The organism is Pseudomonas sp. o96-267 (assembly GCF_003935465.1).
Classification (GTDB): domain Bacteria; phylum Pseudomonadota; class Gammaproteobacteria; order Pseudomonadales; family Pseudomonadaceae; genus Aquipseudomonas; species Aquipseudomonas sediminis.
The window spans coordinates 24,743-81,105 of record NZ_RHQP01000017.1 but is presented as its reverse complement, the minus strand read 5'-3'; the positions used below and the strand labels follow the sequence as shown (position 1 = coordinate 81,105).

Annotated in this window: 53 protein-coding genes and 2 pseudogenes (1 of these 55 cut by a window edge); 29 read left to right on the top strand and 26 right to left on the bottom strand. The window is 63.1% G+C overall.

The window, feature by feature from the left end; genetic code table 11:
- The 5 genes from hisC to mtnA all read right to left on the bottom strand — a co-directional run.
- Positions 1–501 carry the beginning of a histidinol-phosphate transaminase gene (gene hisC, locus EGJ86_RS13595; RefSeq protein ID WP_125835449.1) on the bottom strand. The gene continues 609 nt to the left of window position 1, outside the view, so 501 of the gene's 1,110 nt are visible here — the first part of the coding sequence; its start codon is at positions 499–501; its stop codon lies beyond the left edge, outside the window.
- A gap of 97 nt (positions 502–598) precedes the next feature.
- Positions 599–1,693 carry a prephenate dehydratase gene (gene pheA, locus EGJ86_RS13590; protein ID WP_099525371.1) on the bottom strand — a complete coding sequence of 365 codons (1,095 nt, stop codon included), beginning with the start codon at positions 1,691–1,693 and terminating at the stop codon, positions 599–601.
- Between the two features lies 1 nt (position 1,694).
- A complete protein-coding gene (gene serC, locus EGJ86_RS13585; protein WP_125835448.1) occupies positions 1,695–2,780 on the bottom strand; it encodes a 3-phosphoserine/phosphohydroxythreonine transaminase in 1,086 nt (361 codons plus the stop codon).
- Positions 2,781–2,888: 108 nt separating this feature from the next.
- Complete coding sequence (gene gyrA / locus EGJ86_RS13580; RefSeq protein WP_125835447.1) at positions 2,889–5,657, bottom strand: DNA gyrase subunit A; 2,769 nt, start codon at positions 5,655–5,657, stop codon at positions 2,889–2,891.
- 224 nt (positions 5,658–5,881) lie between these two features.
- Positions 5,882–6,958, bottom strand: a complete 1,077-nt coding sequence (gene mtnA / locus EGJ86_RS13575; protein WP_125835446.1) for an S-methyl-5-thioribose-1-phosphate isomerase — start codon at positions 6,956–6,958, stop codon at positions 5,882–5,884.
- A gap of 157 nt (positions 6,959–7,115) precedes the next feature.
- On the opposite strand from mtnA, the gene EGJ86_RS13570 reads away from it, so the two are divergent.
- From EGJ86_RS13570 to EGJ86_RS13550, 5 genes are all read left to right on the top strand, one after another.
- Positions 7,116–8,435: a TRZ/ATZ family hydrolase gene (locus EGJ86_RS13570; RefSeq protein WP_125835445.1), complete on the top strand. Its 1,320-nt coding sequence runs from the start codon at positions 7,116–7,118 to the stop codon at positions 8,433–8,435.
- Between the two features lie 294 nt (positions 8,436–8,729).
- On the top strand, positions 8,730–9,428 hold the full coding sequence (ubiG, locus tag EGJ86_RS13565; protein ID WP_125835444.1) for a bifunctional 2-polyprenyl-6-hydroxyphenol methylase/3-demethylubiquinol 3-O-methyltransferase UbiG: 699 nt from the start codon (positions 8,730–8,732) through the stop codon (positions 9,426–9,428).
- A gap of 5 nt (positions 9,429–9,433) precedes the next feature.
- Entirely contained in the window at positions 9,434–10,105 is a 672-nt protein-coding gene (mupP, locus tag EGJ86_RS13560) for an N-acetylmuramic acid 6-phosphate phosphatase MupP (RefSeq protein WP_125835443.1), read from the top strand.
- A gap of 80 nt (positions 10,106–10,185) precedes the next feature.
- A complete protein-coding gene (locus EGJ86_RS13555; protein ID WP_125835442.1) occupies positions 10,186–10,926 on the top strand; it encodes a YciK family oxidoreductase in 741 nt (246 codons plus the stop codon).
- A gap of 241 nt (positions 10,927–11,167) precedes the next feature.
- Complete coding sequence (locus tag EGJ86_RS13550) at positions 11,168–12,094, top strand: GGDEF domain-containing protein (RefSeq protein WP_125835441.1); 927 nt, start codon at positions 11,168–11,170, stop codon at positions 12,092–12,094.
- A gap of 103 nt (positions 12,095–12,197) precedes the next feature.
- Here EGJ86_RS13550 and rluB read toward each other — a convergent pair whose 3' ends face one another.
- The 7 genes from rluB to EGJ86_RS13515 form a co-directional block, all read right to left on the bottom strand.
- On the bottom strand, positions 12,198–13,355 hold the full coding sequence (gene rluB / locus EGJ86_RS13545; protein WP_092374724.1) for a 23S rRNA pseudouridine(2605) synthase RluB: 1,158 nt from the start codon (positions 13,353–13,355) through the stop codon (positions 12,198–12,200).
- A 126-nt stretch (positions 13,356–13,481) separates the two neighbouring features.
- Positions 13,482–13,664 (bottom strand): DUF1289 domain-containing protein, encoded by a 183-nt coding sequence (locus tag EGJ86_RS13540; protein ID WP_106733985.1) that lies wholly within the window; start codon positions 13,662–13,664, stop codon positions 13,482–13,484.
- A gap of 97 nt (positions 13,665–13,761) precedes the next feature.
- Entirely contained in the window at positions 13,762–14,571 is an 810-nt protein-coding gene (gene scpB / locus EGJ86_RS13535) for an SMC-Scp complex subunit ScpB (RefSeq protein ID WP_125835440.1), read from the bottom strand.
- The gene (locus EGJ86_RS13530) at positions 14,568–15,266 is read right to left on the bottom strand and encodes a ScpA family protein (RefSeq protein WP_166432412.1); all 699 of its coding nucleotides are present in this window, start codon (positions 15,264–15,266) and stop codon (positions 14,568–14,570) included. Before EGJ86_RS13530 ends, scpB begins: the two co-directional genes overlap by 4 nt.
- A 140-nt stretch (positions 15,267–15,406) precedes the next feature.
- Positions 15,407–16,621, bottom strand: a complete 1,215-nt coding sequence (locus tag EGJ86_RS13525; protein WP_125835439.1) for a tryptophan--tRNA ligase — start codon at positions 16,619–16,621, stop codon at positions 15,407–15,409.
- Between the two features lie 187 nt (positions 16,622–16,808).
- On the bottom strand, positions 16,809–17,435 hold the full coding sequence (locus tag EGJ86_RS13520; protein ID WP_125835438.1) for an L-threonylcarbamoyladenylate synthase: 627 nt from the start codon (positions 17,433–17,435) through the stop codon (positions 16,809–16,811).
- 13 nt (positions 17,436–17,448) lie between these two features.
- Positions 17,449–18,315 (bottom strand): PHP domain-containing protein, encoded by an 867-nt coding sequence (locus EGJ86_RS13515; protein ID WP_099525358.1) that lies wholly within the window; start codon positions 18,313–18,315, stop codon positions 17,449–17,451.
- A gap of 120 nt (positions 18,316–18,435) precedes the next feature.
- Between EGJ86_RS13515 and EGJ86_RS13510 the strand changes: the two genes are divergently transcribed.
- The 5 genes from EGJ86_RS13510 (at position 18,436) to EGJ86_RS13490 (ending at position 21,772) form a co-directional block, all read left to right on the top strand.
- A complete protein-coding gene (locus EGJ86_RS13510) occupies positions 18,436–18,735 on the top strand; it encodes a YciI family protein (RefSeq protein ID WP_074940120.1) in 300 nt (99 codons plus the stop codon).
- Between the two features lie 41 nt (positions 18,736–18,776).
- A complete protein-coding gene (locus EGJ86_RS13505) occupies positions 18,777–19,151 on the top strand; it encodes a translation initiation factor 2 (IF-2, GTPase) (RefSeq protein ID WP_125835437.1) in 375 nt (124 codons plus the stop codon).
- Positions 19,152–19,154: 3 nt separating this feature from the next.
- Positions 19,155–19,832 carry a response regulator transcription factor gene (locus EGJ86_RS13500; protein ID WP_125835436.1) on the top strand — a complete coding sequence of 226 codons (678 nt, stop codon included), beginning with the start codon at positions 19,155–19,157 and terminating at the stop codon, positions 19,830–19,832.
- Positions 19,833–19,966: 134 nt separating this feature from the next.
- Positions 19,967–20,380, top strand: a complete 414-nt coding sequence (locus EGJ86_RS13495) for a Spy/CpxP family protein refolding chaperone (protein WP_106733980.1) — start codon at positions 19,967–19,969, stop codon at positions 20,378–20,380.
- A 63-nt stretch (positions 20,381–20,443) separates the two neighbouring features.
- Positions 20,444–21,772, top strand: coding sequence for a HAMP domain-containing sensor histidine kinase (locus EGJ86_RS13490; protein WP_125835435.1), 1,329 nt, complete (start codon positions 20,444–20,446; stop codon positions 21,770–21,772).
- A 12-nt stretch (positions 21,773–21,784) separates the two neighbouring features.
- On the opposite strand, the gene EGJ86_RS13485 is transcribed toward EGJ86_RS13490, so the two are convergent.
- Positions 21,785–22,345 carry a nitroreductase family protein gene (locus EGJ86_RS13485; protein WP_125835434.1) on the bottom strand — a complete coding sequence of 187 codons (561 nt, stop codon included), beginning with the start codon at positions 22,343–22,345 and terminating at the stop codon, positions 21,785–21,787.
- A gap of 171 nt (positions 22,346–22,516) precedes the next feature.
- Entirely contained in the window at positions 22,517–22,888 is a 372-nt protein-coding gene (locus EGJ86_RS13480; RefSeq protein WP_037002400.1) for a YkgJ family cysteine cluster protein, read from the bottom strand.
- A 150-nt stretch (positions 22,889–23,038) separates the two neighbouring features.
- Here EGJ86_RS13480 and EGJ86_RS13475 point away from each other — a divergent pair, with 150 nt between their 5' ends.
- Together EGJ86_RS13475 and EGJ86_RS13470 are read left to right on the top strand one after the other, a co-directional pair.
- Positions 23,039–24,493, top strand: coding sequence for a TrkH family potassium uptake protein (locus EGJ86_RS13475; RefSeq protein ID WP_125835433.1), 1,455 nt, complete (start codon positions 23,039–23,041; stop codon positions 24,491–24,493).
- Positions 24,494–24,496: 3 nt separating this feature from the next.
- On the top strand, positions 24,497–25,951 hold the full coding sequence (locus EGJ86_RS13470; RefSeq protein ID WP_106733976.1) for a TrkH family potassium uptake protein: 1,455 nt from the start codon (positions 24,497–24,499) through the stop codon (positions 25,949–25,951).
- Between the two features lie 14 nt (positions 25,952–25,965).
- On the opposite strand, the gene EGJ86_RS13465 is transcribed toward EGJ86_RS13470, so the two are convergent.
- The gene (locus EGJ86_RS13465; RefSeq protein ID WP_125835432.1) at positions 25,966–26,979 is read right to left on the bottom strand and encodes an AraC family transcriptional regulator; all 1,014 of its coding nucleotides are present in this window, start codon (positions 26,977–26,979) and stop codon (positions 25,966–25,968) included.
- A gap of 130 nt (positions 26,980–27,109) precedes the next feature.
- Here EGJ86_RS13465 and EGJ86_RS13460 point away from each other — a divergent pair, with 130 nt between their 5' ends.
- The 3 genes from EGJ86_RS13460 (at position 27,110) to EGJ86_RS13450 (ending at position 29,629) form a co-directional block, all read left to right on the top strand.
- The gene (locus EGJ86_RS13460) at positions 27,110–27,427 is read left to right on the top strand and encodes an Mpo1-like protein (protein WP_125835431.1); all 318 of its coding nucleotides are present in this window, start codon (positions 27,110–27,112) and stop codon (positions 27,425–27,427) included.
- A gap of 67 nt (positions 27,428–27,494) precedes the next feature.
- Positions 27,495–28,082: an HD domain-containing protein gene (locus tag EGJ86_RS13455; protein ID WP_125835430.1), complete on the top strand. Its 588-nt coding sequence runs from the start codon at positions 27,495–27,497 to the stop codon at positions 28,080–28,082.
- Positions 28,083–28,240: 158 nt separating this feature from the next.
- Positions 28,241–29,629, top strand: a complete 1,389-nt coding sequence (locus EGJ86_RS13450) for an adenylate/guanylate cyclase domain-containing protein (RefSeq protein ID WP_125835429.1) — start codon at positions 28,241–28,243, stop codon at positions 29,627–29,629.
- An 85-nt stretch (positions 29,630–29,714) separates the two neighbouring features.
- Here EGJ86_RS13450 and EGJ86_RS13445 read toward each other — a convergent pair whose 3' ends face one another.
- Positions 29,715–30,755, bottom strand: coding sequence for a glycosyltransferase family 1 protein (locus EGJ86_RS13445; protein ID WP_125835428.1), 1,041 nt, complete (start codon positions 30,753–30,755; stop codon positions 29,715–29,717).
- Positions 30,752–31,570 (bottom strand): UDP-2,3-diacylglucosamine diphosphatase, encoded by an 819-nt coding sequence (locus tag EGJ86_RS13440; protein WP_125835427.1) that lies wholly within the window; start codon positions 31,568–31,570, stop codon positions 30,752–30,754. The genes EGJ86_RS13445 and EGJ86_RS13440 overlap by 4 nt, the downstream gene beginning before the upstream one ends.
- 134 nt (positions 31,571–31,704) lie before the next feature.
- Here EGJ86_RS13440 and EGJ86_RS13435 point away from each other — a divergent pair, with 134 nt between their 5' ends.
- From EGJ86_RS13435 to EGJ86_RS13425, 3 genes are all read left to right on the top strand, one after another.
- Entirely contained in the window at positions 31,705–32,451 is a 747-nt protein-coding gene (locus tag EGJ86_RS13435; protein ID WP_125835426.1) for an AraC family transcriptional regulator, read from the top strand.
- A gap of 219 nt (positions 32,452–32,670) precedes the next feature.
- Positions 32,671–33,006, top strand: coding sequence for a tRNA-binding protein (locus tag EGJ86_RS13430; protein ID WP_125835425.1), 336 nt, complete (start codon positions 32,671–32,673; stop codon positions 33,004–33,006).
- Positions 33,003–33,854 (top strand): DMT family transporter, encoded by an 852-nt coding sequence (locus EGJ86_RS13425; protein WP_125835424.1) that lies wholly within the window; start codon positions 33,003–33,005, stop codon positions 33,852–33,854. Before EGJ86_RS13430 ends, EGJ86_RS13425 begins: the two co-directional genes overlap by 4 nt.
- A gap of 10 nt (positions 33,855–33,864) precedes the next feature.
- On the opposite strand, the gene EGJ86_RS13420 is transcribed toward EGJ86_RS13425, so the two are convergent.
- Positions 33,865–34,146 carry a SelT/SelW/SelH family protein gene (locus EGJ86_RS13420; RefSeq protein ID WP_125835423.1) on the bottom strand — a complete coding sequence of 94 codons (282 nt, stop codon included), beginning with the start codon at positions 34,144–34,146 and terminating at the stop codon, positions 33,865–33,867.
- Positions 34,147–34,217: 71 nt separating this feature from the next.
- On the opposite strand from EGJ86_RS13420, the gene EGJ86_RS13415 reads away from it, so the two are divergent.
- Positions 34,218–36,404, top strand: coding sequence for a patatin-like phospholipase family protein (locus tag EGJ86_RS13415; protein ID WP_125835422.1), 2,187 nt, complete (start codon positions 34,218–34,220; stop codon positions 36,402–36,404).
- 55 nt (positions 36,405–36,459) lie between these two features.
- On the opposite strand, the gene EGJ86_RS13410 is transcribed toward EGJ86_RS13415, so the two are convergent.
- The 4 genes from EGJ86_RS13410 to recQ form a co-directional block, all read right to left on the bottom strand.
- Entirely contained in the window at positions 36,460–38,493 is a 2,034-nt protein-coding gene (locus EGJ86_RS13410; protein ID WP_125835421.1) for a FimV/HubP family polar landmark protein, read from the bottom strand.
- A gap of 338 nt (positions 38,494–38,831) precedes the next feature.
- Positions 38,832–39,263, bottom strand: a complete 432-nt coding sequence (locus EGJ86_RS13405) for a MarR family transcriptional regulator (protein WP_125835420.1) — start codon at positions 39,261–39,263, stop codon at positions 38,832–38,834.
- A gap of 131 nt (positions 39,264–39,394) precedes the next feature.
- Positions 39,395–40,555, bottom strand: coding sequence for a diguanylate cyclase (locus tag EGJ86_RS13400; RefSeq protein ID WP_125835419.1), 1,161 nt, complete (start codon positions 40,553–40,555; stop codon positions 39,395–39,397).
- A gap of 90 nt (positions 40,556–40,645) precedes the next feature.
- Positions 40,646–42,778 (bottom strand): DNA helicase RecQ, encoded by a 2,133-nt coding sequence (gene recQ / locus EGJ86_RS13395; RefSeq protein ID WP_125835418.1) that lies wholly within the window; start codon positions 42,776–42,778, stop codon positions 40,646–40,648.
- A 448-nt stretch (positions 42,779–43,226) separates the two neighbouring features.
- Between recQ and EGJ86_RS13390 the strand changes: the two genes are divergently transcribed.
- Complete coding sequence (locus EGJ86_RS13390; protein WP_125835417.1) at positions 43,227–43,811, top strand: YecA family protein; 585 nt, start codon at positions 43,227–43,229, stop codon at positions 43,809–43,811.
- Positions 43,812–43,856: 45 nt separating this feature from the next.
- Entirely contained in the window at positions 43,857–44,255 is a 399-nt protein-coding gene (locus EGJ86_RS13385; protein WP_099525335.1) for a YbaN family protein, read from the top strand.
- Positions 44,256–44,319: 64 nt separating this feature from the next.
- Here the strand turns inward: EGJ86_RS13385 and EGJ86_RS13380 are convergent, their stop codons facing one another.
- The 4 genes and pseudogenes from EGJ86_RS13380 to EGJ86_RS13370 form a co-directional block, all read right to left on the bottom strand.
- Positions 44,320–44,913, bottom strand: a complete 594-nt coding sequence (locus EGJ86_RS13380; RefSeq protein ID WP_125835416.1) for a tRNA-uridine aminocarboxypropyltransferase — start codon at positions 44,911–44,913, stop codon at positions 44,320–44,322.
- Between the two features lie 91 nt (positions 44,914–45,004).
- Positions 45,005–46,045, bottom strand: a complete 1,041-nt coding sequence (locus EGJ86_RS13375) for a methyl-accepting chemotaxis protein (RefSeq protein ID WP_372237969.1) — start codon at positions 46,043–46,045, stop codon at positions 45,005–45,007.
- 243 nt (positions 46,046–46,288) lie between these two features.
- A pseudogene (locus EGJ86_RS25640) lies at positions 46,289–46,570 on the bottom strand (PAS domain-containing protein); the annotation flags it as partial.
- A gap of 117 nt (positions 46,571–46,687) precedes the next feature.
- A complete protein-coding gene (locus EGJ86_RS13370) occupies positions 46,688–47,581 on the bottom strand; it encodes a LysR family transcriptional regulator (protein WP_125835414.1) in 894 nt (297 codons plus the stop codon).
- A 406-nt stretch (positions 47,582–47,987) separates the two neighbouring features.
- Here EGJ86_RS13370 and EGJ86_RS13365 point away from each other — a divergent pair, with 406 nt between their 5' ends.
- The 8 genes and pseudogenes from EGJ86_RS13365 to EGJ86_RS13330 all read left to right on the top strand — a co-directional run.
- Positions 47,988–48,830 (top strand): sugar phosphate isomerase/epimerase, encoded by an 843-nt coding sequence (locus EGJ86_RS13365; RefSeq protein ID WP_125835413.1) that lies wholly within the window; start codon positions 47,988–47,990, stop codon positions 48,828–48,830.
- 9 nt (positions 48,831–48,839) lie between these two features.
- On the top strand, positions 48,840–49,880 hold the full coding sequence (locus EGJ86_RS13360; protein WP_125835412.1) for an isopenicillin N synthase family oxygenase: 1,041 nt from the start codon (positions 48,840–48,842) through the stop codon (positions 49,878–49,880).
- A 54-nt stretch (positions 49,881–49,934) separates the two neighbouring features.
- The gene (locus EGJ86_RS13355) at positions 49,935–50,741 is read left to right on the top strand and encodes an ABC transporter substrate-binding protein (protein ID WP_125835411.1); all 807 of its coding nucleotides are present in this window, start codon (positions 49,935–49,937) and stop codon (positions 50,739–50,741) included.
- 106 nt (positions 50,742–50,847) lie between these two features.
- Positions 50,848–52,362, top strand: a complete 1,515-nt coding sequence (locus tag EGJ86_RS13350) for an amino acid ABC transporter permease/ATP-binding protein (RefSeq protein ID WP_125835410.1) — start codon at positions 50,848–50,850, stop codon at positions 52,360–52,362.
- Positions 52,359–53,081, top strand: coding sequence for a class II aldolase/adducin family protein (locus tag EGJ86_RS13345; protein WP_125835409.1), 723 nt, complete (start codon positions 52,359–52,361; stop codon positions 53,079–53,081). Before EGJ86_RS13350 ends, EGJ86_RS13345 begins: the two co-directional genes overlap by 4 nt.
- 146 nt (positions 53,082–53,227) lie before the next feature.
- A complete protein-coding gene (gene speB / locus EGJ86_RS13340) occupies positions 53,228–54,187 on the top strand; it encodes an agmatinase (protein WP_125835408.1) in 960 nt (319 codons plus the stop codon).
- A 78-nt stretch (positions 54,188–54,265) separates the two neighbouring features.
- A complete protein-coding gene (locus EGJ86_RS13335; RefSeq protein WP_125835407.1) occupies positions 54,266–55,660 on the top strand; it encodes a YjiH family protein in 1,395 nt (464 codons plus the stop codon).
- A 21-nt stretch (positions 55,661–55,681) separates the two neighbouring features.
- Positions 55,682–56,363 (top strand): annotated as a pseudogene (locus EGJ86_RS13330) (thiamine pyrophosphate-binding protein); the annotation flags it as partial.

Below are 56,363 nucleotides of genomic sequence, written 5' to 3'. Positions count from 1 at the left end.
GTTGGCGATGAAGACGACGCGAGTATTGCCATCGATGGCGGCAAGCATGGCCTGCAAATCGTGACCGTAATCCTTGGCCGGCACGATCTTGCCCTGTGCGCCGACTGCCTGCGTGGCAATGGGATAAACCGCGAAAGCGTAGTCACTGAACACGGCGTTGAGGCCAGGCGCCAGGTAGGCGCGAGCAACCAGCTCAAGGATATCGTTGGAGCCATTACCCAGCGTCACCTGCGCAGCGTCGACACCGTAACGGGCAGCCAGCGCAGTCTTGAGGGTGAAGCCATTGCCATCCGGGTAGCGGGTCAGCTCGTCCAGTTCGGCGCGAATCGCTGCCAGCACTTTGGTGCTGGGGCCGAGCGGGTTTTCGTTGCTGGCCAGCTTGACGATACCGGCCGGGTCGAGACCCAGCTCACGGGCCAGCTCATCGACCGGCTTGCCGGGTACGTACGGAGACAGCTTTTGCACCCCTGGCTGGGCCAGGGTCAGAAAATCGCAACTCATTACAAAACCTCATTGTCTCGACCGAGCGCCACAGGCTTCGCAGGAGCAACTTCAATCGCGAACATCGCGGCTAAAGCCGCTCCTACAGGGACGCGGTTTACAGTACCGCCTTCGGATAAGAACCCAGCACCTTCAGCGCCACCGCTTCCTGAGCGAGCTTCTCCAGCACACCCTTGACCAACGGATCGCGGTGGTGGCCGACGAAATCGATGAAGAACACGTAGGTCCACTTGCCGCTGCGCGACGGGCGGGTCTCGATGCGAGTCAGGTCGATACCGTTGTTATGGAACGGCACCAGCAGCTCGTGCAGCGCACCCGGCTTGTTGCGCATCGAGACGATGATCGAGGTCTTGTCGTCGCCGGTCGGCGGCACTTCCTGGCTGCCGATGATGAGAAAGCGCGTGGAGTTGTCCGGGCGATCCTCGATCTTTTCCGCCAGTTTGGTCAGGCCATACAGGTTGGCCGCCATATCGCCGGCAATCGCCGCGCTGTTCCACTCGCTCTTCACTCGCTTGGCCGCGTCAGCGTTGCTGGAAACAGCCACGCGCTCGACGTTCGGGTAGTGCGCGTCCAGCCACTTGCGGCACTGCGCCAGCGACTGGGCATGGGAATAGATGCGGGTGATCTTGTCGGTCTGAGTGGTCTCGCCCACCAGCAGGTGGTGGTGAATGCGCAGCTCCACCTCGCCACAGATGACCATGTCATGCTCGAGGAAGCTATCGAGGGTGTGGTTGATCGCGCCTTCGGTGGAGTTCTCCACCGGCACCACGCCGAAGTTGACCGCACCGGCAGCCACTTCGCGGAACACTTCATCGATGGCAGCCATGGGCACGCTGATCACCGCATGACCGAAGTGCTTCATCGCTGCGGCCTGACTGAAGGTACCTTCAGGGCCGAGGTAGGCGACTTTCAGCGGATTTTCCAACGCCAGGCAGGAGGACATGATCTCGCGGAACAGCCGCGCCATTTCCTCGTTGCCGAGCGGGCCCTGGTTGCGCGCCATCACGCGCTTGAGCACCTGAGCCTCGCGCTCAGGACGATAGAAGACCGGCGATTCGCCTTCCTTCAGCTCCTTCATCTTCACGCGGGCGACTTCTTCAGCGCAGCGCGCGCGATCGCTGATCAGCTCGAGAATGCGCTCGTCGAGGTTGTCGATGCGTACCCGCAGCGCTTGCAGCTCCTGCTCGGACATATCAGGCGTGCTCCTTCTCGAACTCGGCCATATAGGCCACCAGAGCCTCGACCGCATCCATACCAACGGCGTTGTAGATGGAGGCACGCATGCCACCGACCGAGCGATGGCCCTTGAGGTTGAGTAGGCCGCGCTCATCGGCGCCGGCCAGGAAGGCTTTATCCAGCTTCTCGTCGGCCAGGCGGAACGGCACGTTCATCCAGGAACGCGCGTTGTGGGCGATGGGATTGCTATAGAAGTCGCTGTCATCGATGGTTTTGTACAACAGGTCCTTCTTGGCGCGGTTGATGCGCTCCATGGCCTCGACGCCGCCCTGCTCCTTCAGCCACTGGAAGACCAGGCCGGAGAGGTACCAGGAATAGGTCGCTGGGGTGTTGTACATCGAACCGTTATCGGCAGAAATCTTGTAGTCGAGCATGGTCGGGCAGCTGGAACGGGCGCGACCGAGCAGGTCTTCACGGACGATCACCACCACCAGACCGCTCGGGCCGATGTTCTTCTGCGCACCGGCGTAGATCAGGCCGAACTGCGAAACATCCAGCGAACGCGAGAGGATGTCCGAGGACATATCGGCGACCAACGGGGTATCGCCGGTCTGCGGCACCCAGTCGAACTGCAGACCACCGATGGTCTCGTTGCTGCAGTAATGCACGTAGGCAGCGTCTTTCGACAGCTGCCAGTCGTTCTGACCGGGAATGGCGAAATAGTCGTGCGCCTTGGCACTGGCGGCGACGTTGATGGCACCGTAACGACGCGCTTCTTCGATGGCTTTCTTCGACCAGATGCCGGTTTCGACGTAATCCGCCACGCCGTCTTCCGGCAGCAGATTCAGCGGAATCTCGGCGAACTGCTGACTGGCACCACCCTGCAGGAACAGTACCTTGTAGTCGGTGGGCACAGCGAGCAGATCACGCAGGTCCTGCTCGGCCTGGCTGGCGATGGCCACGTACTCGTCGCTGCGATGGCTCATCTCCATCACCGAGAGGCCCTTGCCTTGCCAGTCGAGCATCTCGGCCTGGGCGCGTTGCAGTACAGCGGTCGGCAGCGCGGCCGGGCCGGCGCAGAAGTTAAAAGCTCGCTTGCTCACGTCTGTCTCTCTCAGATTCACAGAACGCCACCACCAGGCGATGGCATGTCCACACTGTCACCGTGTCTGCGGGAGGGGCTTTTAAAGCCCCTCCTACAGAGCCCGACTTCACTCTTCGCTGCCTTCCTCGGCGTCGGCGACTGGTGCTTCGACGCTTTCGGCGACTTCAGCGCCCTCTTCGCCTTCGACCAGCTCGTCCTCTTCCACCGCAGTCGGCTCCTGCACACGCTCCAGGCCGACCAGGGTCTCGTCCTTGGCCAGCTTGATCAGGGTCACGCCCTGAGTGTTACGGCCCGAGCTGGAGACTTCGTCGACACGGGTCCGCACCAGGGTGCCCTGATCGGAAATCAGCATGATTTCCTCGCCGTCCTGCACCTGGATGGCGCCGACCAGCTTGCCGTTACGCTCGCTGGTGACCATGGCGATAACGCCCTGGCCGCCACGACCGCGACGGGGGAACTTGCCCAGACCGGTGCGCTTGCCGAAGCCGCGCTCAGAGGCGGTGAGAATCTGCGCACCGGACTCCGGAATCAGCATGGAGATCAGTTGCTGATCCTTGCCCAGGCGCATACCGCGCACACCGCGCGCGGTGCGGCCCATGGTGCGCACCTTGCTCTCGGCGAAGCGCAGCACCTTGCCGGCGTCGGAGAACAACATGACTTCCTTGGCACCATCAGTGATGGCGGCGGCAATCAGGGTGTCACCCTCTTCCAGCTTCAGGGCAATCAGACCGGCGCTACGCGGACGGCTGAACTGCACCAGCGGGGTCTTCTTCACGGTACCGAAGGCGGTGGCCATGAAGATGAAGGCGCCGGTCGGTTCCGCGACCAGTTCAGGGGTTTCGCCCTCGACTTCTTCGACTTCCTCGGCCTCGACCACCTCGCTGGCTTCGCCCTCGATCACCACGCCTTCATCATCAAGATCTTCGTCTGCGCCGGCGCTCTGCTGCAGCGCTTCAAGGTCGATCTGCAGCATCGCGGTGATGCGCTCGCCCTCGTCCAACGGCAGCAGGTTGACCAGCGGACGACCACGCGCAGCACGCGAGGCCTCGGGGATTTCGAAGGTACGCAGCCAGTACACCTTACCCTTGCTGGAGAACAGCAGCAGGGTTGCGTGGCTATTGGCGACCAGCAGGTGTTCGACGTAGTCCTCGTCCTTCACACCAGTGGCCGATTTGCCCTTGCCACCGCGACGCTGCGCCTCGTAGGCCGCCAGCGGCTGGCTCTTGGCGTAGCCGCCGTGGGAAATGGTGACGACGCGCTCTTCTTCGGTGATCAGATCAGCAATGGTCAGGTCCAGACGCGAGGCGACGATCTCGGTACGACGGGCATCACCGAACTCGGCCTTGACCTTCTCCAGCTCCTCGCGGATGACTTCCATCAAGCGCTCGGGGTTGGTCAGGATGCGGATCAGCTCGCCGATCAGGTTGAGAATTTCCTGGTACTCGGCCAGCAGCTTCTCGTGCTCCAGGCCGGTCAGGCGGTGCAGGCGCAATTCGAGGATGGCCTGAGCCTGCTCCGGCGACAGGTAGTACTTGCCGTCACGTAGACCGTATTGCGCATCCAACCCTTCCGGGCGGCAGGAGTCGGCGCCCGCGCGCTCGACCATGGCTTCCACCGCACTGGATTCCCAGGCAGTGGCGATCAGGCGCTCCTTGGCTTCGGCCGGCGTCGGCGAGGCCTTGATCAGCTCGATCACCGGATCGATATTCGACAGCGCTACCGCCTGGCCTTCGAGGATGTGGCCGCGCTCACGCGCCTTGCGCAACTCGTAGACAGTACGGCGGGTCACCACTTCACGGCGGTGACGGATGAACACCTCAAGCATGTCCTTGAGGTTCATGATCTTCGGCTGACCGTCGACCAGCGCCACGACGTTGATGCCGAACACGCTCTGCATCTGGGTCTGGGCGTACAGGTTGTTCAGTACCACGTCCGGCACTTCACCACGACGCAGTTCGATCACCACGCGCATCCCGTCCTTGTCGGACTCGTCACGCAGCTCGGTGATGCCTTCGATCTTCTTCTCTTTGACCAGCTCGGCGATCTTCTCGATCAGACGCGCCTTGTTCAGCTGGTACGGCAGCTCGGTGACCACCAGTTGCTGGCGACCGCCGACCTTGTCGATATCCTCGACCTCGACGCGAGCGCGGATGTAGATGCGCCCACGGCCGGTACGATAGGCCTCGATGATGCCGGCACGGCCGTTGATGATGCCCGCAGTGGGGAAATCAGGGCCGGGGATGTACTGCATCAGGTCATCGACGGTCAGCTCAGCGTTGTCCATCAGCGCCAGGCAGCCGTCGATCACCTCGGTGAGGTTGTGCGGCGGGATGTTGGTGGCCATGCCCACGGCGATACCGGACGAGCCGTTGACCAGCAGGTTCGGCACCTTGGTCGGCATGACAGCAGGGATCTGCTCGGTGCCGTCGTAGTTGGGCACCCAGTCGACGGTTTCTTTTTCCAGGTCGGCCAGCAGCTCGTGGGCCAGTTTGGTCATGCGCACTTCGGTATATCGCATGGCCGCGGCGTTGTCGCCGTCCACCGAACCGAAGTTGCCCTGACCGTCGACCAGCAGGTAGCGCAGGGAGAAGTCCTGCGCCATACGCACGATGGTGTCGTACACCGCGATGTCGCCGTGCGGGTGGTATTTACCGATTACATCACCGACCACACGGGCGGATTTCTTGTAGGGCTTGTTCCAGTCGTTGCCCAGCTCGCTCATGGCGTAGAGCACACGGCGGTGTACCGGCTTCAAGCCATCGCGCGCATCCGGCAGCGCACGCCCGACGATCACGCTCATCGCGTAGTCGAGGTAGGACTGTTTCAGCTCGTCTTCGATATTGACCGGGAGGATTTCTTTGGCCAGTTCGCCCATGAGAAGCCTGGTTCCTTTTTCTGGTGAAACTCCGCGCCATTCTTCCTGAACGCCATGGAGCTCGTCGCGATAGCCTCAGGCCATCAGCGACTCACGACAAATCAACGAGTTATGTCACGATTCGATGCAGTGAAGGAGGCTGCAGTCAGCCCCCTTGAAAACTGCCGGAGATTACCACAAAGCGTGCTACACACCTACCCCGCGACGGCGCGCGCATGGCAGGTTCAATGCAGGCGCTTACGGCACATCAACTGCGCCAGCTTGGCGCTATCTGGACGCTCGATCACGCCCTTCTCGGTCACGATGTAGTCAACCAGATCAGCCGGCGTCACATCGAAAACCGGATTGACGGCATGCACATCGGCCGCGACTCGATGCCCCGCCACCTCCAGCAACTCAATACCATCGCGCTCTTCGAGCAGGATGTCCTCGCCACTTTCCAGATTCATGTCGATGGTCGAACTTGGCGCCACCACCATCAGCCGCACGCCGTGGTGCATGGCGTTGACCGCCAACTGATAAGTGCCGATCTTGTTGGCCACATCACCGTTAGCGGTGATGCGATCAGCGCCGACGATGACCCAGGTGATGCCCTTGGTCTTCATCAGGTGAGCCGCCGCTGCATCGGCATTGAGCGTGACCGGCACGCCGTCACCCGCCAATTCCCAGGCAGTCAGTCGCGCTCCCTGCAGCCAGGGGCGGGTTTCATCGACATAGACCTGCTCGACCAAACCTTCCAGATACGCCGCACGGATCACCCCGAGCGCGGTGCCAAAGCCGCCGGTTGCCAGGGCACCGGCATTGCAGTGCGTCAGCAGCACCTGCAGATTGCCCTGATGCTTTCGAATCAGTTCCATGCCCAACTGCGCCATGGTCAGGTTGGCCTCACGGTCGCTGAGATGAATCCCCACCGCCTCAGCCTCCAGTAGCGCCAGGATGTCGTCGCCATCCTTGAGTCTTGCCAGGCGTTCACGCATGCGCTGCAGAGCCCAGAACAGGTTTACCGCAGTCGGGCGCGAGCGCTCGAGATAGGCAAAATCCGCCTCCAACGCCTCACGCCAGTCACCACCGGCTTGCAGACGAGCACGGACACCCAGCACCAGCCCATAGGCAGCAGCAATGCCAATAGCCGGCGCACCACGCACCACCATGTCGCGAATCGCATCGGCCACCTCGGCGGCAGAGTCGAAGCGCAGCCAGGTCTGCCGATGCGGCAACAGGCGCTGATCGAGCAGGTACAACGCACCATCGCGCCACTCGATTGCCTGAACCTTCTCCACCGCCAGCAATTGCTCGCGCATCGCGCACTCCATCTGTCACCGCCAAAAAATCGCGGATTATACGCAGACCAACTGGCACCAGCCGAACTATCCGGCACGCCCCACGACTTCAAGCTGAGTGCGTTCATCTATACACTGGCGACCTTCCCTGCATCGATCAAGCCAGACGGACGCCCTCATGCCCGAATCTCCTCTCGACCTGTTGCTGCTGCCCACCTGGCTGGTGCCCGTGGAACCAGCCGGGGTCGTGCTGCGCGATCATGGCCTGGGAATCCGCGACGGGCAGATCGCACTGATCGCGCCACGTGCCGAGGCACTGCGCCACCCAGTAAAGGAGGTGCGCGAACTGCCTCAGTGCCTGCTCGCGCCGGGGCTGATCAACGCCCATGGCCACGCAGCAATGTCCCTGCTGCGCGGCATTGCCGACGACCTGCCACTGATGACCTGGCTGCACGAGCACATCTGGCCCGCCGAGGGTAAGTGGGTCGATGAGGATTTCGTCCGCGACGGTACTGACCTAGCCATCGCCGAACAGATCAAGGGCGGCATCAGTTGCTTCTCCGACATGTACTTCTACCCGCAGACCGCCGCCGAACGCGTGCACAACGCCGGCGTGCGCGCGCAGATCACCGTTCCCGTACTGGACTTCCCGGTACCCGGCGCACTCAATGCAGCCGAAGCCCTACGCACGGGCCTGCAACTGTTCGATGACCTCAAGCAGCACCCTCGCATCCGCATCGCTTTTGGCCCTCACGCGCCCTACACGGTCAGCGACGACAAGCTGGAACAGATTCGCGTACTGGCTGACGAGCTGGATGCCGGCATTCATATGCACGTGCACGAAACCGTCCAGGAAGTGGCCGAAGCCGTCGCCAAGCACGGCGAACGCCCACTGGCCCGCCTGGCACGCCTCGGCCTGCTCGGCCCGCGTTTCCAGGCGGTGCACATGACGCAGATCGATGACGAGGACCTGGCGCTGCTGGTGGAGCACAACTGCAGCATCGTGCATTGCCCTGAATCCAACCTCAAACTGGCCAGCGGCTTCTGCCCGGTCGAGCGTCTGTGGCAGGCTGGCGTCAACGTCGCCATCGGCACCGATGGCGCCGCCAGCAACAACGACCTCGACCTGCTCGGCGAAACCCGTACCGCCGCGCTACTGGCCAAGGCCGTCGCCGGCTCCGCCACTGCCCTGAACGCTCACAGTGCCTTGCGCATGGCCACCTTGAATGGCGCCCGCGCACTGGGACTGGAAACACAGACCGGCTCGCTGGAACCGGGCAAGCTCGCCGACGTGGTCGCCTTCGACCTTTCCGGCCTGGCCCAGCAACCGATCTACGCCCCGGTATCGCAGCTCATCTATGCCAGCGGCCGCGACTGCGTGAAGCATCTGTGGGTTGGCGGCAAGCAGTTGCTGGACGACGGCCGACTGGCCCGCATGGACGAAAGCGTGCTGATCGCCAAGGCCAGGGAATGGGGAGCCAGGATTGCCAGCGAGTAACGCCGCTTATTCTCCCCTCTCCCGCTTGCGGGAGAGGGGCCGGGGGGGAGAGGGCTGTCAGGCAACACCGAGCCGTTGCCAAGCCCCCTCCCCAACCCTCCCCCATAAATGGGAGAGGGGGCAGAACGAGTATGTACGAGATAAATGAGCAGCCGATGAACCTTGGGCTCTACAACATTCCCAAACGACTGCGACAAACTGACATACATTGAACGAACCCGCGCCGCCCCATGCCCGTTCTTAAACTGGCAACATAGCGGCGATACGCTTTCCATGCTTTGAATAGAGATGCTTATGAGCAACGTCGACCGCGCCGAAATCGCCAAATTCGAGGCCCTGGCACACCGCTGGTGGGACCGCGAGAGCGAGTTCAAACCCCTGCACGACATCAACCCGCTGCGAGTCAACTGGATCGACGAACGCGTCGGCCTGGCTGGCAAGCGGGTACTGGACGTCGGTTGTGGCGGTGGCATCCTCAGTGAGGCCATGGCCCAGCGCGGCGCCACGGTGATGGGTATCGACATGGGCGAAGCGCCGCTGTCGGTCGCCCAGTTGCACCAGCTGGAGTCCGGCGTCGAAGTCGACTACCGGCAGATCACCGCCGAAGCGCTGGCCGAGGAGATGCCGGGCCAGTTCGACGTCGTCACCTGCCTGGAAATGCTCGAGCACGTGCCCGATCCCTCATCGGTCATCCGTGCCTGCTACAGACTGGTCAAGCCCGGCGGCCAGGTGTTCTTCTCGACCATCAACCGCAACCTCAAGGCGTACCTGTTCGCCGTGATCGGCGCCGAGTACATCCTGCGCCTGCTGCCGCGTGGCACTCACGATTTCAAGAAGTTCATCCGCCCCTCCGAACTGGGCGCCTGGAGCCGCGCAGCCGGGCTGGAGGTCAAGGACATCATCGGCCTGACCTACAACCCTCTGACCAAGCACTACAAGCTGGGAGCAGACGTCGACGTCAACTACATGATCCAGACGCTGCGCAAGGAGTAGGCCGCATGCGTTTGAAAGCAGTTCTTTTCGACATGGACGGCACCCTGCTCGACTCGGCGCCGGACTTCATCGCCATCACCCAGGCCATGCGCGCCGCTCGCGGTCTGCCACCACTGGCCGACAAGGCCATACGCGACCAGGTCTCCGGCGGCGCACGCGCCATGGTCGCCTGCGCTTTCGATGAAGATCCGGATTCGGCCGCCTTCGAAGCCCTGCGCCTGGAGTTCCTGGAACGCTACCAGCAACACTGCGCAGTCCTCACCCGCCCGTTCGAGGGCATCGAAGCCCTGCTCGACGATATCGAACAGGCGCGCCTGCTGTGGGGCGTCGCCACCAACAAACCGGTGCGTTACGCCGAGCCGATCATGCAAGGTCTGAATCTGGCCGAGCGTTCGGCCGTGCTGGTCTGCCCTGACCATGTCGAGCAAAGCAAGCCGGCGCCGGACATGCTGCTGCTCGCCTGCCAGCAGATGGGCGTCAAACCCGAGGAAGTGCTGTTCATCGGCGACGACGCACGGGATATCGAATCCGGCCGCGCCGCCGGCTGCCGCACGGCCGCAGTGACCTACGGCTATATCCACCCCGAGGACAACCCACGCAACTGGGGCGCCGACGTGGTCGTGGATCACCCCCAGGAACTGCGTGCGGTGCTCGATCGCGCCCTGTGCAGTTGCTGATCGCGCAGGACGGGTGAAACCCGTCACTCTCCACTCTGGCGGGTTGCACCCGCCCTACCAGTTCTTCGAAGGATCCTCACATGTTCGACTACACCGCCCGCCCAGACCTGCTCAAGGATCGCGTCATCCTGATCACCGGCGCCGGTCGCGGTATCGGCGCGGCCGCCGCCAAGAGCTTCGCCGCCCACGGCGCCACCGTGCTGCTGCTGGGCAAGACCGAAGCCAACCTGAGCCAGGTTTATGACGAAATCGAGGCGGCCGGTCACCCGCAGCCGGTGGTGATCCCCTTCAACCTGGAAACCGCCCTGCCGCACCAGTACGACGAACTGTCGGTGATGATCGAGAACGCGTTCGGCCGCCTCGATGGCCTGCTGCACAATGCCTCGATCCTCGGCCCGCGCACGCCGCTGGAGCAGCTGTCCGGCGACAACTTCATGCGCGTGATGCACGTCAACGTCAACGCCATGTTCATGCTCAGCAACACCCTGCTGCCGCTGCTCAAACTGTCGCAGGACGCCTCCGTCGCCTTCACCTCCAGCAGCGTCGGACGCAAGGGCCGCGCCTACTGGGGCGCCTACGCGGTATCGAAATTCGCCACCGAGGGCCTGATGCAGGTCATGGCTGACGAACTGGACGGCATCGCCAACGTGCGCGCCAACAGCATCAATCCGGGGGCGACCCGCACCGCCATGCGCGCCCAGGCCTATCCTGGGGAAAACCCGGCGACCCGCCCACTGCCGGAAGAGATCATGCCGCTTTATCTGTACCTGATGGGCCCGGACAGCAAGGGCGTCAACGGCCAGGCGTTCGACGCCCAGTGATTACCCGCCATGGCCCGCTGCACCCCAGCGGGCCATCGCCGACAAAAAACCGCCACCAACCTTGCCAAGCGGCAGCACATTGCCAGCATCACCGTCAGCCAACCGGCAACCGCTTGCCGATCAGCCTTTCGAAAAACATCTAAGTGACTGACTTCACAAGACTTTAAGCTCACTTGAACCACCTGGCACGAAATTCGCTCTAACCCTCTCGTCGCACCATCCGCGCCAGAGGTTCAGCTCCATGGTTCCCCCCAGCCAGTCCAACACCATCGATTTCGATGCCGCCAAGCTGCAGCGTCTCGGCTTTACCGGCAGTCGCAATCTGCCGCTCAAGCCCGCCAGCCTGATAGAGCTGCGCCACCAATTGAGCCTGCAACTGCAGACCAGCCTGGACGTGGAACGAATCCTCAGCCTGTTCTTTCGCGAGGTACAGCGTCTGGTGCCGCTCGATGCACTGGCCTTTCAACATCCGTCGCACGACCTGCGCCTCGAACTGGGCGAGCGCGCGCCCCACTCGGCCGGCTATCGCCTGAGCCATGAGGGGGAATACCTGGGCGAGCTGATTTTCCGTCGCAAGCAACGCTTTGCCGAAGACGAACTGATCCAGCTGGAATCACTGCTGGCGAGCCTGCTGTTCCCGCTGCGCAATGCCTTGCTCTACCGCACCGCGCTGCAAAGCGCGCTGCGCGACCCGCTGACCGACACCGGCAACCGCATCGCCATGGACCAGGTGCTGCAGCGCGAGGTGGATCTGGCCCGCCGCAACCTGCAACCGCTGTCGCTGCTGATGCTCGACATCGACCACTTCAAGAGCATCAACGACAACCATGGCCACACACTTGGCGACGAAGTGCTGAAAGCGGTCGCGCAGACCTTGAAGAACCAGTTGCGCAATATCGATATGGTCTTTCGCTACGGCGGCGAGGAGTTTCTGGTGATTCTCTCCGGCACCAACCGCGAGGGCGCCGCACTGGTAGGCGAGCGCTTGCGCTTTGCGGTGATGGAGCTGCAATGCCTGGATGCCGGCCGCCACATCGACGTATCCATCAGCCTGGGCTGTTCCAGCCTGCTGCCGGGCGAGTCAGGCGAAAGCTTGCTGCGCCGTGCTGACAACGCGTTGTTCGTGGCTAAGCGCGAAGGCCGCAACCGCCTGTCCATGGCCGGTTGAGAGATTGCCCGCCTAATTCGGAATGCTCTGAATACAGTAGTTCACGCTGCCTTCCGGAAAGCAGAATGAAAAAAGGGACTCCGCAGAGTCCCTTTTTCGTTTATCAGCGCTTGCGGCCGAAGCCTGGACGCTGACCATCACCAGCAGGCGGACGCTTGCCGGGTGTTGCCGGACGCGGCTTGCGCGCCGGACGCTCGGACAACTCGACGGCCGGGCGCGGCTGGCGCTTCTTCACATCGCTCGGACGCTCCGCCACCGGTGTGCCACGGCCATTCTCGCGGCGCTCACCGCCCTCTTTACGCGGGCCGCGCGGTGTACGCTGCTCAGCCTCGTCACGGCGCGGTGCGCGGCTCGGGCGAGCATTGTCAGCACCGGCCTCATCCTTCGCCGGACGCAACACGCGCTTACCACGTACCTCGACCGGCTTGGCCGATTTGCGCTGCAGGCGGTCGAGCTTCTCGCGGGTCTTTTCCTTCATCGCCGGCAGTGCCTGCGGGGTCAGGCCAACTTCGGCGCTGAGAATGTCCACTTCACGCTGCTCCATTTCGCGCCAGCGGCCCATGGTCAGCTCGGAGGTCAGGAACACCGGACCGAAACGCACACGTTTCAGACGGCTCACCACCAGACCCTGGGACTCCCACAGGCGGCGCACCTCACGGTTGCGGCCTTCCATCACCACGCAGTGATACCAGTGGTTGAAGCCTTCGCCGCCCGGCGCTTCCTTGATGTCGGTGAACTTGGCCGGACCGTCCTCGAGCATCACGCCGTTCTTGAGGTTCTCCAGCATTTCCTCAGTGACTTCACCACGCACGCGCACCGCATATTCGCGGTCCATCTGATAAGAGGGGTGCATCAGGCGGTTGGCCAGCTCACCATCGGTGGTGAACAGCAAAAGACCGGTGGTGTTGATATCGAGGCGACCGATGTTGATCCAGCGCCCCTCTTTGGGACGCGGCAGGCGGTCGAAGACGGTTGGGCGACCTTCCGGGTCGTCACGGGTGCAGATCTCGCCGTCCGGCTTGTTGTAGATCAGCACGCGGCGTACCGAGCCGGTGATTTCTTCGCGCTTGAGCAAGCGGCCATCGAGGGCGATGGCGTCGTTGGCATCGACGCGCTGGCCCAGGGTCGCAGCAGCGCCATTGACCTTGACCCGACCTTCGGCGATCCAGGTCTCGATTTCGCGACGCGAAGCCAGCCCGAGGCGGGCCAGGACTTTCTGCAGTTTCTCGCCTGCAGGACGCGGTTGTTCGTGCTCAGTCATCGTGGGCACCTCCCGGTGTAGTAGTTGATGATCGAAGGGCGCGCATCATACGCACTACAGAGCCCTTAGGGTAGACGAGGCTCGGCCAAACGACAGCGAAAAGCGCTGAAGCAGCGCCCGGCACGCTCAGAACTTGCGCCGTCCGGTCGCCTCCAGCGCCAGCAGACGCATATTGGCTTCGGCCAGCAGAGCCAGGCGCTCGCCCTTGTCCAGGCGCTTCCAGCCCTTGATTTCCTGGCGGCTACGGCCACAGCCGAGGCAGATGTCCTTTTCGAATTCACAGACCTTGATGCACGGGCTCTTGCTCATGGGCGCTCCTGGGCCGAGAAGGATCGGATGGGCGCCAGAATAAAGGCCGAGCACACAACAGCGAGATTGAAGTATTCGATAGCTGGCTTACACGCACTCAATGCAACGGCTGATCGCCATCCAGGTCGGCCAGATCGTCTTCGACCGCTTCATCCGACTCGCCTGCCTCGTCCTCATCGGCCAGGCGCAGATCATCGAAATCGGTCTTGAGCCCTTGCTCCATGGTATCCAGCTCGGCCAGCAGGCTGCGGAAGCTGGTTTCCTCGCGGGGCTCGGCGGCTTCGCCGTCTTCCTGCAAGGCCAGATCGGCGCGTGCCTGCAACCCGGCCGGCACCTCGGCGTCGTCATCCAGCGCCAGTTCAGGCTCGGGCTCCAGCTCGCGCAGGGCGGCGAGCGGTGGCAATTCGTCGAGGCTTTTCAGGTTGAAGTGATCGAGAAAGCTCTTGGTGGTGGCGAACATCGCCGGGCGCCCCGGCACATCGCGATAGCCCACCACGCGAATCCACTCGCGTTCGAGCAGGGTCTTGGTGATGTTGCTGTTGACCGCCACGCCGCGCACGTCCTCGATCTCGCCACGGGTGATGGGCTGGCGGTAGGCGATCAGCGCCAGGGTTTCCAGCAGCGCACGAGAGTAACGCTGCGGACGCTCTTCCCAAAGCCTGCCAACCCAGGGGGCGAAGCGCTCACGCACCTGCAGGCGGTAGCCCGAGGCCACCTCCTTCAACTCGAAGGCGCGCCCCTCACAGGACAGACGCAGGACCTCCAGCGCCGCCTTGAACTGCTCAGGCTCGGGCCGCTCACCCTCTTCGAAGAGTTCGAAAAGGCGTTCGAGCGACTGCGCCTTGCCGGAAGCCAGCAGAAAGGCTTCAAGCAATTGGGCCAGGTCGTTGGGATCGTTGAGGTTCATTCGGCACGGGCTCGGACGTGAATAACGGCGAAGGGCTCATTCTGCACCAGCTCGACCAGGGATTCCTTGATCAATTCGAGCACCGCCATGAAGGTCACCACCACGCCTAGTCGGCCCTCTTCGGCAGCGAACAGCTCGACGAACGGCACGAACGCCCCGCCCTTGAGGCGCTCCAGCACCTCACTCATACGCTCGCGGGTCGACAGGGCCTCACGGGTAACCTGGTGGCTTTCAAACATGTCGGCGCGGCGCAGCACCTCAGCCATCGACAGCAGCACCTCCTCCAGGCTGACGTCCGGCAGCAGCTTGCGCGCGCGGGCTTCGGGAGCATCCAGTTTCGGTACGGTCACGTCGCGGCCGACACGCGGCAGTTCGTCGATACCTTCGGCAGCGGCCTTGAAGCGCTCGTATTCCTGCAGGCGGCGAATCAGCTCGGCACGCGGGTCGTCCTCTTCTTCCTCGGCCTCGGTCGAGCGCGGCAGCAGCATGCGTGACTTGATCTCGGCCAGCATGGCGGCCATCACCAGGTATTCGGCAGCCAGCTCCAGACGCACCGAGTGCATGAGCTCAACGTAGCCCATGTACTGCTTGGTGATCTCGGCCACCGGGATGTCGAGGATGTCGATGTTCTGTTTGCGAATCAGATAGAGCAGCAGGTCCAGCGGCCCCTCGAAGGCCTCGAGGAAGACTTCCAGGGCATCCGGGGGAATGTACAGATCCAGTGGCAGCTCGGTGACCGCCTCGCCGTACACCAGGGCGAACGGCAGCTCCTGCTGGGCACCGGCTTGACTGTCGGGGGTTGGCGTGGCGGGCTCGCTCATCGACGGGCGCTCCTTCAACGGTAATTCAGGCCCATGGCCATGCGCACTTCGGCCAGGGTTTCACGCGCTTCGTCACGCGCGCGCTCGGCGCCTTCGGCGAGAATGCTGCGCACCAGGTCCGGGCTTTCCTCGTAGTCGATGGCGCGCTGCTGCAGCGGCGCAAGCTCGGCCTGCAGAGAGGAGCACAGCGTGCTCTTGCAGTCGAGGCAACCAATCGAGGCGCTACGACAACCCTCGATCACCCAATGCAATTGCTCGTCGCTGGAATACAGCTGATGCAGCGACCAGACCGGGCAACGCTGCGGCTCACCTGGATCGTCACGGTGTACGCGGGCCGGATCGGTGGGCATGCGCCGCAGTTTTTCCTCAAGTTCGGCATCGCTATCGCGCAGGAATATCGAGTTGCCGCTGGACTTGGCCATCTTCTGTCCGTCCAGGCCAGGTACCCGCGAAAACTCGGCAAGAATCGGCTGCGGCTCACTCAGAATCACCTTGCCGCCACCTTCGAGATAGCCGTACAGGCGCTCCTGGTCGCCGAGAGTGATGCTGGTCTGCTCCTTGAGCAAGGCCCGCGCCGTCTCCAGGGCCTGTGCGTCACCCTGCTCTTGATAAGCCTTGCGCAGGTTGCTGTAGAGCTTACCGAGCTTCTTGCCCAGCTTGCCGATGGCAGCTTCAGCCTTGCGCTCGAAATCCGGCTCGCTGCCGTACAGGTGGTTGAAGCGGCGCGCCACTTCACGAGCAAATTCGATATGGGGGAGCTGATCGGCGCCGACCGGCACCTGCCCGGCGCGGTACAGCAGGATGTCCGCGGCCTGCAGCAGCGGGTAGCCGAGAAAACCGTAGGTGGAGAGGTCTTTACCGCTCTGGTGCTCCTGCTGCTCCTTGTAGGACGGTACGCGCTCCAGCCAGCTGAGCGGGCAGATCATCGACAGCAACACGTGGAGCTCGGCATGCTCCGGCACCTGCGATTGTACGAACAGCGTTGCAGAGCTGGGGCTTATGCCTGCGGCCAGCCAATCCACGGCCATATCCATGACGTGCTGGGAAAGCTGGCCGGCATCGGCGTATTCGGTGGTCAGGGCATGCCAGTCGACGATACAGAAGAAGCAGTCGTACTCGTGCTGCAACTTGATCCAGTTCTTCAACACACCGTGGTAGTGCCCGAGGTGAAGACGACCACTCGGACGCATCCCTGACAACACTCGACGCTCAGAGTCGTTAAGGCTCAAACCGTTCTATCCATAATCCAGACAAGACCACGGAGTATAGGGTAGCTGCGCTCACAACGGAAAAGGCGGTGTCAGGGATGTTTTGAAAAAGCGCTTGATCGTCACTCCGGCGAAGCCGGAAGCCCAGATCACTCGAACATTCTGGATGCCCGCCGGCGCGAGCATGACGGATTTTTCCGGTCTCGCTTCAGAGATCGTTGAACGGCGTCGGGTCGCCGCAACCGACGCGCACGACCTCGGGGCTGTCGTCGGCCAGATTGACCACGGTAGAGGCTTCCAGACCACCAAAACCGCCATCGATGATCAGGTCCACATGGTGCTCGAGAATCTGGCGCATCTCGTAGGGGTCGGACATCGGCAGCTCATCGCCCGGCATTATCAGGCTGACGCTCATCAACGGCTCGCCCAATTGCTCCAGCAGCGCCAGGGCGATCGGGTGGCTGGGTACGCGAATGCCGATGGTGCGACGTTTGGGGTGCAGCAACATCCGCGGCACTTCGCGGGTGGCGTTGAGGATGAAGGTGTAAGGGCCCGGGGTGTGATTCTTCAGCAGGCGGAAAGCGGCGGTGTCGACCTTGGCGAACAGGCCGATCTGCGACAGATCGCGGCAAACCAGGGTGAAGTTGTGCTTGTCGTCGAGCTGACGCAGGCGGCGAATGCGCTCTACCGCATTTTTGTCACCGATCATGCAGCCCAGCGCATAGGAAGAGTCGGTCGGATAGACCACCACGCCGCCGCCACGAATGATTTCCACAGCCTGTTTTATCAGGCGTGCCTGTGGGTTTTCCGGGTGAACCTGGAAAAATTGACTCACACTTGCTCCCAGCTCATGAAGTGACAGCGGATGGCTGTGCATGTTCGAAGCGCTCCCAGAGCGCAGTCAGGTCATCAGGCAATGGGCGATACATGCCCAACTCGGACCAGTCGCCGGGCGCATGGAAATCGCTGCCGACACTGGCCATCAAGCCAAATTCGCGCGCCAGAATCGCCAAACCGCCGACTTGCTCGGCCGGCTGCATGCCATTGACCACTTCCAGGGCATGACCGCCGGCCGCCGCGAAATCGGCCACCAAACGTCGACGCTTACTGCGAGTAAAGTCGTACTGCCACGGATGCGCCAGGCTGATCCAGGCCCGGGCCGAACGCAAAGTGGCGACGGTTTCTTCCAGCATAGGCCAATGTTGCTTGACGTCACCCAACTTACCCGAGCCCAGCCACTTGCGAAAAGCCTCGGCGCGATCGCGCACATGGCCGGCGCGCACAAGAAATTCGGCGAAATGTGGACGCGCCGGCGCGTTACCACTGTCGCCCAGTTCCTGTTGGACAGCACGTGCGCCCTCAAGTGCGCCCGGCATGCCTTTAGCCGAGAGGCGTCGGTCGATTTCCTCGGCTCGCTGCCAGCGCCCGTGATGCAGGGCCTCTATGGCAGCGCACAGCGCTGGCGCCTCGCGCTCGAAGGCATAGCCCAATACGTGGATGGTCGCCCCACCCCAGGTGCAGGACAACTCGATACCGTTGACCAGCTTCACACCCAACGGCTCGGCAGCACGGCGCGCTTCATCGAGACCTTCCAGGGTGTCATGATCGGTCAACGCCAGTAGCCGCACGCCCCGCTCATGTGCTCGGGCCACCAGTACGGCGGGGGCCAGGGCGCCATCGGAGGCGGTGCTGTGGCAGTGCAAATCGACAATCATGGCGGCGCTTTCGTTGAGATTGATGTTTGTTATTATGCCCCACATCCGCCGCAAGCAGGCTGTTGCCGTGTGGCGCAAACGCTTCACCCCTCCCCGCTTCGACCCCAAATAAGGATTGAGATGCTCTACGCCATCATCGCCACCGACGTCGAAAACTCCCTGGAAAATCGCCTGGCCACCCGCCCTGCTCATCTCGCTCGCCTGGAGCAGTTGAAGCAGGAAGGCCGCCTGCTGCTGGCCGGCCCGCATCCGGCCGTCGACAGCAACGATCCGGGCCCAGCAGGGTTCAGTGGCAGCCTGGTGGTTGCCGAGTTCGACTCCCTCGAAGCTGCGCAGAAATGGGCCGACGCCGACCCATATCGAACCGCCGGTGTGTATGCCAACGTTCTGGTCAAACCCTTCAAGAAAGTACTGCCCTGAAAGAGTTCTACCAACGCTGCTCTCGCACACAAGGAATCGCGATGCGCTCGATCCCGCTGTCCCTGCTGGTCACCGTGATGCTGACTTGTGCTTCGGTACAGGCAGAAGAACAACCCTCTGAGCCATCTGCCCCTGCAGCGCCGCTCGACACCCAGGCGCTGGAGCAGCGCCTGGCGCAAAGTGAGCAATTGCGCAACGAGCAGGAAGCGAGCAGCGCCGTGCAACTGCAACGCCTGCGCCAGGAAAACCAGCGCCTGCGCATGCAACTAAAGGAAAGCCAGGCTCAGGCTCAACCTCGCCTGCTCAGCGAAGAACAGACCTGGTTCGCCGTTGGCGCTGCCCTGAGCCTGATCTCGATGGTATTCGGCGCACTGTTGCGCGGCTCTCGCAAGACCCGTCGCGAGTGGATCAACTAACCCATGAACCGACTGCTGCTGATCGATGATGATCAGGAACTCTGCGAACTGCTGACCCGCTGGCTGACCCAGGAAGGCTTTCAGGTCACGGCTTGCCATGATGCCGGCGGCGCCCGCCAGGCCCTCCTTACACACGCGCCTGAGGCCGTGGTGCTGGATGTCATGCTGCCGGACGGCAGCGGCCTGGAGCTGCTCAAGCAATTGCGTGGCGAGCATCCGGAACTGCCGGTGCTGATGCTCTCGGCCAGGGGCGAACCCCTGGATCGCATCCTTGGCCTGGAGCTAGGCGCCGATGACTACCTGGCCAAGCCTTGTGACCCTCGCGAGCTGACCGCACGCCTGCGCGCTGTGCTGCGCCGCACCGTGCCCGCACCGGCAAGCAGCCAGTTGGAGCTGGGCGACCTCCGCTTCAGCCCCAATCGCGGGGTGGTCAGTATTGGCGAACATGACGTTCCCCTGACGCTTTCCGAAAGCCGCCTGCTGGAGGCCCTGCTGCAGCAGCCGGGCGAGCCAGTGGACAAACAGGCCCTGGCGCAACTCGCCCTGGGCCGCAAATTGACGCTGTATGACCGTAGCCTGGACATGCACGTCAGCAACCTGCGCAAGAAGCTCGGCCCGCACCCGGATGGCCGCCCACGCATTCTCGCCTTGCGCAGTCGCGGCTATTACTACGCGCAGTGACTGCCTGGCGCAGCGTAAATAACCCGCAACATCGCCTTTACCCAAGCTTTACCCACACCTGACTGCCCTTGACCTTGACCGCCGCATACTGAGCCCATCCGGTCGTTACCGGTTTCGAGACAAGGAGAATCACCATGCGCAAGACCCTCACCGCCCTGCTGCTCGCTGCCACCCTGCCGACCCTGGCCTTCGCCATGCCCATGCAAGACGGTGGCCCTCGCCACCACGACCGCGGCCCCGGCATGTTCAAGGAGCTGAACCTGAGCAAGGAACAGCGCCAGGAATTTCGCAAACTGATGGGCGATCAGATGAAAACCCATCGCGACATCACCAAGCGCTACCTGGACAAGCTGCCGGAAGCCGAAAAGCAGGCCATGAAGAAGGAATTGGACAAGGCCCGCGCCGACCAGCACAAGGCCCTGCGTGACCTGCTCAACCCCGAGCAGCAGAAGGCCTTCGACGAGCATCAGAAAAAAATGGAAGCCCGTCGCGCCGAGATGGCCGAATTCAAGGCCTGGAAGGCTGAGAAGGACAGCAAGACCAACTGATCGACGCCCCTAAACCCGCCGCCGCGCTCCCAGAGACCGGCGGCTTTTGCATGAGGAATTACCGTGCGTTCACTGTTCTGGCGCATTCTGGCGACTTTCTGGCTGGGCATCGCACTGGTCGCCGGCCTGTCCCTGCTGCTGGGTCGCGCCCTCAATCAGGACGCCTGGATTCTAAGCCTGCACCCAGGCCTGGATGGCCTCGACAGCAAATGGGTCAAGCGCTACGAACAGAAGGGGCCAGCAGCCGCCCAGGATTTTCTCGAACAGCGTAAACGCGAATACCGCATCGACACGCAGGTGCTTGGCGAGAGCGGCCAGCAACTGGTCAAAGGCACTTTTCCGTCCCGTGCTGCAGCCTTCGAGGCGCGTCAAGGCGACGACCGTCGCTTGCCCTGGCGGCGTCTGCCCGCCGAATACACCAGCCCGGAAAGCGGCGAAAGCTACCTGTTCATCTACCGAATTCCACACCCGGAACTGGCAGCCTGGCACCGCGGCAGCCTGTTCTGGCCACTCAGCGCCATCGCTATTGCCCTGGTGGTGCTGACGCTGTTCAGCCTTATGCTGACGCTGTCGATTACCCGCCCACTGGACCGCTTGCGCGGCGCCGTGCATGACCTCGGTCAGACCGCCTATCAGCAGAACAGCCTGGCTCGTCTGGCCACCCGCCGCGACGAGCTGGGCTTGCTGGCCAAGGACTTCAACCGCATGGGCGAGCGACTGCAGGGCTTGATCGGCAGCCAGCGCCAGTTACTGCGCGATGTTTCCCACGAATTGCGCTCGCCCCTAGCGCGACTGCGTATTGCACTGGCATTGGCAGAGCGCGCCGATGCTGCAGAGCGAGAAAGGCTGTGGCCACGCCTGAGTCAGGAGTGTGAACGGCTGGAGGCGCTGATCAGCGAAATTCTTGCCTTGGCGCGTCTGGATGCAGACCCGGGCGATGCGCACCCCGTCGACCTGGCCGCCCTGCTCGGCAAACTGCAGGAAGACGCTCGCCTGACCGCCCCACAGCAACAGTTGCAGATCGATCTCGACCCCGCGGCACGCCTGGAAGGCTGGCCAGACATGCTGGAACGCGCGCTGGACAACCTGCTACGCAATGCCTTGCGCTTCAGCCCGCCGGATCAGCCTGTCGTCATCAGCATGCAGCGCCAGGGTGCAAGCGTCACGCTGAGTGTGCGCGACCATGGCCCTGGCGTGGCCAGCGAGCACCTGCAGCAGTTGGGCAAACCTTTCTTTCGTGCACCCGGTCAGAGCAGCACCGGCCACGGCCTCGGGCTGGCCATCGCACGCCGGGCCGCGCAGCGCCATGGCGGCGAGCTACTGCTGGCCAACCATCCAGAAGGGGGCTTCGTTGCCACGCTCAGCCTGCCGGCCAGGCAGCAGGCAGGCTGAAGCGCGTGTCGATCAGCCCTGCCAGGCGCTGACGAAATCCTCGACGACCATTTCCGGGGCGCGGCGCAGCTCACGCTCCGGTGTGCCGAGGTAGAGATAGGCGATGATCTGTTCGTCCGCCGCCAGGCCCAGACCTTTGCCCACGTGGGCGTTGTAGGCCATGTCGCCGGTGCGCCACACCGCGCCTATGCCCTGAGCATGAGCCGCCAGCAGCATGCCGTGAGCCGCACAGCCAGCCGCGCTCACCTGCTCGGAGGCCGGCACCTTGGGATGAGCCTGCACGCGAGCGATCACCACCACCAGCAATGGCGCGCGCAGCGGCATGCCACGCGCCTTGTTCAGCGCCTCCGGCGCGGCCTGCGCATCGGCGACCTGCAGGGCTTCGGCGAACAGTTCGCCCATGCGTTCACGCGCCGCCCCTTCGATCGTCAGAAAACGCCAGGGACGCAGTTGGCCATGATCCGGGGCGCGCAGGGCGGCACGAAACATCAGGTCACGCTGCGCGGCATCCGGGGCTGGTTCGACCAGGCGAGGAACAGAAACACGGTTGAGCAGAGCGTCGAGAGCTTCCATCGGCCACCTCCAAAAACAAAGATGGCGCATTCTCAATGCTGCAAGCTGCAAGCTGCAAGCTGACCAATGCACGGAGCGGATAACAGACGACGGTCGAACCGTGGCCCGGATGCCCCAGGGAACGCTGGACCCCGGACTGCATCCAGGCGACACGCTAGTCTGCAGCTGCCGTCAGGCGACGCGGTCAGGCGATATCACCGGCTGCACCGGCGGAGTGAGCGGTGGCAGACCGTAAGCCTTGCGCGCATCGTCGCAACGCGGGTTGTGCTCACCGTTCGCCCATGACGCTTCGAACTCGCGGCAGCTACTCGAACGTTGTTCATACATGGTGCAACGCACCCCACAACCGACATCGCCCAACAGTTGCGTGCAACGTGCCGGTTTGCTCTCCGTGCCACGCATGGCGACGTAGTGAGGGCTGATCTGGATAACCTGCTCATCCGGCACGCTACCGCCCGCGGATTGGCACTCGCCCCAGAAGAAGGACACACGAAAAAACGCGCAGCAGGCGCCGCACGTAAGGCAAGGATTAGCTTCGGACATTTGGGGAGGACTCGGAAACCGACGGACGTCGGCAACTGGCGGCTATTCTATGCTTGGCGATGCGCTTGTAAAGCCCCTTGGTGCAGCGGTTTACAGCCGCCCGTCCACGGGTAGAATGGCGCACTTTTACAACCCGCCAGAGCCCCCTAAATGGCCTTGCCGACGCTACGTACCATCGGTTTCATCATCGGCATATTCCTGATTACCCTGGCGATCAGCATGGCCATTCCGATGCTGACGCTGCTGATCTTCGAGCACCCGGAAGATCTCAACGCTTTCCTCTGGTCCAGCCTGATCACCCTGATCGCCGGCCTGGCCCTGGTGATACCCGGCCGACCGGAGAGTGCCCAGCTACGCCCGCGTGACATGTACCTGCTGACCACCGGCAGCTGGACCGTGGTGTGCGCCTTCGCCGCTCTGCCACTGATGCTGATCGCCCATATCAGCTACACCGACGCCATCTTCGAAACCATGTCCGGCATCACCACCACCGGCTCCACCGTACTGGTTGGCCTGGACAGCATGTCACCCGGCATCCTGATCTGGCGCTCGATGCTGCATTGGCTCGGCGGGATCGGCTTCATCGGCATGGCCGTGGCGATTCTGCCGCTGCTGCGCGTCGGTGGCATGCGCCTGTTCCAGACGGAATCCTCGGACTGGGGCGAGAAGGTGATGCCCCGCTCGCACATGGCGGCCAAGTACCTGTTGCTGATCTATCTGGCCCTCACCCTGCTGGGTTTCCTGGCGTTCTGGGCGGCGGGCATGACTCCCTTCGAGGCCATCAATCACTCCATGGCGTCGATCTCCACGGGTGGTTTCTCGACTTCCGATTCGTCACTGGCACACTGGCCACAGCCTGCCGTGCATTGGACGGCGGTGGTACTGATGCTGCTCGGCGGCATGCCGTTCATGCTTTACGTCGCCTTTATTCGCGGCAATCGCAACGCCCTGTTCAAAGACCATCAGGTTCGCGGCTTCATCGGTTTTCTGCTGCTGACCTGGCTGGTCTTCGGCACCTGGCTGTGGATCAACTCGGACTACGCCTGGCTCGACGCCTTTCGCATCGTCGCGGTAAACGTCACCTCGGTGGTCACCACCACCGGCTTCGCCCTCGGCGACTACACCACCTGGGGCAGCTTCGCCGTGCTACTGTTCTTCTACCTGACCTTCGTCGGCGGCTGCTCGGGCTCCACCGCAGGCGGCCTGAAGATCTTCCGCTTCCAGGTCGCCTACGTGCTGCTCAAGGCCAACCTGATGCAGCTGGTGCACCCGCGTGCGGTGATCAAGCAGCAGTACAACAACCACAATCTCGATGAAGAGATCGTGCGCTCGATGATCACCTTCTCCTTCTTCTTCACCATCACCATCGGCGTGCTGGCCCTGGCCCTGACCCTTACTGGCCTGGATTGGGTCACCGCGCTGACTGGCGCTGCCACCGCGGTGTGCAACGTCGGCCCGGGCCTTGGCCCGATCATCGGCCCGGCCGGCAACTTCGCCAGCCTGCCGGATTCAGCCAAGTGGCTGCTCAGTGCCGGCATGCTGCTGGGCCGCCTGGAAATTCTGACCGTGCTGGTGCTGATCACCCGCAGCTTCTGGAAACACTGACCGATGCCTTTAGCCAGCCTGCGCATCCTCGCCTTCATTAACGGCATTTTCCTCATCACCCTGGCACTTAGCATGCTGGTGCCGGTGGTCACCCTGTTGATTTTCGAGCAGCCCCAGAAGATCAATGCCTTCCTCTGGTCGAGCCTGATCACCGCACTCGTCGGCATCGCCATGATCGCCCAGGGCAGACCCAAACAAACGCAACTGCGCCCACGCGACATGTACATGCTGACGGTGTCGAGCTGGGTGATGGTATCGATCTTCGCTGCGCTGCCATTTATGTTCGCCGAACGCGCAAGCATTACCGACGCGTACTTCGAGAGCATGTCCGGCATTACCGCCACCGGCGCCACCGTATTCAGCGGCCTCGACGACATGTCGCCCGGCACGCTGATCTGGCGCTCGCTGCTGCACTGGCTGGGTGGCATCGGCTTCATCGGCATGGCCGTGGCGATCTTGCCGATCCTGCGTATCGGTGGCATGCGCCTGTTCCAGACCGAGTCCTCGGACCGTTCGGAAAAGGTCATGCCGCGCTCACACATGGTCGCCAAGTACATGGTGCTGGCCTACGTCGGCCTCAGCACCTTCGCCGTACTGGCCTTCTGGTTGGCTGGCATGGGCGTCTTCGACGCGATCAACCACGCCATGTCGGCGATCGCCACCGGTGGTTTCTCCACCTCGGACGCGTCGCTGGGTAAATGGCAACAGCCTGCGGTTCACTGGGTCGCCATCGTGGTGATGGTGCTCGGCAGCCTGCCGTTCGTGCTCTACGTCAGCACGTTACGTGGCAACTACCGCGCACTGATTCGCGATGCGCAAGTGCGTGGTTTCCTGCTGTTGCTGGTGGGTAGCTGGTTCGTGCTGGCTGGCTGGAAATGGTTCACCACCGATCTGTATTGGCTCGATGCACTGCGCCTGGTGGCGGTGAACATCACCTCGATCATGAGCACCACCGGCTTCGCCGTGGGTGACTACCACCTGTGGGGCCCCTTCGCCAGCATGATGTTCTTCTACCTGGGCTTCGTTGGCGGGTGCTCCGGCTCTACCGCGGGCGGCCTGAAGATCTTCCGTTTCCAGGTCGCCTACATCCTGCTCAAGGCCAACCTCAAGCAGCTCATCCACCCGCGCGCCGTGATCAAGCAGCAGTACAACCATCACCGGCTGGATGAAGACATCGTTCGTTCGATCCTGGCCTTCGCCTTCTTCTACACCATCACCATCGCCACGCTGGCCCTGGCAGTAGCGATGTGCGGCGTGGACTGGATCACCGCCCTGACCGGCGCGGCGGCAATGGTCTCCGGTGTTGGCCCGGGCATGGGTGAGATGGTCGGCCCGGCCGGCAACTACGCCACCATCCCCGATACGGCCAAGTGGCTACTGAGCCTGGGTATGCTGCTCGGGCGCCTGGAAATCCTCACGGTGCTGGTGCTGTTGTTCCCCGCCTTCTGGCGCCATTGAGCGGTAGATGGACCTTAACCGGCCAGTCCACGGCGACTGCGATACTCACCGGGCGTTTCTCCGAACCAGCGGCGAAACGCCCTGAAGAAGTTGCTCGGGTCGGCAAAGCCCAGCAGATAGGCAACCTCCAGTAACGTCAGGTCGACCTGGCCAAGATACTGCTCGGCCAGCTCGCGGCGCGTGTCGTCGAGCAGTTGCTGATAGCTGGTGCCCTCCTCCTGCAGGCGGCGCTGCAAGGTGCGCTGCGACAGATGCAGCGCCTGCGCCACCACCTCACGGCGTGGCTCGCCCTGCGGCAACAGGCGGCACAGCACCTGGCGCGCCTGATGGGTGACACGGCTACTGCAGAAACGCGCCAGGTACTCGCCAGCAAAACGATCATGCAGTTGCGCCAGCGCCTCGTTGGCACTGGGCAGCGGCGCCTCCAGATCAGCACGCTCGAAGATCAGCCCATAGTGCTCGGCGTTGAACTTGAGCGGCGCCTGGAACACCTGCTGATAAGGCGCCAGATCAGCGGGGGCCGGGCCTTGCAGACGAATTTCACGCGGCCGGATCAACTTGCCGGTCATCCAACGGCAGAACGCCAGGCAGTAGGCCATCGAAGCCTCCGCGCTCTGCCGTGCCGGCGGCAAACGGTCGCCATGAATGGCCAGGGTCAGCGCGTAGCCGTCGGGTTGCGGCAGGAAGTTCAGGTCCGCCCCTTCACCAATGATGCGCTGATAGCGCACCAGACGGGTGAAGCCATCACGCAGGTTGCGGCTGGACATCAGCGCATATCCCACAACATGGAAGGACGCCGGACGTACCACCTGCGCCATGTTCAGGCCGATCGCCGGGTTGCCTGACAGCGCCACGGCGCGCTGCCACAGGCGGGTCATGCCGTCCTGCGGAAAACGCGCATCCGGATCGTTCAGCGCGGCGTACTCCATGCCCAGCTCGGCAAACAGGCTGACGCAGTCGACGCCGCCCAGTTCCAGCGCCTGCACGATGGCCAATGCCCAGTTGGAAGAGGTGGTTCTTTCACTCATCGTCTTGTTCTTATGATCAAACAGCAAGGCCATGGTTGGCGGCGCAAGGATACTAGACTGGCACTTTAAGTCAGTGGCCGATGGAGACAGCCACCCTACACTCGACCGTGACAATAACAGGAGGTGCGCCATGACCGCCCAGACTACCGAGCGCTACCAGAGCTTCGCCGAGTTCTATCCCTACTACCTGCAGGAGCACAGCAACCCCGTGTGCCGCCGCCTGCACTACGTCGGCAGCCTGCTGGTGCTGACGATCCTCGCCTATGTCCTGCTTACCCAACAATGGCTGTGGCTGCTGGCCATGCCGTTGGCCGGTTACGGCTTCGCCTGGATCGGCCACTTCATCTTCGAGAAGAACCGCCCGGCGACCTTCGATTACCCGCTGTATAGCCTGATGGGTGACTGGGTGATGCTCAAGGATGCCTTTACCGGCCGTATCCGCTTCTAGCCCGCAGCCACATGTGCCGCAGAGAAGTTGACCGTCATGCCCCAGAACAACAAGAACGAGAAATGCCATGAATAGCCGAGCCCGCTTCACCCATATGCAAGACGGCCAGGCCGAGGATTGGGCCATCATCGCCCAGGACTTCGCCGCCTACGCCGCCGAACTGCCCGCTCGCATCCTCGCCCACCTGCGCCTGCTCGACGGCGATTTCGGTGGTTTTCCGGTCGACCGCCTGACCCACTCACTGCAGACCGCCAGCCGCGCCCATCGCGACGGCCGTGACGAGGAATACGTGATCTGCGCGCTGCTGCACGATATTGGCGATACGCTCGGCAGCTACAACCACCCAGACATTGCCGCGGCCATCCTCAAACCTTTCGTCAGTGCCGAGAACCACTGGATGGTGGAGAAACACGGCATCTTCCAGGGCTATTACTTCTTCCACCACCTGGGCATGGATCGCCACCTGCGCGAGCAATTCAAGGACCACCCGCAATACCAGGCGACCATCGACTTCTGTGCCAAGTACGACGCGGCTGCCTTCGACCCCGACTACGAAAGCTTGCCGCTGAGTTTCTTCGAACCCATGCTGCAGCGTGTGTTCGCCCGACCGAAGAATTCCATCTACCTGGCCGCCATGGACAGCACCAGCACCTGACCGCTGGCCTCTGCTGCGCCACCGTTCGGCGGCCGTGCTTGGCTGGCCGCCACCCCCTTGGTTATGATCCCCGCCCAGCGAGCCTCTGGCTCAGGTCTTGCAGACCAGCCAGGCGTCCAGTAGAGACGCCAGAAATCCAGCAGGGACAGTTCCAGCAGATGAAGCCAGCAACCCCCAGCCGTGCCAACGGGCTGCCGACGCCGCCGTTGCGCGAATACTATTCGCGCGTACTGGCCTATATCGCCACGGCTGCCAGCATCGCCGCCGGCACCTACGTGGGGCACTTCGGCTACGACATCCTGTGGATGGTGCCCTACGCCCTGCTCTATCCCCATCTGGCGCACAACCTGAGCCGCCGCTTCAAGCGCGACTACCCTGCGCAGACCGATCTTGCCCTGCTGTTCTTCGACGCCCTGCATGCTGGCGCGGCCTGCGTGCTGCTCGGTTTCTCCGCCGTACCCAGCCTGATGTTCCTGCTGATTCTCTGCTTCAGCGCTTTGGTCATCGGCGGCATGCGCTACCTGGGCCTGGGACTGCTGGTGGCCGCTAGTGGCATGGCGCTGTGCGCCGCGTCGATAGAGGTTCATCCCAATACCGACACACCCACCCTGGTGGCACTGGTCAGCATTCTCTTCGCCACCCTGTACATCTGCATCACCGCCTATTTCGTCAACCAGCAAGGCCTGCGCCTGGCCCAGGTGCGCAGCGAGATCAAGCGCGAGCAGGAGAAGGCCGCCCGCCTGGCGCGCAACCTGGCGAAATACCTGTCACCGCAGGTGTGGGAGTCGATCTTCACCGGCAAGAAGAGCGTGCGCCTGGAAACCCAGCGCAAGAAGCTCACGGTGTTTTTCTCTGACATCAAGGGCTTCACCGAACTGTCGGAAGAGCTGGAAGCCGAAGCGCTGACCGACCTGCTCAACACCTACCTCAATGAAATGTCGAAGATCACCCTGAAATACGGCGGTACCATCGACAAGTTCATCGGTGACTGCGTCATGGTGTTCTTCGGCGACCCCAGCAGCAATGGCGCCAAAAAGGATGCGGTCGCAGCGGTTTCCATGGCCATCGCCATGCGCAAGCACATGAAGGTGCTGCGCCAACAGTGGCGCGCCCAGGGCATCACCAAGCCTCTGGAAATTCGCATGGGCCTCAATACCGGCTACTGCACGGTGGGCAACTTCGGCGCCGACACGCGCATGGACTACACCATCATCGGCCGCGACGTGAACCTCGCCAGCCGTCTGGAAAGTGCCGCAGAATCCGGCGAGATCCTGATCTCCCACGAGACCTATTCGCTGGTCAAGGACGTGATCATGTGCCGCGACAAGGGCCAGATCACCGTCAAGGGCTTCACCCGCCCGGTGCAGATCTACCAGGTGGTGGACTTCCGCCGCGACCTGGGCGCCACCTCCAGCTACGTCGAGCACGAGCTGCCGGGCTTCTCCATGTACCTGGACACCAACGGTATTCAGAACTTCGACAAGGAGCGAGTGATCCAGGCGCTCAACCAGGCCGCCGAAAAGCTGCGCGACAAGGTCATTCTCTGACGCGCACAACCTGAGCTCGATTCGCGGCTGAAGCCGCTCCTACATCCGCCCCCGTGGGAGCGGCTTCAGCCGCGATAAAGATCGCTCACAACGCAGTATCCGGTAACGCCTCATCCAACCCCACCGGCTCACCGTCGATAAGCGGCTGCAACGCCAGAAACTCCAGCGCGGAGGCGCGCCAGGACTGCGCTGCCGCCAGTTCTGCGCAACGCTTCCTATCCAGCTCCAGCGCAGCCAGGCAGGCGACGCGCAGATCCTCGTCCATCACGCCACTGAGCCCCTGCTGCAGCACGTCCAGCGGCCCGGCCACCGGAAACGCGGCCACGGGCGTACCGCATGCCAGTGCTTCCAGCATCACCAGGCCATAGGTATCGGTACGCGAAGGAAAGACCAGCACCGAGGCCTGCTGATAGATTTCGGCCAACGCCTGGCCATGGCGGTAGCCGAGAAAACGCACCAACGGATACTGCTGCTGCAACGCCTCGCGCTGCGGGCCGTCACCGACCACGCGTTTCTCGCCGGGCAAGTCCAGATCGAGAAAGGCCTGCAGGTTCTTTTCCGGGGCGATGCGTCCGACGTAGAGAAACACCATTCGCCCAGGTCGGGGGCGCGTCTCGTCCGGCCGAAACAGCCGGGTATCCACACCTTTGCGCCACAGTTGCAGCCGTTGCAGAGCCCAGCCGGCGAACTCTTCACGCAAGCGCTCGGTGGTCACCAGCACGGCTTGGCTGGGGCGATGAAAAACGCGCAGGAAGGCATACCCCCAACGCGGCGCAATCCACGGCCAGCGTGTGCTGACGTACTCCGGGAAGCGCGTGTGGATCGCCGAGGAAAACGCCAGCCCGCGCTTGACCAGCCAACGCCGCGCTGCCCAACCCAGCGGTCCCTCGGTCGCGAGGTGTACGCAGTCAGGACGAAAGTCGCGAATCGCCGCACCGACGCGCCACAGATCCCACACCAGCGGAATCTCCGGATAGGTGGGGCACGGCACGGCGCGGAAATCGGCGGGCGACAGCAGTTTGACCTGATGCCCCAGCCCACGCAGTTCGCTGAACAGCGCCGCCAGACTGGTGACCACGCCATTGATCTGAGGTGACCAGGCGTCGGTGACGATGAGTACCCTCATGCACCGGTCTCGAGGGCGATGGCCTGCTCCTCGCTGGCCTGCTGCGTCTGCGCTTCGGCCAGACGATAGAGCTCGATCTGCCCATCCCAGTGCTCGATCAGCGCCGTGCAGGATTCCACCCAGTCGCCGCAGTTCATGTATTCCACGCCACTCACCTGGCGAATCTCGGCATGGTGAATATGGCCGCAGACCACGCCCTGTAGGCCGCGCTTAACGCACTCGTGAGCGATGGCCTCCTCGAAGTCGCTGATGAAGTTCACCGCCGTCTTGACCTTGTGCTTGAGGTACGCTGACAGCGACCAGTAACCGTAGCCCCAGCGGCTGCGCCAGTGATTGAGCCAGCGATTGAGGGTCAGGGTGAACTCGTAGGCCGAGTCGCCGAGAAAGGCCAGCCAGCGGTGATAGCGTGTGATCACATCGAACTGGTCGCCATGGATGACCAGCAGTTGCCGACCATCAGCCGTGACGTGCACGGCCTCGTCGACCAGCTGGATATTGCCCAGCAGCAGGCTGGAGTAGCGACGCAGGAATTCGTCGTGGTTGCCGGTGACGTAGATCACCTCGGTGCCGCGCTTGCTCATGGTCAGCAGGCGGCGGATCACATTGGTGTGCGCCTGCGGCCAGTAGATGCCGCCACGCAGCTTCCAGCCATCGATGATGTCGCCTACCAGGTAGATACGGTCGGCGTGGTAACGCTTGAGAAACGCTGCCAGGTGCTCGGCCTGGCAATCACGCGTACCGAGGTGCACGTCGGAGATCCACAGGGTGCGGACACGTTGTTTGCGACTGGGCTTGGCGAGCTGGGCGCTGGTCATGGACGGCCTCCGGCTGGGTTTAGTCGAGCTTGAGGCGTTGCGGTGAAAAGCTTGTGACGGGAAAAAGACGGTTCCATGACACGGCATTGCTGCGCCCCAGGCGTTACACTGCGGCGGCTGCCGAGGAAACCGCCATGCTCCCGATCATGTCCCTGCGTCACTACAGCCACGAAGTGCTCAGCCATAGCCACGACCACGCGCAACTGGTGTTCGGCCTGGCGGGCGAGCTGCAATTCGAAGTGGACGGCCAGGGCACTCAGGTACTGCGCCATCACCTGGCCGTGGTGCCAGCCGAAGCGCGCCACACCTGCGGCAGCCCACGTGGCAGCCAATGCCTGGTGCTGGACCTGCCGGCCAATGACTGGCTGGAGCGCCAGCTTGGCCACCATGCGAGCGACATCCAGCGTCTGTTGGACAAACCCAACGCACTGCAACTCGATCCCTCGCAGGGGCAGCTACTCAACTGGCTGGCCAGCAGCCCGATCAATGATCCAATCATCGCTGGCCAGGGTGCGGCCTTGCTGCTCGGCAGCCTGGCCTGCAGCCGCCAGCATGCGGAAGCGCCCGGCTTGCCGATGGCTGCCCTGGATCGCTATATCGAACAGCACGCAGCGCATCCGCTGCAGGTGGTAGATCTGGCACGCCTGGCCGGTCTGTCGGTGGCGCGCTTCCATGCGCGTTTCCTCGCCGAGAGCGGTCGCACACCCATGGAATACATTCGCCAACGACGTCTGCAACTCGCCGAACAGCTGTTGCGTGGCAGCGACCTGGCGGTTGGAGAAATCGCCGCACGGGTCGGTTACAGCTCGCAAAGCGCCTTCACCGCCGCCCTCTCCCGCCATCTGGGTATGACGCCGAGACAGCTGCGTCGCGCTCGCTAGCGATCTTGCCGGCGCCATTACCTGAAACCAATCCGGACTCGTCCAGGCTACAGCTGGATCGTAGGGTGCGCCGTGCGCACCGCAAAACTATCGGTTGCCCCGTTGCGCGCGGCGCACCCTACGCGCAGACGAGAGTCTGGCGACAAAACGCCTCACTCGCGCGACAGACAGCTGCTGCCGCGCTGCCTAGACTGCGCGGCATCATCGAAGGAGTACCTTATGCAAACCATCGAATGGCAGGATTTCGAGAAGGTGGAGCTGCGCGTCGGCACCATTCGCAACGCTCGTCCCAATGAAAAAGCGCTGAAGCCAGCCTACGTGCTGGAAGTCGATCTCGGCGAACTGGGCATCAAGACCTCCAGCGCCCAAATCACCGCGCATTACGATTGCGACGCGCTGATTGGTCGTCAGGTGCTGTGCGTCTGCAACTTCGCCCCTAAACGAATCGCCGGGGTGCGCTCGGAAGTGCTGGTCACCGGTGTCTATGACAGCGATAACCGCGTCGTCTTGGCAGGCTTCGACCAGCCACTGCCCAACGGTGCGCGCCTGGCATGACGCAGCGTAACGCCCTGCTGGCGATTCATCTGGGTGCCCTGCTGTTCGGCCTGTCGGGCATCTTCGGCAAACTCGCGGCGACCACGCCGAACATGATTGCAGGCGGCCGCGCATTCTTCGCGGTGCTCGCCCTGGGCCTGGCTGCCACGCTCTGGCGCAGTCGCCACACAGTTCGCCCGAATCTGCGGCAGATGGCACTGCTGGCACTCGGCGGCCTGCTGCTGGGCACGCACTGGGTCACCTTCTTCGAAGCGGTGAAAGTCTCCGGTGTGGCCATCGCCACCCTGGGCTTCGCCAGCTTCCCGGCCTTCACCGTCCTGCTGGAGGGCCTGCTGTTTCGCGAGCGTACCCGCCCCGGCGAGTTCGCCATGGTCGGCGTGGTATGCCTGGGACTGATTCTGGTCACGCCCGAATTCAGCCTGAACAGCGGCGCCACCGTCGGGCTGCTGTGGGCGGTGTTGTCGGGCTTTCTGTTCGCCCTGCTGTCGCTGCTCAACCGCGCCAGCACCCGTGGCCTAGATCCGGTAAAGGCCGCGCTGTACCAGAACGTCACGGTGCTGATCTGCTTCCTGCCGCTGGCCTGGCCGCTACTGCCCAGCGTGCGCCCGGTGGACTGGCTGTGGCTGACCATGCTCGGCATCTTTTGCACGGGCCTGGCGCACAGCCTGTTCGTCGCCAGCCTGCGCGTGCTCAAGGCGCGTACCACGGCAGTGATCTTCGCCCTGGAGCCGGTCTACGGAATTCTGTTCGCCTGGTGGCTGTTCAGCGAGCAGCCGACCCTGCGCATGCTGGCCGGCGGCTTGCTCATCGTCAGCGCGATCTTCGTTTCAGCGCGGATGGCGCGTTGATCCTGAAACTCTAACGGTCGTTGTGGCCCAGATCGCGACCTGGATCGATCAGATCGCGCACCCGCTGCTTGAGCACCTTGGCCTCTGGGAAGCCACCATCAACCTTGCGCTCCCAGATCTGCTGGCCATCACAGAGGATGCGAAAAACGCCGCCGGTGCCTGGTTCCAGGCTAACCCGGCCCAACTCGTCGGCAAAGGTGCTCAGCAGCTCCTGAGCCAGCCAGGCGGCGCGCAGCAGCCACTGACACTGGGTGCAATAGGTGATGACGATTTCGGGCTTCTGATCGGGCATGGCAGCGGCTCTACTGTGGGGCTTGATGCCTATAATAACGGCCTTTGTCTCTGCTCCTGCCGGAATCCACCATGCGCCGCCTGCTCTTTTCGTTGCTCTGCCTGTTCGCCCTCTCCAGCCTGCCCGTCATCGCCGCCGACCGTGTCGGTCTGGTGTTGTCCGGCGGCGCCGCCCGTGGCCTGGCGCACATTGGCGTGCTCAAGGCGCTGGAGGAACAAGGTATTCGCATAGATGCCATCGCCGGCACCAGCATGGGAGCCATCGTCGGCGGGCTGTACGCGTCCGGCTATTCGGTGGCGGAACTTGAGCGTCTGGCGCTGGAACTGGACTGGCAACAGGCACTGTCCGACTCACCGCCACGTGAGGACGTACCTTTCCGGCGCAAGCAGGACGACCGCGATTTCCTGATCAAGCAGAAGCTCAGCTTTCGCGACGACGGCAGCCTTGGCCTGCCGCTGGGCGTGATCCAGGGCCAGAACCTGGCGCTGCTGCTGGAAAGTCTGCTGGTACACCGCAGTGCCACTCGCGACTTCGATCATCTACCGATCCCTTATCGCGCCGTGGCCACCGATGTGGTCACGGGCGAACAGGTGATCATGGGCAGCGGTCACCTGCCGCAGGTGATGCGCGCCAGCATGTCGATCCCTGCGGTGTTCGCCCCGGTGGAAGTGGACGGCCGCCTGCTGGTCGACGGCGGCATGGTCAACAACGTGCCCATCGACGTGGCGCGACAAATGGGCGTCGATCACGTTATCGTCGTCGACCTGGGCATGCCACTGAAACCGGCCAAGGAACTGCTCACCGTCGTCGACGTGATGAACCAGTCGATCAACCTGATGATGCGCAAGAACTCCGAGGCGCAACTTGAAACGCTGGAAGCGGACGACGTACTGATCCTGCCACCTCTGGCTGGGTTCGGCGTCGCCGACTTCAATCGGGGCGAACAGATGATGGAGGCCGGCTATCGCGCCACACAGATTCAGGCAGAGCGTTTGGCTCGCTTGCGCACCGGCAGTGCCGGCAACCCGGCGTTGGCCATGGCGCGCTCGCGCGAACAGCGCACACCGGTGATTCGCGAGATCCATGTGGAGAACGACTCGAAAGTCGGCGACGCGGTGATTCGCCGGCACATTCGCCAACCGCTCGGCGAGCCACTGGACATGGATCGCCTGCAAAAAGACATGGGCACCCTTTACGGCCTGGACTACTTCGAGCGCGTGCAATACCGCGTAGAGCCACTGGACGAGCGCGGTAGCGCCCTGGTGATCGATGCCCGCGGCAAGCGCACCGGCACCGATTATCTGCGCCTGGGGCTGAACCTGTCCGACGACATGCGCGGCGACAGCGCCTTCAATATCGGCGCCAGTTACCGCATCAATGGCATCAACGAGCTCGGTGCCGAATGGCTGACTCGCTTGCAGTTAGGTGACCGCCAGGAGCTCTACAGCGAGTTCTATCAGCCGCTGGACGCCGGCTCACGTTACTTCGTCGCGCCCTACCTGTTCGGCGAGGCGCAGAACGTCGAAGCGATTCTGGACAACGACCCGATCGCAGAATACCGCCTGGAGCGCTACGGCTACGGTCTCAACCTCGGTCGGCAGATCGCCAACAATGGCGAGATTCGCTTAGGCATCGCCCAGGCCTGGGGCGAGGCGGATGTACGCGTCGGCGAGCGCGATCTGCCCAGCTTCAGCTTCAGCGAGGGGTACTACGAGCTGCTGTACTCCTTCGACACCCTGGACAATCTCGACTTCCCGCGCACAGGTGAGGACATCGGTCTGATGCTGCGCAAGTATGATCGCGGCCTGGGCTCGGACGAGGAATATCGCCAATGGCAGTTGAAACTGGACAAGGCCTATAGCCACGGCCCCAATACCTGGCTGTTCGGTGGGCGCTACGGGCGCACCCTGGATCAGGCGGAGGTGGTCACCTCGGGCTTCATCCTCGGTGGCGCCCAGGAACTGTCGGGCTTTCGCCAGGACTCGCTGAGCGGCCAGAACATGGCCCTGGCACGGATGATCTACTACCGGCGCATGACGCAAACCTCGATGCTGCCGCTGAACTTCCCGCTGTACCTGGGCATGTCGCTGGAGCGCGGCCGCGCCTGGAACAACGACAACGCCTTCGACAGTGGCTATATCAATGCAGCCAGCATCTTCCTCGGCCTGGACACCCCGCTGGGCCCGCTGAACTTCAGCTATGGCTTCAACGACGAGCGGGAGAAGGCGCTGTATCTCAATCTGGGCAAGAGTTTCTGAAACGACGAGGCCGCGACATACGCGCGGCCTCGTCAGGTGTAGCAGCACAAGTCTGTCAGGCGATTTCCGCCAGCAACTGGCGCGCGGCCTTCCTCTGCTCGTCATCGCCGTGATCGATCACCTCGTTGAGGATGTCGCAGGCGGTGGCGATATCGCCCTGCTTGATATAAGCCAGCGCCTGGTTGAGCTGGGCCATATGCTCCGGGTTGCCTGCCAGGTGATCGATATCGCCCTGCAGCGCAGCAGTGGCATCAGCATCGCCGGCAAAAACGTCGAGGAAGTTGTCATCCAGCCCCGGCGCGTCATCGCTCAGCACCATTTCCATCTCACCGAAGGCGCTCAACTGCTCGTCTTCATGATGCAGCTCGAACACCTCCGGCAGCTCCTGCAGGTTGCTGGCGAACGACGGATCGAACTCCGGTTCTGCAGCAGCCTTGGGTTTGGCCTTGGCGGCAGCAGGGAAAGGGCTGACCAGATCCCAGTCGGCATCCAGCGACAGGTCGTCGAGGTTGAGCTGGAAATCAGGTTCAGTCGCAGGCGCTGCCGCCGGCTGCAGCGCAGCCACAGGCTCGGTCGGAGCCTGCTGACTCGCCAGCAGATCAGGATGACGCGCCTTCAGCGCATCGATGCGTGCGGTGTCGAACTCTTCGGCACGCAGCACGGCCTCCTCACGCGCAAAACCCGCCCCATCGCCCAACAGCGCCAGCACCTCCAGTAGACGGAAGCGCAGATCGCTGCGCTGCGGGTCCTGAGCCAGTGCCTTGCTCAGCTCACCACGCGCCTCGCTGACACGACCGTAGGCAATGTAGACATTGGCCGCCTCGAGCGGGTCGACCGGCCCTTGAGCACGTGCCGGGGCTGGCGTCGGGACAGCCTTGGCCACCGGAGCAGCATCAACGGGAACGGCAACCGCCGCGAGTTGCGGACGAGGCGGTTGCTGAGGTGGCTGCGCCTTTGGCTGGACCTGCACCACCGGTTTGGTTTTCTCGCCACGGCGCCGCACAGCCCAGAACAGCGCACCGAGCAATAGCAGAAGCCCAATACCACCGGCCACCAATGTCGACCACCAGCCACGCTCTGCGGGCGTCTGTTCGATACTGACCGGCGCGGCGGCAATGGGTTGGGTGACCGGCTCGGCCGGCGTACGCGCTGCAAGCTCAGCCAACTGAGCATCCTTCTGCGCCAATTGCTCCTGCAACTGCTGCAGTTGCACTTGCAGTTGCGCCAGCCCTTGTTGCAGTTGCAGGTTTTCCGCAGCCTGGTTGGCCAGCTCCAGATCGACCTGGCGCTGTTTCTCGGCCAACAGCTCCAGGCTTTCGGTTTGTTGCGGTGCGGACTCGAGGGCAGCCAGAGGTGCGCTTACAGGCCCTTCGGCAGTGTTTTCAGCGAGCGCAGGTGCGGCCTCGGCAGCGACCGGAGCAGCGGCCGGCTGAGTAGCCTCAGCACGAGCGGCATCCGGCAGCAGCAAGTCAGCGCCAGCCTGTAGACGACTTGGATCGCCGCCAGCAAAGGCATTCGGGTTGAGAGCAAGAATGCCTTCCATCAACGCCTGTTGAGACAACGTGCTGCCCTGCTCACGCAGACGCGCGGCGATGGACCAGAGGCTATCGCCACGGCTGACCTGATGACGGTGCCCAGCAGATGCACTCGGCGGCGTAACCGCTCTGATTGACGAGGCCGGTGCTGCGGTGCGGCTGGAGGGTTGCGATACGGCAACAGCGCTTGGCGCAGCTACAGCGGAATAAGCCGAAGAGCCAGGTGGATCGAGCAGAACCGTGTATTCACGCAGTAGCTGGCCGTTGGGACGCGCCACTTCGACGATAAAGTTCAGGTATGGCTCGCGCACCGGGCGGTTGGACACCACGCGAATCACGTTACGTGAACCCTGCAGAAGCGGCGTAAAACGCAGGTCGTTGAGAAAGTAGAAGCGCTCGACACCTGAACGGCTGAACACCTCGGCTGAGGCCAGACCGACACGCAGATCCTGCGCGCCCAGGTCGCCCAACTCGAGCAGCTCGATTTCCGCCTCGAAAGGCTGATTGAGCGCCGAATGCAGCGTGATTTCACCCAGACCGAGCGCTGGCGCCATTCCCGAATAGAGAGCGGACCCCGACGCCAAACCCAACATTAACTGACGCACCCGTGCCATGTGACCTCCAGGCTTATCCGGCTCGAACGCCACCTCCTCGACTTCCTGTCTGAGCTTCCCTTGGCCGGGAGGCTGGCGCCCTTGATAATTCCGAGAACGAGCGACAAGGTCCTTGTCGAGACCGCCTCGAATTGCATTATGGCTACTAATTCACAAAGTAGCGGCTTGGACGCCAGTTTGCCGACGAAAGCACAGTGCCATCAAGCTGAATCAGTCAAAAACTAGGCACAAAAAAACATCCAATCAAAAAATGATCGGTTTTTTGACGATCCAGGTAGTCACTTCATCAGGTTGCCGAGCACTCGAGCATGCACCTGCTGACAGCGGCGCAGATCATCCTCGTCGATACCGGCGAAGACCTCATGGCGCAGTTGGGTGGAAATCGCCTCGATCTTCTCGATCAGAGGCTGCGCATTCGGTTGCAACGCAATCTTCTTGGCACGGCGATCTTCGGGTACCGCCACACGAATCACCAGCCCCTGGCTTTCGAGGCTGTCGAGTAGACGCGCCAGAGTCGGCCCGTCTACGCCGCCGCTCTGCGCCAATTCACGCTGGGTCGGCATTTCGCTGAAACGCGCCAGGTGCAGCAGCACCAGCCAGCGAGCCTGGGACAAGCCGAGGCCCACCAGGCGCCTATCGAGTTCGGAACGCCAGGCACGGGAAAGCTGGGCAACCTGCATGGCAAAGCGATGTTGATCAGGATAAGACATGGGCAAGCGGACTCATACAAAGGTCAAAAACTAATTATTAGCCAGCTAGCCATAACCCGATGCACAGGGCAAGCGCAGATTGCGCCACGTGCATTGCAGAATGCGACCGACACCTTGCCCACGGCTCCAACTCAGACCGCAACCCTGTTACGCCCGAAAGCCTTTGCCTCGTATAGCGCTCGGTCGGCCTGTTCGTACAGCTGGCTCAATTCAGGTTGGCTATCGGAGCTCAGGCAAGCGATGCCGATGGACATGGTCAATACATCGGCGCTCCCAGAGCCGCGGTGAGCAATGCCCGCTTCCTCCAGCGAATGGCGTAAAGCCTCGGCGCGTAGCTTGGCTTCATCGGCGCTGATGTCGAACAACAACAGCGCGAACTCCTCACCGCCAAGCCGTACGCCCATATCCAGTGGTCGCCGCGCAGCCTGGTCGATCAGTGATCCGACACGCTGCAAAGCCGCATCGCCAGCCTGGTGGCCGTAGCGATCGTTGTACGCCTTGAAATGGTCGATGTCGCAGAGCAGCAGTGCCAGCGATATGCCCTCACGCTGCGCCTGGCGCCAGAGGCGCTCGAACTGCCGGTTGAAGCTGCGACGGTTGTGCAGCCCAGTAAGACTGTCATGGTGGGCAAGCAGATGCATCAGGCGGCTGATCAGAAAATGCTCGCGTGATTTGTATTCCAGGAGGTAGCAACCGACGGCGCCGATAAGATTACCGAACCCCAGGAACAGCAGGTTGTTGATCAATCGTGGAGCCGGCAGCCCTGCGGCCAATTCCGCCAGCACATAGGCGAGCAACACCACCAGAGAACAGGCAAGCGCCTCGCTCAAACGCAGGCCGACCAGAAAGTACGCCGCCATGCTCACCAGCAGCAGACCTTCATAGGGGTAGCCAGGGTCGGCGCGATGAGCGATACCGACAATCACCGTTGCCCCCACACCGAGCACGAGGATGCAGGTCATGCTCAGCGGTAACAGAAGATGGCTATGGCGCCGCCGCAGGATCAGGGTCGCGCAAACCAGCAGGATGACCAGCGCCACCAGGCGCACTGCGATCACCCAGCCCAGGTGCGATGCAGGCACCACCAACATGTCCAACACCGTCAGGGCCAGCCAGATGACCGTGGCGACGCAGAGCGCGATACGTTTGAGTTCGAAGCCGTCCTCAAGCATATGCGCACGATATTCACGCTCGAGAGCGCGGGAAAAACGCAACCGCCGAAACCCCAGGCTCAATTGCTCGGCATAAGGGCTCGGACGAACCTCGTCGTACCAGGCGTGATAGTCAGGCACCCTCACCTCGTTATCTGGCGGCCTGCCCACACCTTAGCCCTGCGATCGAAATGCCGCCAGAATCAGGCTGCCAGGTTTCACCGAGGACGCTTAGATCTCGAACTCGGCCTGCAGCGCCGCACGCACGCAGTAGAGCACCGCTTCGTCGACCCGCCCGGCGAATAGCGGGGCAATCTCGCTGACCGCCGGTAATTCGCCCTCGCCATCGAGGAAGGTCTCCTGAATCTCGCCCAACAGTTCCTCAGGAAGATCCAGCGCCTGCTCCAGGGTCAGTTGCTGCTGGGCGATTGCCTCGGCTAGCAGGCTGTAGACGTTCTTCTCGGTGCAACCCAACTGGCCGGCGATTTGCGTCGGGGTCATACCGGCGCGAGCCAGGCTGACCAGCTCATGACGCAGATCGGCCACCGGCGGTGGCGTGTCATCCGCGCTGCTGCCGTTGAGTACTTCCAGGAAGGCCTGGCCGTAGCGTTCCAGCTTGCGCGCACCGACGCCGCTGACCTCGGCCATTTCACTCAGCGAGCTGGGCTGGCTGCGCAACATTTCCAGCAACGTGGCATCAGGGAAGATCACGTACGGCGGTACGCTGTGCTCTTCGGCCAATTTACGACGCAGACTGCGTAGCGCCTCCCACATGTCCCGCTCATGGCCGCACACCAGTTGGCTGGCGGCGCTACTGGAGGCCTTGGCCGCCTGCGCCGGCTTGGGCTCGCGACGCAGTTGCAGGCTGACCTCACCACGCAGCAGCGGCCGGCAGGACTCAGTCAGGCGCAAACCGCCGAAACCGTCCAGATCGACATCGGCCAGGCCGCGTGCGACCAACTGGCGGAACAGGGTTCGCCACTCGACCTCGGAAAAGCCCTTGCCGACGCCGAACACTGCCAGGTGCTGATGACCGGCGGCGCGAATCTTCTCGTTGTCGCGGCCCAGCAGAATGTCCACCAGATGGCCGACGCCGTAGCGCTGGCCACTGCGGTACACCGCCGACAACGCCTGACGCGCCGGCTCGGTGGCATCCCAGGTCTCGACGCCGTCGATGCAGTTATCGCAATGCCCGCAAGGGTTGGGCAATTCTTCATCGAAGTAGGCCAGCAGCACCTGACGGCGGCAGCGTGTTTCCTCGCACAAGGCGAGCATGGCATCGAGCTTGTGCTGCTCGATGCGCTTGTGGCGCTCGTCGCCTTCGGAATTGTTGAGCATCTGCTTGAGGAAGATCACGTCCTGCAGGCCGTAAGCCATCCAGGCATCAGCCGGCAGACCGTCACGACCGGCGCGACCGGTCTCCTGGTAGTAGGCTTCCAGCGATTTGGGCAGATCGAGGTGACAGACGAAGCGCACGTTAGGCTTGTCGATGCCCATACCGAAAGCGATGGTGGCCACCATGATCAGGCCTTCCTCATTGAGGAAGCGCTTCTGATTGAAGGCACGCAATTCGTTGGGCAGGCCGGCGTGATAAGGCAAGGCCGGGAAGCCCTGACTGCTGAGAAAGTCGGCAACCTCCTCGACCTTCTTGCGCGACAGGCAATAGACGATGCCGGCATCGCCCTTGCGCGCTGCGAGAAAACCGAGCAGTTGCTTGCGCGGCTGATCCTTGGGCTGAATGCGATAGAAGATGTTCGGCCGATCGAAGCTCGACAGAAAGCGCTCAGCGTTGTCCAGATGCAGGCGCTGGACAATTTCCTCACGGGTACGTTTGTCCGCCGTGGCGGTCAGGGCGATACGCGGTACATTGGGAAACAGCTCAGCAAGCTGGCCGAGCTGCAGGTACTCAGGCCGGAAGTCGTGCCCCCACTGCGACACGCAATGCGCTTCGTCGATGGCAAACAGGGCGATATCCAGGCCCTGCAGGAAGCTCAGCATGCGCGGCTGCACCAGGCGCTCGGGCGCTAGGTAGAGCATCTTGATCTGCCCGCGACGTATACGGTCGGCGATCTCGCGCTGCTCGTCAGGGCTCAAAGTGGAATTCAGCGCCACAGCTGCCACACCCAACTCGTCGAGGGTGGCCACCTGATCGTCCATCAAGGCGATCAGCGGTGAAACCACCACCGCCAGGCCCTCGCGCATCAGTGCCGGCACCTGGAAGCATAGCGACTTGCCGCCACCGGTAGGCATCAACACCAAGGCGTCGCCGCCGCCGGCCACACGCTCGATGATCGCGGCCTGGTTGCCGCGAAAGGCGTCGTAGCCGAAAACGTCTTTGAGAATGCGCATGGCGTGATCGAGCATGAAGGCCTCCAAATCTAGCCGCGCATTATGCCGCAGGATCGCAGGTAACAGGGCGCCTACCCGTCCGAAGCTGTTGAATCGCCGTCAGTAGAGCACCCGCGCTGGTCGCAGAGGCAGCGGTGAACTAGCAGGTCGTTGAAAAACGTAGGCGACGACTGCATGGATGCAGGAGGTAGAGCGAAGCAGGAAGCCCGAGCCGAGGCAGCCAGTACAATACCGATGGCGGCCCCGCAAAAACAGGCGAAAAACGACCGGGGTCGCGTCCGACTTTACGAGTTGTAAATGAGCATTTGATTCGCTTCGCTCATCCCTACGGGGCCGCGCTGAAGCGCGTTCAGCCTTCGGCTGTGAGCCTGTTTTTAACGCAGCAATGGCAACGTAGGTAGTTTTTCAACAGCCTGCTAGAATCCTTCCTCGTTTATCCCCTAAGCCTCAAGGTAACCCCACGATGTCCTTCGCTGAGCAACTGTCCCGCCTGCAAGCCTTTCTCGATGCCGATGAGCTGCACGAAGAGGCGTTGGACTACGTGGCCGCCCATGGCTACCTGACAGCCCTGGCGATCTGCCCCGATCAGGTGCCAGACCGCGAGTGGATCGATGCGCTGTTCGCTGAGCCGCCGCACTACCGCAGCGACGCCGAACGCGAAGAGATCGAAAACACCCTGATCCACCTGAAGGCGCATATCTCCCGTCAGCTGGCTGGCGAAGAAGAGCCTGAACTGCCCTGCGACCTAGACCTCGGCGAAGAGCCGGACGACTCCGATCTGCGCGGCTGGTGCATCGGTTTCATGGAAGGCGTGTTCCTGCGTGAAGCGGTGTGGTTCGAAGATGCCGAAGACGAAGTCAGCGAGTTGCTGCTGCCGATCATGGTCGGCTCGGGGCTGTTCGACGAGCAGCAGGAATTTGCCGAGATCGCTCGCGACCGCGACCTGGTGGACAGCATGATCGACCAGATTCCCGAGCTGCTGACCGCCCTCTTCCTGCTGTGCCAGGCTCCGGAAGAAAAACCTGCGCTGCTCAAACCCCGCCACTGACTGTGCCAGCCGGGGCCCAGCCCCGGCTGCCGCCAAGACCCACACATGCCGCGTGATATCCAGCCAAGCCGCCACCGCAGTGTCCGCTACCTGCTGCTGAGCATCGGCTGGCTGAGCGTGGCCCTCGGAGTCATTGGCATTTTCCTGCCCGTACTGCCGACCACGCCGTTCCTGCTGCTAGCGGCGGCCTGCTTCGTACGCAGCTCACGGCGCTTCTACCTCTGGCTGGTCACCCACCCGCACCTGGGTCCATGGATTCGCGACTACCTGGAAGGCCAGGGCATCCCGCTCAAGGGCAAGATCTACGCCCTGGTGCTGATGTGGGCCAGCATCAGCTTTTCCTGCTATCTGGTGCCCATGCCCTGGGCGCGCGTATTCATGCTCAGCAGTGCGGTGCTGGTCAGCCTGTACATCCTCAAGCAGAAAACCCTGCCCAATCCCTGAGCGCTAAACGCATTCCAGATGCATTCGGGCTATTCGACAAACGCAGTGCGCCGCGCGCACCTCATTAGCGCCGGTGATTGCGGATGAAGACCTCTTCCCCCATCGCCGCGATCTGCCCTTCGATCAACGCATCGAAAGGCCTGAGCAATGCCTCGAAACCCCGTGGTGCCTCAAGCACATCCAGCGCTGCAACGATCGCCTCGATGGTCGACAGCGCCCCCTCTTCCGGTGCCTTGCGCAGACGGTAGCGCGACGGCGCCACTGCCCCCAGGCTCACACGCGGCAGTGCCGCCAGCGACGGGTTGAGATGCAGCAGCTTGCGCGCCTTGCGCCAGGTGCCATCGGGCACCACCAACAACAACGGTTTCTCGTCGGGCGCATAAGCGCTCAAGGCGACGGACTCTTCGCCGGGAAACAGCAGACAGGCTCGATAGTCACGCTGCGCGAGCAATTGCGGCAGATCATCGAACACCTCACCGACGCGCAACTCGGCGTTGCGCAAACCCAGCGCAGCCAGGCGAGCGGTATTGAGGGCATGACCGACCTCGCTCGGATGCTGCAGGATGAGCACACGAGTGCGACTCTCGAGGTCGGGAATCAGCGGACAGAGGCAATGGCTGAGCGGGCGCTGGCAGCGGGAACAGGTCGGACGAGGCATGCCGCGCAGTGTGCCAGAACGCCCTGCCAACGCGTAGTCCGGATGCAACCCGGAACATCGAAGCATGCCTCGGATGACATCCGACTACGGGTCAGCGATTGAAACGCTCCGCCAGGCTGTGCAGGTAATCGGCCATTTCCTCCAGCTCGCGGCTGATCGCCGCGCCCTGATGCGCCTGGCCGGCACTGTGATCGGAAAGCTGGGCGATACGGGTGATCTGCCGGCTGATGTCCTCGGCCACGTGGCTCTGCTCCTCGGAGGCGGCCGCCATCTGCTGGCTCATACCGGTGATACGCGTTACCGCCGAGCTGATGCCCTCCAGTGCATCGCGCACCGACTCCACGCTCTGCACGCTGCCACGGGAAATTTCCTCGCCCTTGCCCGCCGTCACCACGGCGCGCTCGGCTCCAGCACGCAGGTCAGCGATGATCTGGTGAATCTGCTCGGTGGACTGACGGGTACGCGATGCCAGCGAGCGCACTTCATCGGCGACCACAGCGAAACCGCGCCCCTGCTCCCCTGCCCTGGCCGCCTCGATGGCAGCGTTGAGCGCCAGCAGGTTGGTCTGCTCGGCAATCGAGGTGATCACGTCGGCAACGCTGCCGATCGACTGCGTGGAGTTGGCCAGTTCGTTGACCGCCTGACCAATATCGTTGACCGCCTTGGCCATCTGTCGCATCGAATCCAAGCTGCCGACAGCCAGATCGCGTCCCTCACGCGCCAGGCGATCCGCCTCTTCGGCGGCATGCGAGGTGTTCTGTACGTTGTGTGCGACTTCCTGAATGGTCGCCGCCATCTCGTTGATGGCGGTGGCCGACTGGTCTGTCTCGGCGCGCTGTTGATCGAGCATCTGTGCGCTGGATTGCGACAGTTCGGCCGATTGCGTCGCACGCTTCTTGACGTTCTCGCCTGCATCTTCCAGCCGCGTCAGTGCCGTCTGCAGTCGCGCCTCTTCGCTGATCATTGCCATGTCCAGCAAGGCCTGGGCACCGCGATTATCGCTGTAGGTCAGCGCCACCAGGCCGCTGGTAAAGGCTTTCGGATGCTCCGCCAGCGTGCGGCGAATCAGTTGCCGGGTCCGATACAGCTGGTAGGAGCCCAGCGCGAACAGCGTCAGCACGATAAACCCCATCAGCGCCCAGCCAGAAACCACCCAGTGCGCCGCAACAATCAGCAGCGACGCGGCGATCAGCGGCCAGGAGCGCACCAGGTCATAGGTCCAGTATTCCAACTTCGGCACGGGTGATTTTCCGGCCCGCAGCCGGGCATAGAGTGCTTCGGCACGACGCTTCTGGGCCTCGGTGGGCAATGAGCGCACCGACTCGTAGCCGGAAATTCTGCCGTTCTCATAGATGGGCGTGACGTAGGCGCTGACCCAGTAGAAGTCGCCGTTCTTCGAGCGGTTCTTGACGATGCCCATCCAGGGCTTGCCCTGCTTGATGGTGTCCCACATATGCCCGAATACGGCAGGCGGCATGTCCGGGTGGCGCACCAGGTTGTGCGGCTGGCCGATCAGTTCCTCGCGGGTGAAGCCGCTGATCTCGACGAAGGCATCGTTGCAGTAGGTGATCTTGCTGTTGAGGTCGGTGGTGGAAATCAGGCGTTCATCAGCGGGGAAGGTTCTTTCCCGCTGAGTCACGGGCAGGTTCTGGCGCATCGAGGCTTCCCTGTTCGAATTGAAGTTGGTACAGACGTATGAATAAGTACTAGCACAGCCTAATAACGGCGCCAGTCGTAGGCTCTAAGCCTTTCGGAGGAGAAAGGCGACCCTGTTTCAGATCTGATTCAGTTGCGCCTTGAGCAGGTCGCGAAAGGTCTGAATCAGCGGCTCGCGGGTACGTCCGCGACGCAGGATCAGCGAGAACGGGGCCTGGTAGCCGAAGGTGGCGGGCAACAGCACACGCAGCTTGCCCTGATCGACCCAGGGCTGAGCGTAATGCTCGGGCAGATAGCCTATGTAGGCGCCGGAAAGCACCAGAATCAGCTGTGCCTCCATCGACTCCACGGTGGCCGCGCTGTGCTTGAAGCCATGGCGCGCCAGCTCGGCCTGGCTCCAGTAGCCACGGCCCACCATGCGCTGCTGGGTGATCAACTCCTCAGGTATCCGCCGCTGCTCGAACAAGGCGTGTCGCTCGCTGCAATACAGCCAGTGCTGTTCACGGTAGAGCGGCTGATAGACCAGGCCGTTCATACGTGTGGAGAACGCACCGATGGCCAGATCCAGACGGTTGTCCAGCACCGCCAGTTGCAGCTCGTAGGGGCTCATCACCGACAGGTGCATGTGCACGCCTGGGTGTTCCTGGCTGTAGGCACCGATCACCTCGGCCAGCGGCAAGGCCGGGTCGCTGACGGTGGAGTCCAGCACACCGAGGTTGAGCGTGCCACGCAGCTCGCCCTTGAGCGCCGCCGAGTAACGCTCGAAGCCTTCCAGCTCGCCGAGCAGACGCAGGGTTTCCTGGTGGAAAAGCTCGCCCTTGCTGGTCAGGCTGAAGCCGCCACGGCCGCGATGGCAGAGCACGATGCCGAGCTGGCTCTCCAGTTGACTCATGTAGGTGCTGATGGCCGAGGTGGACAAGTTCAGTTCCTGCTGCGCAGCAGCGAAACCCTGATGACGCACCACGGCGACGAAGATCTTCAGCAGTTTCAGGTCGGGTAAAGCGAGGGACATGGCGGCGCACGGCAGAGGAACGGAACGCCAGTGTAGCGCCCTGCCCTGGCCTGGCACATCCAGCAAACGTAGCCCGGATGAAATCCGGGACAACAGCCAGCCTATTTCCCCTACAAGACTACACCGCCCTGCTCTAGGCACAGACCGACGAAACAACAGGTGCGCGCGGCGCACCCTACGCAGCGGCGCTAGCTTGGTACCCGAATGAAATCCGGGGCAGCGCAAGGCGTATCAATAGTTCAGCAATCACTGAACTAAGTTTTTGTTCGATGCGATTTAACCCATTCGCAGGCTGAGCCAACAATGCTGACATAACCAGGCGCCGACTCGAATCGGCCGCCACCGGGCGCCACACCACGCCCCTTGCCAATCTGCCGCTGACCTTCGCCCTCTCCAGGAGACGGCCATGCGACTGGAAATCTTCCGCACCCTCTGGGGTTACCGCGGCAGTTGGCAGCAAGCGCTCGACGAAGCGCTCGGTGCCGGCTTCGACGGCATCGAAGCGCGCATCCCCGAGACCGCCGCGCAGCGCGCCATCAATGCCCGTCTGCTGCGCGAGCAGAACGTCCCCTATATCGCCACCCTGTTCACCTCCACCCCGGTGCTGCCACGTCAGAGCGACAGCCCGCAGGTGCACCTCGAAGACCTGCGCATGAAGCTCGACTGGGCCGCCGAACTCGGCCCGCGCCTGGTCAACGTGCTACCCGGCAACGATCGCTGGGCGCTGAGTGAACAGGTCGACTTCTTCGCCCACGCCGCCGAGCTGGCCTCGGCCGGCGGCCTGCACGTGTGCTTCGAAATTCATCGCGGCCGCTCGCTGTACAGCCCCTGGGTCACCCTCGACGTGATTCGCCAGGTGCCCGAACTGCGCTTCACCAGCGACATCAGCCACTGGCTGGTGACCTGCGAGCGCCTGCTCGACGATCCCGCAGACGACCTTTCCGCCTTTATCGAGCGGGTCGACCACATCCAGGCCCGCGTGGGCTACGACCAGGGCCCGCAGGTGCCGCACCCCGGCGCCCCGGAGTATGCCGAGGTACTGGCCTTTCACCAGCGCCACTGGGAAAGCATCTGGAGCAGCCAGGAAAAGCGCGGCCTGCAGACCACCACCATGACCCCCGAATTCGGCCCGGACGGCTACCTGCACCACCTGCCCTTCACCGACGTGCCGGTGGCCGACCTGTGGCAGCTCAATCAGTGGATGGCGCGCTGCGAGCGCCAGCACTTCCACCGTTTCACCAGTCGCTGAGGAGCCGTGATGAACAACAACGCCAAGTATTTCACCGAAATCCCCGTGGTCGACATCGCCGGCCTGTTCAGCAGTGATCCGGCCGCACGTCTGGCCGTGGCCGAGAATCTGGGCCGCGCCGCCCGCGAGGTAGGCTTTCTGTATATCAGCGGCCACGGCATCGAGCAGGCGCTGATCGACGGTCTGCACCGCGCCGCCGAGGACTACTTCGCCCAGCCGCTGGACACCAAGATGCGCCACTACATCGGCGCCTCGGCCAGCCACAAGGGCTTCGTGCCCGAGGGCGAGGAGCGCTACGGCACCGGCAAGCCGGATCAAAAGGAAGCCTTCGACATCGGCTTCGAAGTCCCCGCCAACAACCCGCTGGTGCTGGCCGGCACGCCGCTGCTGGGGCTCAACGACTGGCCCACCCTGCCCGGTTTCAAGGAGGCGGTGCAGGCCTACTACGCGCGCATTTTCCAGCTTGGCCGCACGCTGTTTCGCGGCTTCGCCCTGGCTCTCGGCGTGCCGGAGAACACCTTCGACGAGATGGCCAACTTCCCGCCGTCGAAGCTGCGCCTGATCCACTACCCCTTCGATGGCGACGCCCAGGACGCCCCCGGCATCGGCGCCCACACCGACTACGAGTGCTTCACCATCCTGCTTGCCGACCGCCCCGGGCTGGAGGTGATGAACGACCTCGGCCAGTGGATCGACGCCCCGCCGCGCGAAGGCACCTTCGTCGTCAACATCGGCGACATGCTCGAAGTGATGAGCGCCGGCACCTTCGTCGCCACCTCGCACCGCGTGCGCAAGGTCAGCCAGGAGCGCTACTCCTTCCCCTTCTTCTATGCCTGCGACTACCACACGCAGATCCGCCCGCTGCCGCAGTTCGAAGCCACCGGCCAGCGCTACGAGGCCATCAGCATCGGCGAGCACATGTGGAGCCAGGCGCTGCAGACCTACCAATACCTGAAGAAGCGCGTCGAGGACGGCCAGTTGCAGCTACCCGAACGCGCCCGCGCACCGTCCAGCTTCGGCCACCTGAAGCACCAACCGAGTGCACTTTGACTTTCCCCTAAGTAGCCCTCTGCCAATAGAAAACCTGATCCGGAGATAAGCACAATGGCAACCCGTACCCCGCTGCGCACTACCGCCCTGGCCCTCGCTTGCACCCTGGCCGGCCTGTTCACCAACGCCCACGCTGCCGAAACGCCCAAGACCCTCGCCAGCGGCGAGTTGAAGGTGGGCATGGAGATTTCCTACCCACCGTTCGAATACTACGAAGGCGACAAGGTGCTCGGCTTCGACCCGGAGGTTTCCGCAGCGCTGGCCAAGCGTCTGGGCCTTGAGGCGAGCTTCAGCGACATCAGCTTCCCTAACCTGATCCTTGGCCTCGACGCCGGCCGTTTCGACACCATCATCTCCGGCATGTACATCCTCCCCGAGCGCCTGGAGAAAGCCGACGCCATCCCCTACGCCAAGACTGGCGCGGCGATCATGGTGCGCAGCGACGCCGAGAAGAAACCGGCGACCCCCGAAGATCTGTGCGGCCTGACCGTCGGCCTGCAACAGGGCACCTCGTGGGTTCCGGCACTGCAGAAAGTCTCCGACGGCTACTGCAAGGAGCAAGGCGCCGGCGCCATCACCATCAACCAGTACCCGACCACCGCCGAAACCACCCAGGCGCTGCTTTCCGGCCATATCCAGGCGCACCTGGAAATCGACGCTGCCTCGCTGCGCATCGTCGAACGCGCCAAGGGCCGCATCTCCATCAGTTCCAAGGGCTCGATCTATCCGCAGGTGCTGGGCATCTACGTGAAAAAGGGCAATGCCCAGTTGCTCGACGCGCTGAAGGCCGCGCTGGACGAGTTCAAGGCCAGCGGCGAGTACAGCGAGCTGCTGAAGAAATACAACCTGGAAGAAGCCTGAGTCAAATCCGTGGGCGAGTGATAGCGCCCAGGTATGACCGCTTCATCCCACAGGCCGGTCCTTGATCCGGCCTGCCCCTTTTCGGCTTGAGTCACAGGTGCCCCATATGCCGTTCGAATGGAGCTATTTCTTCTCCCTGTTTTCCATGCCGGCCTTCTGGGCGGCGTGCTGGACGGTGGTGAAACTCAGCAGTCTGGCCTGGCTGCTCGGCCTGGTGCTGGGCTTCGGTTTGGCCAGTGCCAAGCAAGCCGCCAATCGCTGGCTCAGCGCGCCAGCCGCGATCTACGTATGGTTCTTTCGCAGCGTGCCGCTGCTGGTGCTGCTGATCTTCGTCTACAACCTGCCGCAACTGATGCCGGCCAGCGGCAAGGTACTGTCCAATCCGTTCTACGCCGGTCTGTTCGCCCTGGTACTCACAGAAGCGGCATACATGGCCGAAATCCACCGTGGTGGCTTGTTGTCGGTGGCCAAAGGGCAGCGCGAAGCCGCCCGTGCCCTGGGTATTGGCCGGCTTGGCACCCAGCGGCTGATCGTCGTACCGCAGGCCTTTCGCATCGCCCTACCGACCCTGACCAACGAGTACGTGACCATCGTCAAGCTGACCTCGCTGGTCTCGGTGATCTCCCTCAGCGAACTGCTGCTGGTTGGCCAGCGCCTTTACGCGCAGAACTTCCTGGTGCTGGAAACCCTCGGCGCCGTGGCCGTGTACTACGTGCTGATCGTCAGCCTGTTCGGCTGGGGTCTGCAGTACCTGGAGCGCCACCTCGACCTTGGCCGGCGCAAGCCGGGCACCCTCGGCGATGCCCAGGTGGCCAAGCTGCGCAGCGGCCTGCCACAGGTGGCGACCGGCAACGCCCGGGTTCGTGAGCCAGGTACACCGGCGGCGCTGTACCTGAGCAACATCCACAAGCACTACGGCGACCACCATGTGCTCAAGGGCATCGACCTGAGCGTGCAACCTGGCGAGGTGATCTCCATCATCGGCCCGTCCGGCTCCGGCAAGACCTCGTTGATCCGCACTGTCAACGGCCTGGAAAGCATCGACGAAGGCGAGATCGTGCTGTTCGGCGAGAGTTTCATCCAGGCCGGCGACCGCCCCGAGAATCGCCGCCAGCGCGAAGGCGTGCGGCGCATCGGCATGGTGTTCCAGAGTTTCAACCTGTTCCCCCACCGCACCATCGTCGACAACGTCCTGCTCGCGCCGCGCTACCACGGCCTGGGTGATAGCGCCGAACTGCGTCGCCAGGCCCTCGCGCTGCTGGACAAGGTCGGCCTGCTGGTCCACGCCGACAAGTACCCGCACCAGCTCTCCGGCGGCCAACAGCAGCGCGTGGCCATCGCCCGCGCCCTGGCCATGCAGCCGGACATCATGCTGTTCGACGAGCCCACTTCGGCGCTCGACCCGGAACTGGTGGGCGACGTGCTCGCGGTGATCCGCGACCTGGCGCGCGAAGGCATGACCATGCTGATCGTCACCCACGAGATGGACTTCGCCCTGTCGATATCCGACCGCGTGCTGTTCATGGAAGACGGTCATGTCCAGCTCGACGCCTCACCTGCCGCCATCCACCACGGCAACCACCAGCGCGTACGCCGCTTCATCGGCCTGGAGAACGCATGAACGACATCACTACCCTGCGCCACGACCTGGCCGCGGCCTACCGCCTGGCCGCCCTGTTCGGCTGGGACGACACCCTCTACACGCACTTTTCCGTGCGCCTGCCGGGTGACGGCGAGCCGCGCTTTCTGATCAACCCGTTCGGCCTGTTCTTCGAAGAGATTCGTGCCAGCGACCTGATCGTGGTGGACATGCACGGCAAGGTGGTCGAGGGTAATGCCGACTACAACGTCGCCGGTTTCACCATCCACAGCGCCGTGCACATGGCCCGCGACGACGCCCACTGCGTGATCCACACCCATACCCTGGCCGGCATGGCGGTGGCCGCGCAGGATGACGGCCTGCTGCAGCTCAACCAGATCAGCACCGAGTTTCACCAGCGCCTGGGCTACCACGCTTACGAGGGCGTGGCACTGGATCTGGACGAACGTGCGCGCATCCAGGCCTCGCTGGGCGACAACATCGCCCTGCTGCTGCGCCACCATGGCCTGCTCAGCGTCGGCGCCAGCGTCGCCGATGCCTTCTACGTCATGTATTACCTGAACCGCGCCTGCGAGATCCAGCTCGCCGCCACCAGTGGTGGCCAGCCCTGCAGCGAGATTCCGGCGCACCTGGCGCAGCACGCCTGCGAGCAGTTGCAGGGCGCGCAATGGCAGCGCCAGCTGCTCTGGCAGGCCTGGCTACGCAGGCTCGATCGCCTCGATCCCAGCTACCGCGACTGACGCGCACGCCACGCCACACCTTATGAACCGGGGCTTACAGCCTTACTTCAAACAATCCTGAAGTAAGTTTTTGCCCCAGCCGATTTTTCCCAGCGCCTGGCCGGCCAAGAATCCGGCCACAACCAGAACGAGCCTGAGGCCCACCCATGGACAAGACCTTCCACCAGCCCCTGGGCGGCAATGAAATGCCCCGCTTCGGCGGCATCGCCACCATGATGCGCCTGCCCCACATCCAGAGCACCGAGGAAAAACGCCAGCTCGACGCCGCCTTCGTCGGCGTGCCGCTGGACATCGGCACCTCACTACGCTCCGGCACTCGCTTCGGCCCACGTGAGATCCGCGCCCAGTCGGTGATGATCCGCCCGTACAACATGGCCACCGGTGCCGCTCCTTTCGACTCGCTCAACGTGGCCGATATCGGCGACGTGGCGATCAACACCTTCAACCTGCTCGACGCCGTGCGCATCATCGAAGAGGCCTACGACGAGATCGTCGAACTCGGCATCAAACCGCTGACCCTGGGTGGCGATCACACCATCACCCTTCCGATCCTGCGTGCCCTGCACAAGAAGTACGGCAAGATCGGCCTGGTGCACGTCGATGCCCACGCCGATGTGAACGACCATATGTTCGGTGAGAAGATCGCCCACGGCACCACCTTCCGCCGCGCCCAGGAAGAAGGTCTGCTGGATAGCCAGCGCGTGGTGCAGATCGGCCTGCGCGCCCAGGGCTACACCGCCGAGGACTTCAACTGGAGCCGCAAGCAGGGCTTTCGCGTGGTGCAGGCCGAAGAGTGCTGGCACCAGTCGCTGGCACCGCTGATGGCCGAAGTGCGCGAAAAGGTCGGCGGCGGCCCGGTGTACCTGTCGTTCGACATCGACGGCATCGACCCGGCCTGGGCGCCCGGCACTGGCACCCCGGAGATCGGCGGCCTGACCACCATCCAGGCGATGGAGATCATCCGTGGTTGCCAGGGCCTGGACCTGATCGGTGGCGACCTGGTCGAGGTCTCGCCGCCCTACGACACCACCGGCAACACCTCGTTGCTCGGCGCCAACCTGCTCTACGAAATGCTCTGCGTGCTGCCTGGGGTTCAGCGTCGCTGACCCACGGTTTTTTTATACCCGCACGGGTGTCCATCGCGGCACCCGGCACGTTCATACAACAAGAATTAGGGTGCCCTGATGAATCGTGACGAAGCCATACCGCTGCTGGATGACCAGCCGCCGACCGATACCTCCTACAGCATGCGTCAGTTACTGATCTTCCTGATCCCCTCGCTGCTCGGCGTGCTGCTGTTTCTCACCCCCATCGTCTATGAAGAGAAGGTGACCATCGGCCTCGGCGTGATGGCCGATGCGCTCAAGGCCGCGGTCAACGACCATCTGCCGGCTATCGCCACCGCACTGCTGATCCTCTCGGCCATGCTGGGCGTGCTCGGCAGCCTGCTCAAGCCGCGCTGGGTCACCGAGCGGCGTGCACTCAACGATCTGTTCAACCTACACCCGCTATGGCTCGGCCTGCGCGTGCTCGGCGCGCTGTTCGCCGCCATGACCTTCTGGCAGTTCGGCCCGGAATGGATATGGAGCGCCAACACCGGCGGCGTGGTGCTGAAAGACCTGGCGCCGGTGCTGATCACCTTCTTCCTGGTCGCCGGCCTGATCCTGCCGCTGCTTACCGACTACGGTCTGATGGAGTTCATCGGCACCATCGTGCGCAATGTGTTTCGCAAGATTTTCGGTCTACCCGGGCGCTCGGCCATCGACGCCATCGCCAGTTGGCTCGGCTCCGGCACCGTTGGTGTGCTGATCACCGCGCAGCAGTACCAGAAAGGTTTCTACAGCGCCCGCGAAGCGGCAGTGATCGCGACCAACTTCTCCATCGCCTCGATCGCCTTCAGCCTGCTGATCACCAGCTTCATGAAAATCGATCACCTGTTCGTGCCCTTCTACCTGACGGTGGTGGTCGCCGGCCTCTCCGCCGCGATCATCACCCCGCGCATTCCGCCGCTGTCGTGGAAGAAGGACGACTACGTCGCCGGCGTCGGCAAGCAGATCCAGGAAGACGTGCCGGCCGGCACCTCGCTGCTGCGCTGGGGCCTGCTGCAAGCCGTCCAGCGCGCCAATGCCAACCCCTCGCCTGCGCAGATGGTGAAGATCGGCGTGCACAACGTGGTCGATATCTGGCTGGGGCTGCTGCCGCTGGTCATGGCCATCGGCACCGTTTCCCTGGCGATCGCCGAGTTCACGCCGATCTTCAACTGGCTGTCCTACCCCTTCGTGCCCCTGCTCGAAGCCCTGCAATTGCCGGAAGCGGCCAAGGCGGCACCGGCCATGCTGGTGGGTTTCGCCGACATGTTCCTGCCGGCGGTCCTGGGCAAGGGCATCGAAAGCGAGCTGACCCGCTTCGTGGTCGCCTGTGTGTCGCTGACCCAGCTGATCTACATGTCCGAAGTCGGCGTGCTGATCCTCAAGGCCAAGCTGCCGCTGAACCTGCTGGAGCTGTTCGTCATCTTCATCATCCGCACCCTGATCACCCTGCCGATCATCGCGCTGATGGCGCACTGGATCGTCGGCTGACGTCGACACAAGGACCTGACCATGACCACCTGCGGCGAATTTCTCGTCAAGCAACTCGAAGCCTGGGGCGTTGACACCGTGTTCGGCATACCCGGCGTACATACCGTGGAGCTCTACCGTGGCCTGCCGCACAGCGGCATCCGCCATGTCACCCCGCGCCACGAACAGGGCGCCGGCTTCATGGCCGACGGCTACGCGCGCGTCTCGGGCAAGCCTGGCGTGTGCTTCATCATCACCGGGCCGGGGATGACCAACATCCTCACCGCCATGGGCCAGGCCTACGCCGATTCCATCCCCATGCTGGTGATCTCCAGCGTCAACGAGCGCGCGCGCCTCGGCCTGGGCAAGGGCTATCTGCACGAGCTGCCCAACCAGCGCGCCATGACCGCCGGCGTCACCGCCTTCAGCCATACCCTGATGAGCGTCGAGGAGCTGCCCGCCGTGCTGGCCCGCGCCTTCGCCGTGTTCGAGGGCGCGCGGCCGCGCCCGGTGCATATCGAGTTGCCGTTGGACATCATCACCGCCGACGCCACGCATATGGCCGTGGCACCACGGCCGACCGTGCGCCGCCCGGCACCGAATCGCACGCTGATCCGCGAAGCCGCCGGGCGGCGCCAGCCGGCCGCACGCCCGCGGGGGCGGGGCGGGGGGGGGGGGGGGGCGGCCGCGGGCGCGGGGCGCGGGGGGGGCCGCGGCCGGGGGG

What these genes read in the sequence shown, in the direction of transcription:
- EGJ86_RS13410 (WP_125835421.1), bottom strand. Translation starts at nt 38,493, where the DNA reads ATGGCGCCAGCGCTCGGTCTGGGTGAAATCACGCTGCATTCGGCGCTC.
- rluB (WP_092374724.1), bottom strand. Translation starts at nt 13,355, where the DNA reads ATGACTGAGCACGAACAACCGCGTCCTGCAGGCGAGAAACTGCAGAAA.
- EGJ86_RS13510 (WP_074940120.1), top strand. Translation starts at nt 18,436, where the DNA reads ATGCTCTACGCCATCATCGCCACCGACGTCGAAAACTCCCTGGAAAAT.
- EGJ86_RS13550 (WP_125835441.1), top strand. Translation starts at nt 11,168, where the DNA reads ATGGTTCCCCCCAGCCAGTCCAACACCATCGATTTCGATGCCGCCAAG.
- EGJ86_RS13460 (WP_125835431.1), top strand. Translation starts at nt 27,110, where the DNA reads ATGACCGCCCAGACTACCGAGCGCTACCAGAGCTTCGCCGAGTTCTAT.
- EGJ86_RS13465 (WP_125835432.1), bottom strand. Translation starts at nt 26,979, where the DNA reads ATGAGTGAAAGAACCACCTCTTCCAACTGGGCATTGGCCATCGTGCAG.
- EGJ86_RS13390 (WP_125835417.1), top strand. Translation starts at nt 43,227, where the DNA reads ATGTCCTTCGCTGAGCAACTGTCCCGCCTGCAAGCCTTTCTCGATGCC.
- EGJ86_RS13570 (WP_125835445.1), top strand. Translation starts at nt 7,116, where the DNA reads ATGCCCGAATCTCCTCTCGACCTGTTGCTGCTGCCCACCTGGCTGGTG.
- EGJ86_RS13455 (WP_125835430.1), top strand. Translation starts at nt 27,495, where the DNA reads ATGAATAGCCGAGCCCGCTTCACCCATATGCAAGACGGCCAGGCCGAG.
- EGJ86_RS13505 (WP_125835437.1), top strand. Translation starts at nt 18,777, where the DNA reads ATGCGCTCGATCCCGCTGTCCCTGCTGGTCACCGTGATGCTGACTTGT.
- EGJ86_RS13345 (WP_125835409.1), top strand. Translation starts at nt 52,359, where the DNA reads ATGAACGACATCACTACCCTGCGCCACGACCTGGCCGCGGCCTACCGC.
- EGJ86_RS13370 (WP_125835414.1), bottom strand. Translation starts at nt 47,581, where the DNA reads ATGTCCCTCGCTTTACCCGACCTGAAACTGCTGAAGATCTTCGTCGCC.
- EGJ86_RS13540 (WP_106733985.1), bottom strand. Translation starts at nt 13,664, where the DNA reads ATGAGCAAGAGCCCGTGCATCAAGGTCTGTGAATTCGAAAAGGACATC.
- EGJ86_RS13450 (WP_125835429.1), top strand. Translation starts at nt 28,241, where the DNA reads ATGAAGCCAGCAACCCCCAGCCGTGCCAACGGGCTGCCGACGCCGCCG.
- EGJ86_RS13445 (WP_125835428.1), bottom strand. Translation starts at nt 30,755, where the DNA reads ATGAGGGTACTCATCGTCACCGACGCCTGGTCACCTCAGATCAATGGC.
- EGJ86_RS13515 (WP_099525358.1), bottom strand. Translation starts at nt 18,315, where the DNA reads ATGATTGTCGATTTGCACTGCCACAGCACCGCCTCCGATGGCGCCCTG.
- EGJ86_RS13405 (WP_125835420.1), bottom strand. Translation starts at nt 39,263, where the DNA reads ATGTCTTATCCTGATCAACATCGCTTTGCCATGCAGGTTGCCCAGCTT.
- EGJ86_RS13430 (WP_125835425.1), top strand. Translation starts at nt 32,671, where the DNA reads ATGCAAACCATCGAATGGCAGGATTTCGAGAAGGTGGAGCTGCGCGTC.
- EGJ86_RS13420 (WP_125835423.1), bottom strand. Translation starts at nt 34,146, where the DNA reads ATGCCCGATCAGAAGCCCGAAATCGTCATCACCTATTGCACCCAGTGT.
- ubiG (WP_125835444.1), top strand. Translation starts at nt 8,730, where the DNA reads ATGAGCAACGTCGACCGCGCCGAAATCGCCAAATTCGAGGCCCTGGCA.
- scpB (WP_125835440.1), bottom strand. Translation starts at nt 14,571, where the DNA reads ATGAACCTCAACGATCCCAACGACCTGGCCCAATTGCTTGAAGCCTTT.
- EGJ86_RS13485 (WP_125835434.1), bottom strand. Translation starts at nt 22,345, where the DNA reads ATGGAAGCTCTCGACGCTCTGCTCAACCGTGTTTCTGTTCCTCGCCTG.
- EGJ86_RS13475 (WP_125835433.1), top strand. Translation starts at nt 23,039, where the DNA reads ATGGCCTTGCCGACGCTACGTACCATCGGTTTCATCATCGGCATATTC.
- EGJ86_RS13360 (WP_125835412.1), top strand. Translation starts at nt 48,840, where the DNA reads ATGAACAACAACGCCAAGTATTTCACCGAAATCCCCGTGGTCGACATC.
- gyrA (WP_125835447.1), bottom strand. Translation starts at nt 5,657, where the DNA reads ATGGGCGAACTGGCCAAAGAAATCCTCCCGGTCAATATCGAAGACGAG.
- EGJ86_RS13425 (WP_125835424.1), top strand. Translation starts at nt 33,003, where the DNA reads ATGACGCAGCGTAACGCCCTGCTGGCGATTCATCTGGGTGCCCTGCTG.
- EGJ86_RS13365 (WP_125835413.1), top strand. Translation starts at nt 47,988, where the DNA reads ATGCGACTGGAAATCTTCCGCACCCTCTGGGGTTACCGCGGCAGTTGG.
- EGJ86_RS13355 (WP_125835411.1), top strand. Translation starts at nt 49,935, where the DNA reads ATGGCAACCCGTACCCCGCTGCGCACTACCGCCCTGGCCCTCGCTTGC.
- EGJ86_RS13470 (WP_106733976.1), top strand. Translation starts at nt 24,497, where the DNA reads ATGCCTTTAGCCAGCCTGCGCATCCTCGCCTTCATTAACGGCATTTTC.
- speB (WP_125835408.1), top strand. Translation starts at nt 53,228, where the DNA reads ATGGACAAGACCTTCCACCAGCCCCTGGGCGGCAATGAAATGCCCCGC.
- mupP (WP_125835443.1), top strand. Translation starts at nt 9,434, where the DNA reads ATGCGTTTGAAAGCAGTTCTTTTCGACATGGACGGCACCCTGCTCGAC.
- EGJ86_RS13335 (WP_125835407.1), top strand. Translation starts at nt 54,266, where the DNA reads ATGAATCGTGACGAAGCCATACCGCTGCTGGATGACCAGCCGCCGACC.
- EGJ86_RS13495 (WP_106733980.1), top strand. Translation starts at nt 19,967, where the DNA reads ATGCGCAAGACCCTCACCGCCCTGCTGCTCGCTGCCACCCTGCCGACC.
- EGJ86_RS13555 (WP_125835442.1), top strand. Translation starts at nt 10,186, where the DNA reads ATGTTCGACTACACCGCCCGCCCAGACCTGCTCAAGGATCGCGTCATC.
- EGJ86_RS13440 (WP_125835427.1), bottom strand. Translation starts at nt 31,570, where the DNA reads ATGACCAGCGCCCAGCTCGCCAAGCCCAGTCGCAAACAACGTGTCCGC.
- EGJ86_RS13385 (WP_099525335.1), top strand. Translation starts at nt 43,857, where the DNA reads ATGCCGCGTGATATCCAGCCAAGCCGCCACCGCAGTGTCCGCTACCTG.
- EGJ86_RS13375 (WP_372237969.1), bottom strand. Translation starts at nt 46,045, where the DNA reads ATGGGGTTTATCGTGCTGACGCTGTTCGCGCTGGGCTCCTACCAGCTG.
- EGJ86_RS13480 (WP_037002400.1), bottom strand. Translation starts at nt 22,888, where the DNA reads ATGTCCGAAGCTAATCCTTGCCTTACGTGCGGCGCCTGCTGCGCGTTT.
- EGJ86_RS13350 (WP_125835410.1), top strand. Translation starts at nt 50,848, where the DNA reads ATGCCGTTCGAATGGAGCTATTTCTTCTCCCTGTTTTCCATGCCGGCC.
- EGJ86_RS13415 (WP_125835422.1), top strand. Translation starts at nt 34,218, where the DNA reads ATGCGCCGCCTGCTCTTTTCGTTGCTCTGCCTGTTCGCCCTCTCCAGC.
- mtnA (WP_125835446.1), bottom strand. Translation starts at nt 6,958, where the DNA reads ATGCGCGAGCAATTGCTGGCGGTGGAGAAGGTTCAGGCAATCGAGTGG.
- recQ (WP_125835418.1), bottom strand. Translation starts at nt 42,778, where the DNA reads ATGCTCGATCACGCCATGCGCATTCTCAAAGACGTTTTCGGCTACGAC.
- EGJ86_RS13380 (WP_125835416.1), bottom strand. Translation starts at nt 44,913, where the DNA reads ATGCCTCGTCCGACCTGTTCCCGCTGCCAGCGCCCGCTCAGCCATTGC.
- EGJ86_RS13435 (WP_125835426.1), top strand. Translation starts at nt 31,705, where the DNA reads ATGCTCCCGATCATGTCCCTGCGTCACTACAGCCACGAAGTGCTCAGC.
- pheA (WP_099525371.1), bottom strand. Translation starts at nt 1,693, where the DNA reads ATGTCCGAGCAGGAGCTGCAAGCGCTGCGGGTACGCATCGACAACCTC.
- EGJ86_RS13500 (WP_125835436.1), top strand. Translation starts at nt 19,155, where the DNA reads ATGAACCGACTGCTGCTGATCGATGATGATCAGGAACTCTGCGAACTG.